Origin of the sequence: Amycolatopsis sp. lyj-109 (assembly GCF_046548995.1) — a bacterium.
Lineage (GTDB): Bacteria > Actinomycetota > Actinomycetes > Mycobacteriales > Pseudonocardiaceae > Amycolatopsis.
This window is the reverse complement of record NZ_JAJPWR010000016.1, coordinates 55,721-110,354: the sequence shown is the minus strand read 5'-3', so window position 1 is coordinate 110,354 and position 54,634 is coordinate 55,721. Positions and strand designations below refer to the sequence as shown.

Below are 54,634 nucleotides of genomic sequence, written 5' to 3'. Positions count from 1 at the left end.
AGATCGTCCATCGGTGTGGTCGGCCAGTCGCCGACCTGGTCCCGTTCGGCAGGATGGGCTCGAACCGTTCGTCGACGAGCCGCGGGACACGTTGGTACCGGTGAACAAACGCTGGTCGTTTGACGAGGTGCTTTCGGCTGTGCGGTACTACGCCGACACACCCGGGGCCGGGAGATCGCCGCGCTTGTGGGCAGCTTACCGCTGAGGAGGTAGGCCCTCGTGACGTGGGACGTGTAGTTGGCAGCCCGACAATGCTCGCTCAGCGGCTATGAGCGCGCGTCGGCAACGCGTGATCAGTGGCTACCCGTTGCCCACGCGGTCTACGGCCGTCTACAGCGCGAGCATCGCCGCGGCGACGTCAGCCGCGGCCGCGTCGGGGATCGCGGTGGAGGCCTGGTCGAGCACGAGCAACCGCGCCGGGGATCTCCCGCACGAGCGCCTCGCGTTCCCGACCGGGAAGAACCGATCGTGACGGCTGTGCACCCGAGCGTTCGGTCTTGCCCTATCCCGGCTATCCCGCTCACTGCGGCGACAGTGGCGGTCGTGTCCGGAGCGAGAAATTCGAGCAGCCGTGTCAGATCTTCGCCGCGGCTGGCGAACAACGGCTCCCCGGCGGCAGGCCTGACACCACCTCGTCCGTCATGACCCCCATGATCGTCGAAAGACACGTGAGCGTTGCGGGGCGGTTCTAACGACCTTAGACGCTCACAAGTCCTTTCTTACGCGGGCACGATGCCGAACCCGAGCACCACAGCCGTCGACACCACCACGTGCCCAGGGGCCAGGTCTTCCGCCGTGGCGGCGCCCCCGGTCCCATGACCGCGGTACTGCGGCCTCTCGTCCGGGTTGACGTCATCGATGTGCACCACCGCGCCCAGCCGGACACCAGCCGCCTCGGCGTAGAGTTCGGCCTTCGCCCTGGCCGCCGCGACCGCCTCGCGCCGGGCCCGGGCACGGAGAGCCGGTTTGTCCCGGACGTCGAAGTCGACACCCTCGATCTCGTTCGCGCCTGCGGAAACCAGGTCTGTCAGCAGCGATGGCAGATCGTCCAGCGCCGCCGACTCCACGACGAACGACGCCGAACTCTCATAGCCCAGGAACTTCCGCTGCTGGCCGTACTCCCACTTGCCCCCGAGTTCGATCCGCGAGCTCTCGACGCCGGCGTCCGGGACGTTGTGTCGCCGGAGCGTCGAGCGGATCTCGTGCACGGCCAGCCCCGCGGACTCGAAGGCGTCCGACGGTTTCTGCTCCAGGCACACGACCTTGAATCGCGCCCGCACCAGGTCCGGGGCCGCCTTGACGCTCGCGGCACCGTGCACCGTCACGCCCCACGGGCGTTCGATCATCTGCATGGGCCAAGTCAACCACGAGTCAGAGCGGATTGAACGCGCCCAGCGAGGAAGTGCAGAGACCGCCGCCTGCGTACTTGGCCACCGCATCAGGGCGGCGCGGGCATGCCGGCCATCTACTCGGCGAAGAACCTCGGCGTTCTCCAGCGGCTTGTAGTCCAGCGTTTCTCTGCCTCGGCCAGTGAGTAGATGCGGCGGGTGTTGTGGGAGACGCCCCAAATCAGCTTGTAGCCGGGCGACGGCGCGGCCGTGCGCGCCTCGACTGTTCAGGCGCCGTCGTCGGGCTGGGGAGCCATGTCGTCAAGCTGCGGCCCCTGCTTCAGCAGCCTCTCGAAGCACGAGCCGATCCGGTTCCTGGGTGCCGCTGATGTTGACGTCCAAGGACGCTCACGGCGGCGCTGAACGTCTGATCATCGGCAGAAGAGGACGTTCAAGTGTGCTGTGAGCACTGCGGCGGGGGAATTGTGTGTCCCGGGGGTCAGCGATCGTCGGGTCAGGGCTGGCGGTGGTTGCCGGTCACAGCTTCGGCCATCTTCGCACCGCCGCTGTAAGGGTTGTTAGCCCGGTAGTTCTTGGCCAGATCATCTTCGATGATCTGGAAGGTGAGCATCTGCTGGTCGGTGACTTGGACCGATTTCGAGCAGTCGGGCGGGTTGCCGCGCTGGCGGTAGACGATCGTGGGCAGAGCATCGATCGACGTCTGGGTCCACGGCTCCAGCTCGTCTGCTGTCGGTGCCGGTGAGGCCGACAGCGCGGTGAGGGTGCGTATCTTCCCGGCCGTTTGGAGACGGTCGTGTTCGCGCCTATCGATTCGATCCACGAGCCGCCGAACGGGGCGCGGCGGTTTCCTGAACGGCTGCACCTCGGCGGGAGGATGGCCACCACGGCGGCGATCTGGTCCTTCGTGAGCAGGCTGCACGGCTCGGCGTCGAACTTTGCAGGTGAAGCGGGCGGTCGACTGGTCCAACAGCAGCGGGGCACGGGTCTGCGTCGGCGACGGCGGCTGGGCCAGCACATGGTCGGTGTCGACGGGCTGCATCCGTGAGCAGGCTGGCCGACACCTTGGGAAGTGAGCCCGGTCTCCGAAGCCGCCGCTTCGGGGTGGTCGACCTCGGACACGGGTCGGCGCGCTCCAGGGTGACGAGGAACACAGGCGTGCGCAGCGGTGTTCTGACCTGCATAGACGTCAATCGCTGTGGTTTGTAAAACGGTAGGCATGGGTGAGCCGCTGGCCAACTACAAGCGTGTGGTGGCGGCGGTGCGGCGGATCACGGATCCCGCGCCGGGTGGTCTGGGGATCGGTCAGCGTTCGGTGACGGTGTCGACGGTGGGTTTGGCGCCGGCGATCCGGAAGCTGGCAGATGAGAAGATGCAGGTGCGGTTGGCGGTTTCGCTGCACACTCCGGACGATGAGCTGCGGGACACGTTGGTTCCGGTGAACGAGCGCTGGTCGGTGGACGAGGTTCTGTCGGCGGCGCGGTATTACGCGGATACGTCGGGTCGGCGGGTGTCGATCGAGTACGCGTTGATCCGGGACATCAATGATCAACCGTGGCGGGCGGAGTTGCTCGCGAAGCGGCTGCGGAAGCACCTGGGTCAGCTCGTGCATGTCAATGTCATTCCCCTGAACCCGACGCCGGGTTCGAAGTGGGACGCGTCGCCGAAGCCGGTGGAGCGGGAGTTCGTTCGCTTGGTGAACGCTGGTGGGGTCGCGTGCACGGTCCGGGACACCCGTGGCCAGGACATTGCCGCGGCCTGTGGTCAGCTGGCGGCTGAAGGCTGAGATTTGTTCGTGTCGATGGTGGAGTGTTTGTCGTGATGTATGCCCCCAGCCTGTTGGATCCGGCCGCGGAGGAGCTGCGGCTCGCGGATGTGGTCGGCCGTGGTGCGACCGAGGTTGCTCGTGAGGCGCGGACGCTGCTCGGTGAGCGGTTCAGCTCGGTGACGTTCATGTATGTGCTGATGCGGGCGTTCGAGGTGGAGTACACCGCGGCGCGGGATGCGTCGCGGTGGCATGAATTCCATGGTGGGCCGCGGGCGCTGTCGGACGCTGACCTGGAGAAACTGCTTGCTCCGTGGCTTGATCGCTGATCGGCCGCCTGAGGTGGGTGCCCGCGACCTCGTCGGCTCGAACCCATAACAGCTGGACACCGCCCGGCACCTGAGCGTGTCTGGCTGCCACTTGTTCGACCCGGCTTCGAGAGCAGGCTTGACCCGGCGGCCGGCGGCAATACTGCGTCCGGTAATGGCGACAGTACGTATCGTGGCGACAATCCAGGTTCAGCGCGGTGCATGGTTGTCGCGAGATGCGGCTGGATGGTGGCGGCTACGCCGTAGGCGGCGGCGAGTGCGCTAAGACCTGGTCTCAAACCTCGGCGTGTCGCTAGGTGAACCAACGGCCCGCCCCTGGCTCCGCACCGCCCGCCTGTGGGCCCGGCCCGACGGACCGGAGGTCTGTCAGAGAGACTGGGGGCCAGTGTCCGCCCTCTCGATCTGGAGTCTTTGATGCCGCAAGGGACTGTCCGTTGGTTCGACGCCGAACGGGGTTTCGGCTTCCTCGCGCCCGAGGACGGCTCGCCGGACGTGTTCGTGCACGCCTCCGAGATCGTCGGGGACGGCGGCGCGAAAGTGCTCCGCGAGGGCCAGGCCGTCGTGTTCGAGGTCGGCGAGAACGACCGCGGACCCCAGGCGCTGCTCGTTCGCGTCACCGCCGATGCGGCCACCGGCAGCGCCGTGGGCCTGCTCGGCACCATCAACTGGTACGAGCCGGGCAAGGGGTACGGCTTCGCGTCGCCGGACGGCGGCGGCGCCGACATCTTCGTGCACAGCTCCGCCATCGTGACCGGCGGCGTGGTCACCGAGGGGCAGCGGGTGGCCTTCCTGATCGTCGAAGGCGAGCGCGGCCCGCAGGCCGGGCACGTGATCCCGCTGGGAGCAGGGGCCGGCTCACCCGCTGCGGCTGGTATCGCGGACGGTGCCGACGGCACGGTGGCCTGGTACGACGAGGACAAGGGCTTCGGCTTCATCAACCCCGACTCCGGCGCCGGGGACGTCTTCGTTCACGCCCGGGCCCTGGCCGAGGGGCTGACGTGGCTCGCGGAGGGCGACCGCGTCGCCTACGAGGTGGCTAGTGGAGACAAGGGCCCGCAGGCCCGCGACGTGCACCTGGTCCGGGGCGCCGAGCCCCAGACGGCGCCGCAGCGGCCGGCACCTGCCGCGGCCGCAGGGCCGGCGGCGCGGGACGTGCCCGTACGAGGCGGCGAGGGCGTCGTCGCGCGCTACGACGGCGACCGCGGCTTCGGCTTCATCACCCCGGACGCAGGCGGCGACGATCTCTTCGCCCACGCGTCCGTGATCATGGGGTCGGAGCCGCTGCAGAAGGGTGACCGGGTCCGGTACGCGGTGCGTCAGAGCGACCGGGGCCCGCAGGCCGACCGCATCGAACGCCTCTGAAGAGGCGGCCCCACCGATGGCTGATCACTTCCCGACGAGAGTGCTCGTTCATCCCCGTCGATGGTGCCGTCAGCAACGCGGCTGCAGCCTCCTCCAGGAGATCGGTCTCCCTCGTGGTGACGGGGGCCCCGTGCCGACCCGCGATGTATCCCAAACGAGTGAACGGATGCGTTAGACCTGGTCGCAGAGCTCGATCTTTATGAGCCGGCGGACGTTGATCACGGTGCAGGCCAGCGTGAGTAGCGCCAGCGTGGTGCGTTCGGTCCGGTCGTAGCGCAGCCCGAGGCGTTTGCACCGCAACAGCCAGGAGATGGTGCGTTCGACGACCCAGCGGACCCGGCCGAGGCGGGACTTGCCCTCAATCCCGCGCCGGGCGATACGGACCTTGATACCGCGGCGGGTCAGGTAGCGGCGGCAGCGGCGGTAGTCGTAGCCCTTGTCGGCGTGCAGCTTGTCCGGTCGGCATCGTGGCCGGCCCGCCCGGCCGTGGTGGCCGCGCACGGTCGGGTTCGTGTCCGGCAGCGGCTCGAACAGCATGCTGTCGTGGGTGTTTGCCGCCGACAACATGATGTGCAGCGGTGGCCCGTTCGCGTCGCACAGAACGTGGTACTCGGAGCCGGCTTTACCCCGGTCAGTGGGGCTGCGGCCGGTCAGCTCGCCCCCCCTTTTCGACCGCACCGACACCGCGTCGATGCAGCCTCTGGCCCAGGCGAGCTCGTCGATGTTGGGTTCGTGCGCCTGGTGAACGCCGGCGGTGTGGCGTGCACGGTCCGGGATACCCGGGGCCAGGAGATCGCCGCGGCGTGTGACCAGCTGGCTGCTGAAGGCTGAGTTGTTGGTTTCGATGATGGAGTGTTTGTCGTGATGTATGCCCCCAGCCTGTTGGATCCGGCTGCGGAGGAGCTGCGGCTCGCGGATTTCACCGGTGCGACGGACGTCGCTCGCGAGGCGCGGACGTTGCTCGGTGAGCGGTTCAGCTCGGTGACGTTCATTTACGTGCTGATGCGGGCGTTCGAGGTGGAGTACACCGCGGCGTGTGATGCGTCGCGGTGGCACGAGTTCCACGGTGGGCCGCGTGCGTTGTCGGACGCTGATCTGGAGAAGCTGCTCGCTCCTTGGCTTGATCGCTCTTAACCTTATGACTCGCGAGGCCGGCGACGGGCGCCAGGTGGCGCGGCTCGCCATCAGGCAACCTTCGGTAGACGCGCTGTCCCGGTGTGGTGCGTGAGGCGTGTCCGCCTCACCAGGTGAGCGGGAGGGTGGCGATGTAGTCGGCCAGCAGCCCGGAGATGATGCGGTGGTCGTTGCGGGAGAAGTGCCAGTCGCATCCGAGGTGGTCCAGTCGCGGATCGTCGAAGTTCCAGAACCGGACCCGGCTGTCGCCGCGGGCGTTGCGATCGGTGACGACCTGCTGAGCCTGGCCGGCGAACAGGTTCGTCGCGCCGACGACGATGATCGTGCCGGCGCCGTACTGCGCGCGGAGCTTGTCGAGGAATCCCTGGTAGGCGCCCTGGTACGCGGCGATCAGGCTGTCGGCGGTCCAGGGCTCGCCCGAGTGGAGTGCAGTGCTGAAGTCGTTGGTGCCCAAAGCGACCACTACCAGCTGCGGCCGCCACGTGGCGGGGTTGTGCCACACGTCGCCGGAAACGTTCTGCAGCGTGCGGTCGTAGTAGGTGCGGAAGTCGGTCCCGGGATCGCCGCCGTTGTAGTTGCGCACCATGCCGCGGCCGGAGTACGCGTTGACCTGGTAGTCGGCGTTCAGGCCGCGGGCGGCGAGGGCGCCGTAACTGATGTCGGTGTTCGTGTTGCGGTCGATTCCGCCGTTGGCCGAACAGTCGCGGGTGGTGGAGAGGTCGCCGTAGCCCGCGGTCAGGGAGTCGCCGATGAACTCGATCTGCCGGGTGCGGGCGGCGGGCTTCGCGAGGATCTCGCCGCCGGGTGCCGCGGCGAAACCGCCGAACTCGCCGGCGACCCAGGGGCTTTCGGTCCGTTTGACCAGCCGCACGGTGTGTTCGGCGTCGGTGAGCCCGCGGATCTGGCGCGTGGTGCGGCCGGGGGTGACCAGCGTGGCGACCGTGGTGCCGTCGACCTGGATGTCGTAGTCGTTCTGGGCGTCGTTGAGCACGATGTCCACGCCGGTGCCGCGGACGCGGCCCTCGAAGTAGATGCCGGGCCAGGTGTACTGCGCCGCACCTGCTGTGGGCTTCACCCGGCCCACCGTGTGCGCCCTGGCCAGCGCGTCCGCCGGTGGTGGTGGCGACGTGGTCGTCGTCGGGGGCACGGGGCCGTTGCACGGGGTGCCGTTGACGGCGAAGCCGGTGGGTATCGGGTTGGCGGAGCCGATCAACGAGCCGGTGAACCCGAGCCGGGTGCTTGCGCCGGTGCCGAGGGAGCCGTTCCAGGCGGCGTTGCCGACGGTCACCCGGTCGCCGGACTGGGCGACGGTGCCGTTCCAGAGCTGGGTGACGCGCTGACCGGCGGTGAACGTCCAGGTCAGCTGCCAGCTCGCGACCGGATCGCCGAGGTTGCCGACGTCGACGTTCGCGCTGAAGCCGCCCTGCCACTGGCTGGCGATCGTGTAGTCGACCCGGCAGCCCGCCGCGGCTCGGGCAGCGGGAACGGCGCCAACGGTGACGGCGGCGGCCGCAACGGTCAAGACACCGGCGGCGACGGTCAGCCGGGATCGGCGGATGGTGCGCATTCTGCGTTCCTCCGAGAACAGGCGATGGGATGGCACAGCGGTCAGCGGTGTGGATCGGGCCGGTTCTGGAAGCGCTCTCAGAGAGAGCTTATCCGCTGAACCACGGAAATTGAATGCCTCATCCAGCCGAACCGACCGAGCTCATGGTGACCACCGTGTTCTTGCCGCCGTCGACTGAGAGCACGGCGCCGTGGATGTAGGACGCCCGCGGTGAGACCAGGAACCGGATGGCTTCGGCGACTTCTTCGGGCTGGGCGCCGCGGCCGGCTAAAGCTGCCGACGTCGACGATCGCGCCGCGGCCGCGTTCCGCCATGGCCGGAGCGAACGCCCCGGTCAGCAGGTAGGGCGCTTTGACGTTGAGGGCGACTGCCCGGCCGCCGGCGGACGGCCGCAGACCACGATCGAGTAGCCGTCTTCGGCCAGTTTCAGGGCGGTCTCGCGGCCGATCCCGCTTGTCGAACCCGTGACGAGCGCCCAGGAGTTCGGCGGTGCGGATTTGTTGGCGCTCATGGGAAATCTTTCAGCTGATGATGAGGACCAGGCGGCCGCGGACGTGGCCGGTCTCGCTCGCGTGGTGGGCTTCGGCGATGTCGGCCAAGGGAAAAGTCCGCTCGACCGGGAGCCAGAACTTGCCGGCTTCGACGAGTTCGCCGATGGTGGCCAGCGCGTGGAAGGCGTTGCCGTCGGCGAATCCGTTGCTGAAGTGGACGCCGTGCGCTTCGGCGCCGGCGAAGTCGGCAACGGTGATGACGTTCTTCGCTTCCCCGCCGGCGAGGGCGATGAGCTCGGGGAGCACGCCGTTTCCGGCGACGTCGAGGGCGACGTCGACGCCGTCGGGGGCCAGCGCGCGGACCCGGTCGGTCATGCCGTCGCCGATTTCGTCGACGATGCCGGCAACGTCGGCGCCGGTCGTCTGGGGGAGCGTGGCGCCGAAGCTGAGTTCGCCGCGGCGGATTTTCGTGTCGCTGGCGCTGATCCCGGCCGCGCTGACCTTGATCCGGACCTGGCCGGGGCCGGGGTGCGGGTCGGGCAGGTCCACGAGCTGCAGGACTTCGGGGCCGCCGTACTGGTTGAACTGCGCTGCTTTCACGGTGATCGTCTCCTGTCAGACGTTGCGGCTGTGGGGAACTTGCTTCGTGTAGTCGACTCGGGTCAGTGGGTGAGCACGGCGTCGGGGGCGACGGTCAGTGGGCCACTGCGGAAGAGCCCGGCCGAGACCAGGGCGCCGGCGAGGAACAGCGCGGCGGCGATCCAGAACACGAAGTGGTAGCCGGCGAACGTGGCTTGCGCGATCGTGGCGGGGTCGCCGGCGGCCGCGGCGTGGGTGGTGAGGTAGCTCGTGGTGGCGGTCGCGCCGAGGGAGCTGAACACGGCCAGCCCGATCGAGCCGCCGACCTGCTGGGTGATGTTGGCCATCGCGGACGCCACGCCGGTTTCGTGCGGCCGGACGCCGCTGGTGGCCGCGTTCTGTCCCGGTCCGAAGACCATGCCGAGACCGAGACCGATGACGAGCAGGCCCGGAAGCACGCCTCCGGCGTAGGTCGAGTCCGCGTCGATGCCGGTGAGCAGGACCATGCCCGCCGCGGCGAGGAGGCTGCCGATCGGGACGATCGGGCGGGGGCCGACGCGGGGGAGCAGCACCGCGCCGGAGACGACCGCGCCGGCCATCACCAGGACGACCATGGGCAGGAACGCCAGGCCGCTCTGCACCGGGGTGAACTTCAGGGTGTCGGCGAGGTAGTAGGTGACGAACAGGAACACGGCGAAGCCGCCGGTGCCGGAGATCCCGATCGTCAGGTAGGAGGCGCCGCGGTCGCGGTCCAGGACCACCGACAGCGGCAGCAGGGGGTCCCGGACGCGGCGTTCGACCACGACGAACGCGATGACGAGCAGCACGCCGAACACGGTCGGGCCGAGGGTCCACGGGTCGGTCCAGCCGCGGGTGGCGGCGTTGCCGAGGCCGTAGACGATCCCGAACAGGCCGAGCAGGGCGAGGACGGTGCCCGCGGCATCGAGCCGGGTCCGTTCCGGGCGGGCGCGGTCGACGAGGAAGACGAGGGCGCCGGCGATCGCGATCGCGACGATGACGACGTTGACGTAGAGGCACCACCGCCAGGACAGGTTCTGGGTGAGGACGCCGCCCAGGAGCAGGCCGAGTGCGCCGCCGGCGCCGGAGATGGCGCCGAAGACGCCGAAGGCGCGGCCGCGTTCGGCGGCGTTGCCGGCGAAGGTCACCGAGACCATGGCCAGTGCGGCGGGGGCGAGGACGGCGGCGAAGGCGCCTTGGGCGATGCGGGCGATCAGCAGGAGGGTGAACCCGTCCGCGGCGCCGCCGAGGGCGGAGGCGGCCGCGAAGCCGAGCATGCCGATGACGAACAGCCGTTTGCGGCCGTAGAGGTCGCCGAGGCGGCCGCCGAGGAGCAGGAGGCTGCCGAAGGCGACGGCGTAGCCGGTGACGACCCACTGGCGGTTGTCGTCGGAGAAAGCCAGGTCGTGCTGGGTGGCCGGCAGGGCGATGGTGACGATCGTCGAGTCCAGGATGACCGTCAGCTGCGCCAGGCTCAACACGACGAGCGCGAACCACCGATTCGGTACGTCTTCGGATTTCACGGGGACCTTCGATCACTCGCGGGCTTGACTTATCGATGTTATATTAACTTACCGACGATAAGTCAAGTGTTGGCGGGTAAGGTGACCGGTCATGACCGACGACGTCTTCTGGCTGCGCGACGAGCCGCCGCGACCGCCGAGGCGGAACACACCGCTCACCCTGGAGCGGATCATCACCGCGGCGATTGCCGAACTCGACGCGGTGGGAGCGGAACGGCTGACGATGCGCAAGCTCGCCGAACGGCTCGAGGTGACTTCCACCGCGCTCTATTGGCACGTCGCGACGAAGGAAGACCTGCTCGACCTCGCGCTCGACCACGTCGTCGGCGAAGTACCGGTGCCCCCGCCCGGCTCGGAGCCCCGGGCCGGACTCCGGACGCTGCTCGTCGGCTGGCGCGCCGCGATGCTCGCCCATCCATGGTCGCCCGCTCTGCTCGGCCGCCCGCTTCTCGGACCCCACGTGCTGGCGCGTACCGAGTTCATCCAGGCGAAGCTCGTCCAGGCCGGGCTGGCCGGGCTGGAACTCGCGGCCGCGACCCGCACCCTTGCCGGCTTCGTGCTCGGCGCGTCCATGGCGGACGCCACCTGGCGCCGGCTGGACGACCCGGCCGCGATCGCCAAGGTCCGCGCGTACATCCTCGATTCCGCCGAGCGCTACCCGACGCTCAGCACGTCCGGGTTCGTCGATGCCGGGTGGCCGGACGACGAGCTGTTCGTCTTCGGCCTCGACCGGGTGCTCGACCGGCTTCTCGCCAGGACCTGATCGCGGGGACGGTGCGACGGCGGGTCACCGGCAGGCGAACCCGGGCGCGTCAGTTCGGCCGACGCTAGAGTCACCCGTCAAGACTGCCAGTCCGGAAAGGACGCTCCTGCTTCATGAACGATCACCATTCGTCGTCCGTCTTCGGTCTCGGACTCGGGTTCGGTTCGGGCCTGATCTTCGCCGTGCTCACGATCATCGCGCTGTGGAAGGTCTTCACCAAGGCCGGACGGCCCGGCTGGGCGGCGATCATCCCGATCTACAACGCCTACACCCTGCTGAAGATCGCCGGTCGCTCCGGGTGGTGGCTGCTCCTGCTGCTGATCCCGCTGGTCAACCTGGTCGTCGCGATCGTCGTTTCGGTCGACGTCGCGAAGGCGTTCGGCAAGAGCGGGGTTTTCGGCTTCTTCGGGCTGTTCCTGTTCTCCATCATCGGCTACCTGATTCTCGCCTTCGGCGGAGCTCGGTACACCGGTCCGCCCGCCAGGGGCCCTCGGTAGCCCGGATCGGGCGAAACCGTGCGAACTGACCCATTCAGGAGTTAGGCTGCTGATTCGGGGAAACACGCACGGACGGGGGATCTCGTGGACCTTGTCGTGGACATACCGGAACTGCGCAGGTTCGGCACGAGTGTGCTCGGTGGCGACGGTCTCGGCGACGGCGGCGGGGTGATCGACTACCTGCACGCGGGCCACCGCCTGCTCCGGGACGTCGCGACCGAAGCCGAACAGGGCGTGCTGCAGGGTGGCTGGGGGAAGACCGGGCAGTTCCAGGAAGGGCTCCTCCGGTTCGCGCACGAATTCGCGCTCAAGGTGACGGACTTCGTCGACGAGGAGGGTGAATTCATCCAGTTCCTCAACGGCTTGCGCGACCGGATGCTCCAGTCCGCCGACGCGTACGAGGGAACCGAGGCGCAGAACGTGCAGGCCCTCAACGCGATCGCCAAGAAGCTGAATCCGGGCTAGGGGGACGACATGGCCCAGCGGTGGTACACGGCGGACGACGGCGGCCCGGTCGCCGATCTCGATCCGGTCTTTCGCAACGGTTACGCACCGGCCCTGCACGGAATGCTGAAGGCGTTGAGCGTCGTCAACACCGACGGGCCGCCGTGGGGGCCGAGGTGGGCCCAGTTCGACGACCCGATCTACGAGCCGACGGAGCTGCGCTCGGCCATGGACAACGCCGGGTGGTCGGTCGCGTACTGCACGCTTCACCCGATCATGCAGGGCTCGGTCCACGGCGACGGCAGCCGTGACCTCAGTGTGGGCGAGTTCTTCAGCCACGCGGAGATCCTCACCGGCCAGGACGTCGGCAAGGTCAAGGGCTACGCCGACCGGGACCACCCGGATGCGCTCAAGCTCCAGAACGGTGGCTGGATCCAGCGCGCGGGCGACGCGCTCGAGAACGCCCGCGCTTCCGGCCGGGCGCTGTCCGAGTACGGCCGGCTCGAACCGGTGCAGCTGGGCAACGGGTGGTGGGGCGGCCACTGGAGCGGGCCGCCCGGTTCGGTGCCGCACGACGCGCAGGCGCGCTGTTCGACCATCAACGAGTGGTACGAAAACTTCCGCGCGTCGGCACTGACCGTGCTGGCGGAGTCGCTCACCCGGTTCGGCGCGATCATCCACGGTGCGCGGTACAACCTGAACAGCTTGATGGGCGCGTGCGTGGACCAGCTCGAAAAGTTCGACGCCGAAGCCGAAGTGGCACAAGGCTTGTCCACCGGCTGGAAGACCTACCGGGGCATCGTGGACCTGGTGACCGCCGGTCCGATGGCCCCCTTCGTGATCGCCGACAAGATGGTCGAGGTGCTCGGTGACAACGGCACCGAAAGCCTCGACGCCGGCGGCTTCTACGGCACGCTCTACAGCTTCCTCCGGAAGGCGGACGAGCTGATGCGCCGCACGACCGACGAGGTCGACGCGCTCATCGACGAGATGCGGAAGAAGTTCGTCGTCGCGGACAAGGACCTGGGCGCGCCGTCCTGGATCGGGTCGGCGCCGGAGATCGCCTGAGCGTGGCCTCTGAACGCCGGGGGAGTAGCGTGCACGGTGCGGGACACGCGCGGCCGGGAGATCGCCGCGGCCTGTGGCCTGTCGGCCACTGAAGGCTGAGTTTCGTTTCGGTTATGGAGAAATCGTCGTGATGTATGCGCCCACCCTGCTGGACCCGGCTGCGGAATCGTTGAAGCTGGCGGACGTGTGCGGCGCGACGCAGGTCGCTCGCGAAGCCCGGACGCTGCTCGGTGATCGGTTCAGCTCGGTGACGTTCATGTACGTGCTGATGCGGGCGTACGAGGTGGAATACAACGCGGCGCGGGACGCTTCGCGGTGGCACGAGTTCCATGGTGGGCCGCGGGCGCTTTCGGATGCCGATCTGGAGAAGCTGCTCGCTCCGTGGCTCGGCCGCTGATCATCTGTTGCGGCGAAAGTGGATGAAGTCGCCGGTGATCTCCAAAGATTCTCGGTCGAGGAAGCGCTTTACCGACAAGGTCGGCGGGAATTACCCTGTAGCTGCGGCACGCCGCCGGACGGCTTCGTCGGTGCGTCACCAGGTTTTCGGAATTCGTATCGAAACGAGGGGAAGCAGATGAAATCCACACCCGCTGCCGCGCTCACGGTAACGAATCTCGCGGAATCCGATGATCGTCCCGGCGCCGACCGCGGCGTCAGGTTCAATGTCGCGCAGGGTCCGGCGCTCACCGTGACGCCCCTGGCCGAGCGTGACGAACACGGCGGCACCGGCCGCGGTGTGACCATGTACAACGAAGCCGAGAAGGCCGACGTCGCCGCGAAACCGCGCTGACCGGCGGAACAGGCGTTTCGATGTCCCGCGGGCACGTCCCCCGCACCTGCCTGGTGTCGATGCCGTGGCACTCGCTGCACCGCCCCTCCCTCGCGCTCGGCGTACTGCGCGCGGCGTGCGCCCGGGAGGGATTTCCGGTCCCGGTTTCCTACCACGGCAGTCTCGCCTTCGCCGACATGATGCTGCGGGCCGGCCTGACCGTGGGCGATTACGCGGAACTGGCGGACACCGGGTTCCACCATTCGCTCGGCGAATGGACCTTTGCGGGCGCGCTCAACGGACCTGATTTCGGCTATGCGGGCATGCGGGATCTGGCCCGCCGCGCCGGCCTGCCCTTCCGCATCGCCGCGGCGGTTCGTGAGCTCGCGGACGAATTCGCCGATCAGGCCGCCGACGCGATTCTCGCCCACGAGCCGGAACTGGTCGGCTTCAGCGCGACCTTCAGCCAGACCATCGCCAGCCTGGCGGTGGCCCGGCGGATCAAGGACCGGCGCCCCGGCGTGCAGATCCTGGTCGGGGGTTACTCGACCGACGGCCCGATGGGCGTGGCGCTGCACCGGGAGTACCCGTTCGTCGACTACGTCCTGCGCGGCGAGGCCGACGTGAATTTCCCGAAACTGCTTACGGCCCTCGCCGAATGCCACGCGACCGGAACCCGCGACGGCCTCGACGACGTGCCCCAGCTGTGCTGGCGCGACGACGTCGGCGCCACCCGGGTCAGTCCGTGCCCGTCCCGGCTGGTCTCGCCGACGTCGATCACGACGCCGGACTACGACGACTGGTTCGCCGCCGTTCCCCCTTCCGTCGCGGCCCGCGTCGAACCGGAGCTGGTCGTGGAGTCCTCCCGCGGCTGCTGGTGGGGGGAGAAACACCACTGCGTCTTCTGCGGCCTCAACGGCACCGCGATGACGTACCGGGCCAAGCCCGCCCAGTCCTTTGTGGACGAGCTGCTCGGGCTGGTGCGCCGGCACCGGATCCTCGACGTCACCACGATCGACAACATCCTGCCGAACGAGTACTACCGGTCGGCACTGCCGGAGCTGGCCGACAGCGGCCACGACCTGCGCATCCACTACGAGATCAAGGCCAACGCGCAGATCGAGGACGTGGCCGCGCTGCGGGCGGCCGGCGTGTGGGACGTCCAGCCCGGCGTCGAGAGCCTGGTCGACGACGTCCTGCAGCGGATGCGCAAGGGTGTCCGCGGGGCGCACAACGTGCGGATGCTGCGCGACGGTGCCTCGGCCGGGCTCAACATCACCTGGAACTGGTTGTACGGGTTTCCGGGCGAGCGCCTGGCGGACTACGCCGCGGTCGTGGCCCAGCTGCCCGCCCTGGTGCACCTGCAACCGCCCAGTGGTGCGGCACGGATCGCGCTGCAACGGTTTTCGCCGAACTTCGACGACCCGCGGCAGGGCTTCACCCAGCGACGCCCGGCGGCGGGGGCGCGCCTCGTCCACGACATCGACGACCCGGCGCGGCTCGCCGAGCTCGTCTACTCCTTCGACACCCCGGACCAGGGACTCACGGCCGAGGAGGTCACGCCACTGATCGACGCGCTGGCCGCTTGGACTGCGGGCGGTGCGGGAAGTGCACTGATCGCCCGCACCATCGGCGACGTCGTGGTGATCCGGGACCGGCGCCACGGCTGGGCACCGGCCGACCACGTGCTCGAGCACCCGCGTGAAATCGCGGCCTGGCGGGCACTGGAAACCGGCCGCGCCCCGCTCCGGGTGCTTGCCGAACAGAACCACGAATGGGACCCGGACGACTTCGGCCACTGGCTTCGCCGGCTCGAGGAAGCCGGTCTGGTCTTCACCGATGGCACTTTGTGGATCACCCTGGCCACCTCGCCCACCGTGGCGCGGAAGACCCAGGTGCCGTTGCCGGTTCTCGCGCCGTCCGCCTGAGAAGGAGTTCCATGCGTACCCTGTCCGCTCCGCACCCGGCGTGGCCCGAAACGGTCGAACTCGGCTTCGGCCGAATCGAGGCCGATCCCGACGCCGCACTGCGGGTCGTGGCCGAACTGGCGGGGCGTGCGCAGCAGTTGCGGCTGCCGGAGCCGTTCGCCTTCGGCGATTCCGCGCACCGCGACGCGACGATGGTGCGTTTGCTCGCCGCCGCGGCGGCGGCGTTCGTTCCGGTGGACTGGACCTTGCGGGAGTCGTTGCCGGACACCGTTCCCGAACGCGCTTTGTGGCATCTGCCGCCACCGCGGGGCGACGGGGAACTCGGTCGCCGCTGGCGTGAAGCTCACGACGTGGGCAGCTGCACCTACCGGTACGGCCCGGGGTTCGTCCTCATCCACGACACCCGCCCGGGCGGGCCGATCAACCGCGTCCACGTCGAAGCCGGCTGGGTCGGCACCTTCCGGACCCTGGCCGGCACGGACCGGCCGCCGGCGGGCGGGGCCGCGGCGGATCTCCTCGACCAGCTGGCGGCTCACCAGCTCGCCCTGCGGTTGGACGACCGGTATGCCGTCGTCCTGCCCTACCACGCGGATCGGCGTCCACCACCCGGCCGGGTGGTCGCGTCGGTGAAGCCGGGCCCATGACCGACGCCTCGCCGGACGTGTCGGCGTCGGCGGCCGGGCTGCGCGGGCATCGCGCGTTCCGGTTCCTGTGGACCGCGGACGCCGCCTCCCAGTTGGGTACCGCCGCCGCGACCGCGCTGGTGCCCCTGCTCGCCGCGACCACCCTCGGCGCCACTCCGTTGCAGATGGGACTGCTCACCGCGGCGGAGACCGTGGCGTTCCTGGTCATCGGCCTGCCCGCCGGTGCCTGGATCGACCGGACCCGCCGCCGCCGCGCGGTGCTCGTCGGCGCTGATCTCGTCCGGGCCTTGCTGTTCTTCGGGCTTCCGGTCGCGGGCTGGACCGGTGTGCTGGACTTTCCGCAGCTGCTCGTCACGGCTGTGCTCGTCGGCGTCGCGACCGTGTTCTTCGACGCCGCCTATCAGGCGTACCTGCCGGTGGTGATCGGGCTGGAGAACCTGGAAGCCGGCTACGCGCGCCTGCAGATCACCCTGTCGGTCGCCGCGGCCGCCGGGCCCGGCATCGGCGGCCTGCTCACCCGCGTGATCGGTGCCGCCTCCGGGCTGCTGCTCACCGGGGCGGGCTACCTGGCTTCGGCCGCGCTCCTGTCGCGCGTCCGGGCCGACGTGCCGCCGATCCCACCGCGGCCGCGGGAGGTGCGGCTACGCACCGAGATCGCCGAGGGCCTCCGCTACATCGCCGGTCACCGCCAGCTCCGCCTGCTGGCCGTCGCGAGTTCCGTCGCGGCGTTCTTCACCGCCGGCATCATTTCCATGGAAGTCCTGTTCTTCACGCACGACCTGCACCTGGACGCGGCGGGTGCGGGCGTCCTGCTGGCCTTGTCGGGTGTGGGCAGCGTCATCGGCGCCGCGACGACCGGCCGCTGGACCCGCCGCATCGGAACGGCTCGCGCCAACTGGCTGGTGCCGGTGCTGACCTGGCCACCGCACCTGCTGCTCCCGCTCGCCCAGCCGGGTCCGATCGGCCTGCTCCTGGCCGCAACGGGCATCGTCATCCACGCCGCCGGCGGCACGACCTACAACGTGATCGTGATGACCCGCCGCCAGCGACTCACCCCGGACGCACTGCGCGGCCGCGTCCACACGAGCATGCGCGTGCTCATCTGGGGAACCATGCCACTCGGCGCCTTGGCCGCGGGCGTCTTCGCCGAGTCGGTGGGGACGCGCGCGACCCTGACCATCGCCGTCGCCGGAATCCTCATCGCGATCGTGCCCGCGGCCCGGTCCGCCCGTGACCACCCGGTCTCCTGAGGTCAGGCGGCCGCCGCTTTCAGGGACTCGGACAAGGTGACCAGCTCGCGGGCGTCCTCGTCCAGGCTGCCGCCGTCCGGGATGGCCAGTGGCATCGGCTCCTCCGGGGCCGGTTCCCGGCGGGCGTGTGCGCGCAGCGCCTCCGTGAGCCGATCCGGCAACGGGCCGTCCAAGCGGGCGACGTACGGGCTGATCCGGACCAGCCCGTCCCGGCATTCGATCACCCGCCGGTAATAACGGCGGTGCACGCCCAGCACGCTCAGCGTGTCCCACCGGCCCAGCGGGGTCCGGCTCAGCGCGTCCGCCGGGAACGCCTCGTGCAGCTGTGTCCACAACGGACGGAGCCGGTGGTACGTCCGCAGGTGCTGCCACCACACGCGGGCCGCCGCCAGGCGGGTGGCGACGCCGGGGTAGGACAGGCCGACGACGAGCAGGATCGCGCTCGGGAACACCAGCCAGACCGTCGCCTGCACCAGCAGCCAGGGGATCGCCGCGCCCGCCCAGTGCACCAGCACCACCGCGATCAGGGTCGCCCCGCCCAGGGCGCCGATCGCGAACCCCGCCGACGCCACCGACAGCCCGCGGGCCAGCCGCGGTGCCGCCCCGCGGGCGTAGCGCCGGGCGAAGAAACAGGCACTCGCGATGCCGTACGTGAGGTACAGGTCGGCCGCGAGGTAGAAGACCGAAACCCCGGCACGGGGGTACTGCGCCGGCGGGACGTCCGGCATCAGCACCGTGACGGTCGCCATCACCAGGATCGCGACGGCCGGCGGGATCAGTTCCAGCCGGGCCCGCCGCCGGGCCCGGGCGGCCGGCAGGGCCGAGAACAGGAAGAAACACGCCAGCGAGAAGACCAGCCCGCAGAGGAACACGTGCTGGAACAGCAGCGGCACGATCCGCCCGGGGTCCGGCTGGTTGACGTCTCCGGCCAGGAGGCCCAGCGGGTAGGCGGCCGCGAAGCAGGCCAGGCAGGCGGTGACCATCCAGCGCGCCACGTCGCCCGGCGCCCGGGTCAGCTGGTAGCTCTTCCACAGCAGCGCGGGGAACAGGATGACGCCCTGCACGACGATCAGCGTGACCTTGCTGCTCACAGCCAGCCGAGCCGTTCGTCCAGGGCAGCGTCGATCCGCCGCGCGGCGTGCTCGTCCGACGACGGTGTGGCGACCCGATCGAGGACCGAGGCCCACTCCAGGATGATCGTCGCCACCGTCTCGGCCTCCCGCTCGTGGTCGGTGTCGTAGGAGGTGCGCAGCAGGGCCCGCCGGACCGCCTCCGGTTCCAGGCCCGGCGCCAGCTGCGCCACCAGGCCGGGGTTCTCCTCGGTGGGGCCGTGGCCGGCCAGTAGGTGGCCCAGCTCGTGCAGGATGATGTGGCGCTGGTGGGCCTTGCTCGTGTCCTGCTGGTAGACGATGTAGTCGGCCTGGCCGGTGGCGATCCAGGCCCCGAACGGCCCCGGCACCGGGATCCGGTGCGGGATCAGCCGGATCGGGCGGCCGCGCTGGTGACCGACGCTGCGGCACAGCTCGAGGACGTCGAGCGGCGGCCGGATGCCCAGTTCGTTCAGCAGCCGCCTGCAGCGGCGCCGCAACTCGCGTTCCTTCACCAGCCGCCTTGCCATCGCCGTCGGAGCACCACGGACGGTAGCCCGTCGCGCCCTTACGGTAGACGACGCCGGCCCAGTCGATCATCGCCCGCCCCGGGGACCCGAAGCCGCCGGTCACCAACTCACGCACCGGAACGGCCAACTCGCCGGCGGTGTGGGTGAGTTGGCCGTTCCGGTTGGTGAGTTGGCCGCCGGGGGTGTTGTGGTCGGGGCTGGGGGAGGCCAGTGTGCGGGGTCGGGATGCACCCGATGTGGTCCTGGGTGCGTTCCCGGCCGGCGCAGACGCCCCGCGCCGTAGGTAGTCAAGTGACCGCTGGCCCTAGTGGCTGGTGGTCGTGAGTGGTAATTCGGGTTCTAACCCGAATTACCACTCACGACGGCTGCGGCAGACCGGCGGACCGGCGTTCAGGGGTGTTCCTCCCGTGCGATCTCGCAGAGTGACGCGCGCAGGGGTGAGCTGCCGCTCACCGGGTCGCTCGGGCCCTGGCCGAGCACGAGGTTGAGGTTGGCGCTGCCGTCGCCGGTGACCGGGTAGCCTGGCTCGCCGAGCCCGGCCGCGGGCTGCCACCAGCCGTGCTGGCCGCACACCACGTCCGGGTGGAGGTTGACGTTGAACTTCGCCCGCGCGCGGACGCTGCCGCGGGGAGTCTCCAGCCGCACCCAGTCGCCGGCCGTGATGCCGCGCGCCGCCGCCGTGTCGGGGTGCAGCTCGACCTGGGGGTCGGGGGCGGATTTGCGCAGGCTCGCGATCGCGCGGTGCTGGGTCTCGCAGAAGAACAGCGACTTGGCGCAGGTGAGGATCAGCGGGTAGCGGGCCGCCAGGTCCGGCCGGGAAACCGGGCTGAGCGACGGCTCGTCGTAGCCCGGCAGCGGCGGGTAGCCCTCCCGCCGCAGCGCCTCGGAGTACAGCTCGACGACACCGGAGGGCGTCCGGAAGCCGCGCTGCCGGTACTTGCGGTGGACCGTCCGCAGCGGCAGGCGGATGCCCTCCGGGGCGGCCCGCAACTGCTCGAGGCTGATCCCGCTCGGGGCCAGCTGGTGGCGCCAGGCCGCCTCGATGTCGCCGTCGAAGAAGTGCTCGCCCAGCCCGAGCGCCAGCGCGAGGTCGAAGATGATCCGCAGGTCCGGACGGGCTTCGCCGCGCGGGGCGACCAGCGGACGTCGCAACTGGACGGTGGACTGCGCGTCCTGGCTCGTCTCGAAGCCGATCCGCAGGGCCTCGCCTTCCCATGCGCTCGTCGCCGGCAGCACGATGTCGGCCTGCTCCGCGGTCGGGTTCAGGAACAGATCGGTGTGCACGAAGAAGTCCAGGGCGCCGAGCGCGTCCCGGCCACGCGCGCTGTCGCCGTGGGCCAGTACGAGGTTGGCACCGAAGTTGACCAGCGCCCGGGCCCGGTACGGGACGCCGTCCAGCGCCGCCCGGTAGAAGTCCTCGCCGGTGACGAACTCGAACCGCGCCGGGCCGAGCGGCCGCTCGCGGACGCCGATGGCCTTGGCCCGCTGCCCGGGGGACAGCAGCGCCGCGCCGTCGACCGGGTTCGACGGCACCGGGGTGAACAGGACGTTCCCGCCGGGCACGTCGAGGCAGCCGGTGAGGGCGTACAGCTGGCCGATGGCTCGCACGGTCTGCGTCGCGTTGCTGTGCTGTTCGAGCCCGCTCCAGGTGTAGAACGCGACCGGGCGCGCTTCCCACAGCAGCCGGGCCGCGGCGGTGATCCGGTCCGCGGGCACGCCGGTGATCCGCTCGGCGACGTCGGGGGCGAACTGGGCGCACTCTTCGGTGATGAGGTCCCAGACCCGGCGGGTCGCCACCCCGTCCGGCGGGGGTGTGCCGCGCGCGAGCAGTTCGCCGGTGTCGGTCCGGACCGCCCACGCCGCGTTGGTCCACCGTTCGACGAAATGCGTGTCGTACCAGCCGTTTTCGAGCATCTCGTTGGTGATCGCCAGCGCGAGTGCGGCATCCGTGCCGGGCCGGACGCGCAGCCAGTGATCGGCCTTGCTCGCCAGGCCGGCCCGCCGCGGATCCACCACGACGAGCTTCGCGCCCCGCCGCAGGGCCGCCGTGGTCGCGGTGGCGTGCGCGAGCCGGGACACCGACGGGTTGTACCCCCAGTAGAGGATGCAGCCGGCGTTTTCGAGGTCGGGCAGGTATGCGCCGGGCACCGGCTCGCCCCAGGTGTAGGTGGTGGCCAGGTGGCGGCCCCAGCCGCACAGCTCCATGTAGCTCCTGATTGAGCGCCTTGCCGAGCAGTTGAAGGTGTCGTGGGTGATTTCGGTAAGCCTTGAATACCTTGCCGATATGCTGACTCTCGAACGCTGCTCGAAATTCGTCCGTCTCGAAAAAGCCGTTCGTCAGCTCGACCGGTGGTGTGCGGAGCTGGTCACGCTGCTCCCGATGGCACCTGCTGCACAGGCGAGCGGTGTTGTCGGCTGCGAGCGCTGTCCCGCACCCCGGGCAGCGACGACCACCAGATGAACCGGTTGCGCGCTGCTGCGGACCGCCGGGTGAACTCATCCGATCCCCTCGTCAACGTTAGAGCCAGCCTGCCCTCTGACCAGCGTACATAGTGCGACAGGCTCTCACCAGCAGATCAATCTCATGAGCTCAGAAACCGGCGCCTACCAGGCGTTTATGTCGAGGCCGGCATGCCGCATGTCCGACTTGATATAGACCCGACCCGCTGCGCTGCGTGACGGTTGGCGGCGGCAGGGTCCAGCGTTCCGGCCGGAGACGCAGGGTCCGCACCAGGCGGCCACCTCTCGACCGAACGGCGACGTGAACAACATGCTCCTCACGGCATCGCTCACCACTGGTGTAGTCCGCGTCACACGCGGAATGCTGGCATCGACTCGCCTGGTTGACGAGATATTGACACTGGATCATGTCGACTGGGAAACCACACTCGCGGTTGGCGACGTCGAATTCCATCGCAGCAAGGATGGTCCGTTCCCCAACCATCAGCTTCGAATCAGTGTCCGCCCGTCGGCGGGCTTCGCGGCACTGAATTACACGGACCATGACGATCCAGAGATGACGATCGCCAACTCTTTCAACCCCAAGCGTCCACTGCCTGAGGTGGACTTAATTTTTAACGGTACAACCGGCGCGGTATTTCCGCGCACGGCAGCCATTCCGGTTGCCGATACGCGCATGGCGTTGATCGAATGGCTGGAAACGCGAAAGCGGCCGACCTGTATCAACTGGCGCCCATACGACTCCTACTGAAAATCGCACTCAATGAAAGAAAGTCTGCAAGCCTGCGGGCAACGGGAGGGCGGAAGTGAACAGGGAGGCAGATATCCGTCCGACTGACTCGGACTTCGCTCAGCTGGCCCGGCCACGCGCGCCCGGCGAACCGATGACCGAAAAGGACTTCGTGACGGCAAAGCGGCTTGTGGACGCGTACTGGCCCAAGTTCCGTGCTCCGCGCACGTTGCCGGAGAAGTGGCAATGACAGTTCTCGACGACAGGCCAGGAATCCTGGCTGAACACAGGTCCATGTCCTACCCAACCGACTACGAGTGGCACGCATTCATCGACGGACTGGCTCACTGGTACCCACTCGTCCAGTTGCGTGCCGACTGGCCACCGCTGCTCACACCGGGCTGCGAAGAGGACCAGGCATTTCCGCTGCGGCATGACCGCGAGAGCGTCACGAGGTGGCCGGTGCACCCGCTCCCGGGGCGCACCTGCCCCGGCTGCGAGCTCCGCGCGCTCGCAGCAACCCGGGAGACGCTTCGTGCTCAAGGGCTCTTTCGGGAGGTGCCGGATGCATAAGCGTGATCGAGAACTGCTCGCCAAGATGGCCGGTGTGAACCGGGCTATGGGTGATATCACGCTCAAGCTTCTGCACGTCCACACCCAGGACGACGAATACGAGCGGTGGCTTCGCGAACTCGGCAAACGCCTCACCGAACTCGCAACCGACATGACCACCCGAGCGGATGAAATTGGCCGAGTAATCGAACCCGGCCCCTGAATCCCCGGTCGACGCACTGCGCCCTCCTCGCGGTGCGTCGGCTGGGCCCCACCCCCGCCCGTCGTCAAGGTCACCGCCCCGGTCGCATTCAAGTTCTTCCGAGCTTGAGGCTCGGAGGTTTATTGGTACACAACGGAAAGAGGAGTGTTGAGAACAACCGCAATCGCGTGCACCGTGGCAGCGTTGGCACTGCCCGGACTGCTGGGCGCAAGCACCGCAACCGCTGCTGTCCAACCGGAGATTGTTGGCGGCAGTGCCGCGACCGGGGACACGGGCTGGGCGGTGTCGATGGTGTATGACGCCCCCGCCTACGGTCGGTTCGCCGCTCCCTGGTGCGGCGGCGCGCTGCTGTTCCGTAGCTGGGTGGCGACCAACGCGCACTGTTTCACCGACATGCCGGGCAATGCCGGGAGCATCCCCATGTCGGCACGGACCTTCTCCGTGCGCGTGGGATCGAAGGACCGTACTCAGGGAGGGGAGACGGCCAAGGTCGTCGAGATCAAGGTTCACCCCGGCTGGCAGTGGGCCGCCGGAGCGCCCGCACAGCCGGTGGACGACATCGCCCTGCTCAAGCTGGATCACCCGGTGAACGTGCAGCCGATCCAGCTCGCCGGGCACCCGGCCAGGCCGGGTGATCGGGTGACGCTGTACGGGTGGGGTGCGGACCAGCCGGACGGGGACACGAGCCATCGGCCGGTGCAGCTTCAGCAGCTGCACACCACGGTGCTGTCGCCGGGCCGGTGCGCCGACGCGGGACAGTCGGCGGGCGAGATCTGCACCGACAACCCGCACGGGACCGACGGTCCCGGCGGCGGTGACTCCGGCGGCCCCGCCGTCGCACTGGTGCACGGTGTGCCGCAACTGGTCGGCACGTGCGGCCGCGCCGCCGCCCAGTACCCGGGTGTGAAGCCGACCGTCTACACCAGCGCCCCGGACTTCCGGACCTGGATCTATGACACGGCCCGTGGGGTTCCCGCCGCTGCTGCCTAGCCAGCGTGCTTAGCCGGGGGGTCTCCGACGCTGGCTGTCGGAGACCCCACGGTCGTGGGCCGATCTAAGCAGGTCACAACGGTAGTAGAAGTGCATTATAAACTTCGTAGTTGTCGCCGAAGAACTCCACTTCGGCCGGGCCGCGGCACGGCTGCACATGAGCCAGCCGCCGCTGAGCCGGGCGATCAAGCAGCTGGAAACCGACGTCGGGGCCGTCCTGCTGCTGCGGTCCGCCGCGGGGGTCATGCTCACCCCGGCCGGGACGGCGCTGCTGGCCGAGGCGCGGGCGTTGCTCGACCAGGCCGACCAGGCTCGCGTGCGGGTGGCCACGGCGGCGGGCGTGCCGACGCTCACCGTCGGCATCCTCGGCGACGGTGCCGACCCGGCCGCGACCCGGCTCGCCGACGCCTACCGGCGGCAGCACCCGGACGTCGAGGTCCGTGTCCGCGACGCCGACCTGACCGACCCGACCTGCGGGCTCCGCGCCGGGCTCGTCGACGTCGCGCTGACCCGCGGGCCGTTCGACGAGACCGGTCTGACCGTGCACGAACTGCGTGCCGACCCGGTGGGCGCGGTGCTGCGCGCCGACGACCCCCTCTCCGGCCGCGACCACCTCACGCTCGCCGACCTGGCCGGACGGCGCTGGTTCCGGTTCCCCGGCGGCACCGACCCGGTGTGGCAGACGTACTGGCATGGCGGGGAACCCCGCGAAGGGCCGGTGGTGCGGGCGGTGCAGGAGTGCCTGCAGGCCGTGCTGTGGAACGGCACGGTCGGGCTGATGCCGCTCGGGCACCGGCCGCCGGGCGAACTGGTCGTGGTGCCGCTGACCGGCCTGGCCCCGAACCCGGTGGTGGTCGCCTGGCGCGACAGCGACGCCGGGCCGCTGATCCGCTCGTTCGCGCGGCTGGCGACGGCTGCTTATCGCGGGTGAGCGGCGCCCGGACCGGTGCGGAAGCCTGCCCAGCGCCGCCGCCGAACGGCCGAGCACGTCGCCCTGCGCCGCGCTCGAGACCCGGCGCCGCGGCGGGGTGGCTAGACCACCGGCTGGCGGCGGACGTCGTAGAGATCCCAGTCCAGCTGCCAGAACGCGTCGATGCCGTGCTCGCGGATGTACTTCCGCTCGGTGTCGTGCACCGGGTAGCAGCCGGCGATGCTGATCGGCGCGCCGCCGACGTCGATCAGCGTGTACTGGTGCGCGTCGAGGCCCGCGGGCGCCGAAATCGCGAACGCCGTCATCGGCGACTCCGGGGCGATCGGCTGGCCGAAGTCGATGGTGTCGCCGTAGACGAACGGGCAGGTGCCGCGCAGCTGCTCGGCCAGGTAGCCGATGGCCAGCGCCCAGACCGGGTCGTCGGAGCGGACGCTGATCCACAGCTCCGGTCCCACGCCGTGCCAGTCCGGGTGGTCGGCCAGGGAAAGGCCGTAGGTCGCGCCGGTCAGGTACCGCGGCTCCGGCTCGTCGGCGTAGACGAACGCGATGACGTCGTCCAGTCCGGGCTGCGTCGACGGAATGGGCTGCAACCGGGGCGCGGCGGACCCCGTCAGGGTGTCGAGATGGGCGAAATACCGCTCGGCACGGCTGGGCATGGCGCGCAGCATACGACCGGCCGGGCGTCGGCGTGGGTTATCCCGTTGGCCCGGGCGCGGCAAGATCGGGCAGGGTGGGGAGCATGCGAGTGCTCGTGATCGGCAGCGGAATCGGCGGCGCGGCGACGGCCTGGCACCTGACGGCCCGTGGCGCGGAAGTGATCGTGGCGGACGCGGCACGCCCGGGGACGGCGACCGAGGCCGGTGCCGGCATCGTCAGTCCCTGGACATCCCGCTGGGACGACGCGCTGTACCCGCTCGCGGCGGCCGCGGGCCGGTACTACCGGGAGTTCACGGCGGAGCTCGAAGGTTCGTCGTTCGAGGTGGTCGGCGGAATGGTGGTGTCGGCCGACGACGCGGAGCTGGCCGGAGCGTACGAGCGGCTGACGTCGCGGGCGGCGGACGCGCCCGAGATCGGCGAGGTCCGGCGCCTCGACCCGGCGCAGGCCCGCGAGCTGTTCCCGGCACTGGCACCCGGGTTGGGCGCGGTGCACCTGGCGGGTGCCGGCCGCGTCGACGGCCATCTGCTGCGCCGCGCCCTGCTGGCGGCCGCCGAGCGGAGGGGCGCGAAGTTCGTCGAGGGCGAGGTCGCGTTCCGCGCGGACGGCACGGTGGCGACCCCGGACGGCCCCCTGGACGCGGACAGCGTGGTGGTGGCGGCCGGCGCGTGGAGCCGCGACCTGCTGGCCCCGCTGGGAATCGACCTGCCGGTGACGCCGCATCGAGGCCAGATCAGCCACTTCGACCTGCCGGGCACGGAAACGGCGGCCTGGCCGGTGGTCCTGCCACGCACCAGCCACTACCTCCTGGCCTTCGGTGGCGGCCGGGTGGTGGCGGGCGCAACGCGCGAGGCGGAGTCGGGCTTCGACTACCGCGTCACGGCGGCCGGGCAGCGCGAGGTGCTGGAGAACGCACTGTCGGTGGCGCCAGGGCTGGCGGACGCAACCCTCGCGGAAACCCGGGTCGGCTTCCGTCCCGGAACGCCGGACGGCCTTCCGGTGCTGGGCTTGGTCCGGCCGGGCCTGGCGGTGGCGACGGGCTTCGGCGCGGGCGGGCTCACGAACGCACCGTTCGCGGGAAAGCTGGTGGCGGCGATGGCCTTGGGCGAGGACCCGGGGTTCGACCTGAGCGCGTTCGCGCCGGACCGGTTTTGAGGGGGTATCGCCTCCGCGCGGCATCGGAGGAGGATTTGCCGGCGCTGCTGGCGATCCTCGACGGGGCCGGCGAGTGGTTGGGGACCCAGGGCACCGACCAGTGGGCGGGATCGCGCTGGCGGGCGGAGGAACTGCGCCCGGACCTGGCGACCGGCGGGCTGCGGGTGGCGGAGAAAGTGATCACCCGGGATTTCCCGGGCGCCGAACCCGGCCCGGCGAAGGCCGACCGCGGCCGGATTCCGCGCCGGCCGGTCCCGGTCGCCACCATGACCCTCGGCGAGGCCGCCTCATCGCGTTGGCTCCCTGCCGACGATCCCGCCTCCGCGCTCTACCTCAGCCACTTCGCCGTCGACCGGTGCCATGCCGGGCTCGGCGTCGGGAGCTGGCTGATCGGCGAAGCCGCCGGTGAAGCCGCGCGGCGAGGGAAACGCTCCCTGCGGCTCGACGCCTGGACCACCAACCGCCGGCTGCACGACTACTACCGCCGGCGGGGCTTCCGGCTCGTGCGGATCGCCGGTGATCGCTCCGGTGCCTTGTTCGAACGGGCCGTCAGCCCTCGGTGACCAGCTCCAGCACGTGCTCGCCCGTGCGCTCGACCACCAGCCCCGCCTTGGTGATCACCTTCGTCAGCTGGTCCACAGTGGACGGTTCCGCGCGCGTTTCCACCAGCACGCGCGCCAACCGGCCCTTGTGCGCCTTGTTGAAGTGGCTCACCGTCACGCGCTCGCCGCGGGCGGTCTCCGTCACCACCCGGACCGTCACCGCGTCCGGGCGCAGGTTGGCGAACGCCGAGTACGTGCCCGAGCGCAGGTCCACCACCAGCCCCTCCACGCCTTGCAGCACCGGCTCGAGGACCGGCTTCCACAGCCCGCGGACGGTACCCAGCGCCGGCAGCGAGTTTCCGCCCGAGAGGCGGTACGCCGGGATCGGGTCGGTGGCCGACACCACGCCGAACAGCGACGACGTCACCGCCAGCCGCCGGTGCGCCTTCGCCAACCCGGCCCTCGTGAAGCTCTTCACGTCCAGTGCGTCGTAGAGCACGCCGGTGTAGCGGCGCAGCGCCGGCATCGTCGGGGACGTCCACAGCTGCGCGTTGCGCGCGACCTCCCCGGCCTGCCGCTCGGTGAGGCCCAGGACCGCGACGCTGGCCGGGACGTCGGCGGCCAGCGCGACCAGCGCGTCGGCGAGCTTCGCGCGCGCCGGGTTCAGCTCGGGGAACGACAGCCCGTCGAGGTCGAGCGGGCCGCCGCGGCCGCCGTCGGCTTTGGTCTCGGAAGGAGGGAGGAGCACCAGCACGTGCCGAGCCTACTGTGCCGTTCATTGCCCATCCGACCACAGTCACGGCCGGAGGGCTTTCGTGGCAACGGTTGCTTGCCGCTCGGGGGGCGGCCTGCTTTTGGCCGGATCGGTAATCGGGATGCGCGGACACCGCCGCCCGGCCTAGCCTCCCGGCATGGACCTGACCTGGCGCCCGTTGACCCTCGACGACGCTCCCGCCCTCGCCGGGCTGTACGCGGCGGCCGAGGAAGTCGACCGGACGGGTGAGCACTTCAGCGCGGAAGACCTCCGCGACGAGCTGGCCGCCCCCAACGTCGACCTGGCCCGCGCCACCGCCGGCACCTGGGCGGGCGACCGGCTCGTGGGCTACGGCCTGGTGCTGCGCCGCGCGACCGCGACCCCCGTGCACATGATCCGGCTCCAGTCGGTCGTGCACCCGGAACACCGCAGCGACGCCGTCGGCACTCACCTGATCGAGTGGTTTTCGCGCACGAGCCGCGAGGTCCACGAGCGCGCCTTCCCGGGCGCGCCGCTCGAACTGCACCACGGCAGTCACCAGAACGAGCGCTGGATCGCCGGTGTCCTCACCCGCGCGGGCTACACGCACGGCCGGACCATGGTCAACATGCGGGTCGGCCTCGCCGACCTGCCGCCACAGCCGCCGCTGCCCGACGGCTTGGAGGCGGTGCCCTTCGACTTCGAGTACGACCTCGCCGCGCTCGACGCCCGCAACGACACCTTCGCCGGCCACTGGGGCAGCACCAGCTACGAGCCGGACGCCTGGCGCCACCTGGTCACCGGTTCGAAGGACTTCCGCCCCGAGCTGTCGTTCCTCGTCCTGGACGGTGACGACGGTGACAAGGTGCTGGCGTTCGTGCTGAGCCACCACTACGCGTCCGAAACGGAGGCGACGGGCATCCGCGAGCACTACGCCACCTGGGTGGGCACCCGGGCGGCCCTGCGCGGCCGCGGCGTCGCGTCCGGGCTGCTGGGGCACACGCTCCTGGCGGCGAAGGACGCGGGATTCGACCGGTCGGCCCTCAACGTCGACGTCGACAATGCGCACCGTGCGCTGGGTGTCTACGAACGGTGCGGATATCGCGTCGACGACGAATGGCACGTGTACGTGCTCAAGCCTCGACGAGGTTGAGCAGCTCCTCGCCCTGCGCGTACCTCCGCAGCTGCTCCGCCGCGAGCTTCTTCGCGCGCGGGTAAAACGACGCCGACCCGCCCGCGATGTGCGGGGTGATGACCACGCCCGGAGTCGTCCACAGTGGATGATCCGCGGGCAGTGGTTCCGGGTCCACGACGTCGAGACCGGCGCGCAGGCGCCCGGTGCCGGTCTCGGCGAGCAGCGCGTCCGTGTCGATCGCCGTGCCGCGGCCGACGTTGACGACCAGGGCGTCACCGGGGAGGGCGGCGAGCTCGGCGGGGCCGATGAGGCCGCGCGTCGCGGGGGTGTCCGGCAGGATCAGCACGACGATGTCGGCCTCCGGCAGCAGCGCGGGCAGTTCGGCGACGCCGTGGACGTCCTCGGCCGGGCGCGGGCGGCTCGCCACCCGCGTCACCACTGCCTCGGCGGCGACCAGCTGACGTTCGATGGCCTGCCCGATCGAGCCGTACCCGACGAGGAGAACCCGGCTGTCGGCCAGCGACCGCGTGTGCTCCCGCACCCACTCGCCGCGTGCCTGCTGCGCGAACCAGCGCGGCAGGTCCCGCTGCGCGGCGTGGATGAGCGCGAGGGCGTGCTCGGCGACACTCAGGTCGTGCAGGCCGCGCCCGTTCGCCAGGAGCACGCCCTCGGGCAGCAGCGGCACGATCGTCTCGACGCCGGCCGAGAGCGACTGCACCACCCGCAGCGACGGCAGTTCCTTGATCAGCTTCGGTGGCTCCGGCCCGCGGTCGTAGGGCAGCACGTAGAACTCGACGTCGCCGAGATCGGCCGGAGGGGCGCCGGCGCCGTCGTAGTACGCGGCGCCGAGCCCCTCCGGCACGTCGATGTCGGTCCACGGCAGCAGTACGCGAGCGCTCATGCCGCCTTTCTACCCGCTACCGCGTGTAGTAGCCCTGCAGGTCGACGACCAGGTGCGTCGAGCCCGCCGAGTTGCGGACGTCGAAGCGCGCCCCCGTACCGAGGCGGACCGTCGCGGCGTTGGACGTGTTCTCGCCCGCCGTGACGTTCACCGTCGAGGGGACACCGGTGTAGGGCAGGTCGTGCGACCAGGCGGCCAGGAACGTCGAGAGGCTCGGCTGCACCCCGGTGATGTTCAGCGCCGCGGCCGTCGCCCCGGACGGCAGGACGGGGGCCGCCACCGTGACGATCCCGCCCGGGCCCAGTGGCGCCGGCGTGCCGGCGCGGGTGTCGAGCAGGCGGGTGGGCGTGGCGAGTGCCGCGTACCGGCTGCCCGCGTCGCCGGGGACGAACGAGCCGACCAGGGACAGCAGGACGTGGCTCTGGCCGTGGTGCAGGAAGATGCGGATGGCGCCGTCGTCGCCGATGCGCACCAGCGACTGGGCCGCGCGGTTCTCGTCCGGCCGGATGTTGAGCGTCGACGGGCCGGGCGTCCCCTGCGCGAAGACGCTGAAGAAGGTGCCGGAGTCGCTTTCGGTCCCGGTGAGGTTGACGGCGACCGCGACGGCGTCGGCCGGGATGCCCCCGACGCCGCGGACCGGCACCGTCACGACCTCGCCCGCGGCGAGCTTGCCCGGGTGCCCGCCGAGCGAGGTGCGGGTGTCGAGCACCAGGTCGGGCTTGTCCTTCGGCTGGTAGGTCGACTCGCCGGAGGCGCTGTAGTAGCCGAGGTAGTCGACGAGCACGTCGATGTCGCCGGCGTTGTTGCGGACCTTGATCTTTCCGTCCGGGCCGACCGGGACCACGGCCATGCCGGCGGCGGTGTTGCCGGCGGTCAGGTTGACGTTGGACGTCGTGGGCAGCGTGTCGCCGTAGGCGGTCAGGAAGGTGCTCGCGGTCCCGCTGACGCCGACCAGGCTTACCGCGACGGCGCTCGCGCCGCCCGGCAGGCCGGGGATGGCGACGGACACGGATTCGCCCGCGGCGACCGGCTTCTGGTGGCCGCCGGTGTCGGTGCGGGTGTCGAGCACGCGCTGGGCGGTGGGCAGCGCGGTGTAGGCGTCGCCGCGGAGGCGGAGGCCGATCCAGCCGGCGATGTCGTCGACGCGGGTCTCGACCGTGCCCTGCCGGGTTTCGCTCGAGCCGAGGCAGCCGGCCTGCCAGGAGGAGTGGTGGAGGCCGGCGAGTTCGACGACGCCGTCGCGCTCGCGCAGGAGCGGGCCGCCGGCATCGCCCTGGCAGGTGGTGGCGGCCGCCGGGTCGCCGAGGACGGCGAGGGTGGTGGCGGTGACGCTCTGCACGGAGACGGGGACGGTGTGGAGCTTGTCGGGCACCCACTCGGTGGCGGTCCGGCCGTAACCGGCGACGCGGAGGGCCTCGTTCTGGGCGGGGGCGGCGGTGCCGATGGCGACGGGAGCGACGTCGGTGACCGGCGCGGCCAGCTTGGCGAGGGCGACGTTGCGATCGGACCGGAAGAGGAGGTCGACGACGGCGCGTGCGGTACCGGCGGTACCCCGCTGCCCGACGATGGCCTTGGTGGCGAGCTTCGGCGGACCGGCCTGGCCGCCGTTTTCGGGGAAGCAGCCGGCGGCGGTGACCACCCACTGCGGCGCGACCAGGGCGCCGCTGCACCCGTGGACGCCGCCGACCTCGATCTTGGTGGCGAAGGTGTAAGCCCCCTCGGCGGCCGGGCTGCCCCCGGTGACGGCGGCCCCGGGAACGGCGGTCACGAGGCTGACGACCGCGGCGGCGGTGAGCACGGCCACGGCTCTTCCGGGCATGGTGAAGGCACCCTTGACGGGCGACATGGATCCCCCTGTGAATCAGAACTTTCGTCGCGAACGGGAAATGTCGCGGTCACCCCGCACCGAGGACCCCCGTTCCTGGTCGCGCCGATGCTAGCGGCCGCGTTGGCAGGTGGCCAGTAGTCGAAAGGCGGGTCCGCTGCCCGGAGAACCAGCCCTCAGTGCGCCCCCGCCGAGACGCAGAACTCGTTGCCCTCCGGGTCCGTCAGCACGGTCCAGGCCAAGCCCGGCACCTGGTGCTCCGCCACCTCCTTCGCGCCCAGTCCCACCAGTCGCTTCACCTCCGCTTGCCGGTCGTCGCAGCCGAAGTCCACGTGGACCCGGTTCTTGCCCGCTCTCGCTTCCGGCACCCGCTGCAGCCCCAGTGGGAGGCGGCCTTCGGCCGGGGCGAGGATCAGGAACTCGCCCCCGTGGTCCTGCGCCACCGTCGTGCCCAGCGCGGCCGTCCAGAATTCCGCCAGGCTCCTCGGGTCCGCGCAGTCGATCGTGATCATTCCCATCGTGATGGCCATGTCCCGACGCTAGCGGTCACCACCGACAAAAACGGGCCGCCGAGTAACCCGTTGGAGTCACGGCCGGGGGATTGACTACCCTGAGCGGGACTTTCACACCCGCCCGGCGCAGGGAGCCCCCCAGTGATCACCAGGACTTCGTCGTTGTTCCTTCGCACGTTGCGCGAGGATCCGGCGGACGCCGAGGTACCGAGCCACCGGCTCCTGGTACGCGCCGGCTATGTCCGCCGGGTCGCCCCGGGCGGGTACTCGTGGCTGCCGCTGGGCTTGCGCGTGCTGCGCCGCATCGAGGCCGTCGTCCGCGAGGAAATGAACGCCATCGGCGCGCAGGAGATCCAGTTCCCCGCGCTGCTGCCGAGGGAGCCCTACGAGGCCACCGGCCGCTGGACCGAGTACGGCGACGGCCTCTTCCGCCTCAAGGACCGCAAGGGCGCCGACTACCTCCTCGGCCCGACGCACGAGGAGCTCTTCGCCCTCACCGTCAAGGGCGAGTACAGCTCGTACCGCGACTACCCGGTCACGCTCTACCAGATCCAGACCAAGTACCGCGACGAAGCGCGCCCCCGCGCCGGCATCCTGCGCGGCCGCGAGTTCGTCATGAAGGACTCCTACTCCTTCGACCTCGACGACGACGGCCTCGCGCGCTCCTACCAGGCCCACCGCGACGCCTACGTCAAGCTGTTCGACCGCCTCGGCCTCGAGTACGTCGTGGTGAAGGCGACGTCGGGCGCCATGGGCGGCTCGGCGTCCGAGGAGTTCCTCGCGGTCGCCGAGACGGGCGAGGACACCTACGTCCGCAGCACCGAGTCCGGTTACGCGGCGAACGTCGAAGCCGTCGTCACGCCCGCGCCGGCCGCGCAGCCCGTCGAGGGCCGCCCCGAGGCGCAGGTGCACCACACGCCGAACACGCCGACCATCGAGTCGCTGGTCGGCTTCCTCAACAACGCGCAGCTGGGCCGCACGTTCACCGCCGCGGACACGCTGAAGAACGTCATGCTCAAGACGCGCCAGCCGGGCTCGGCCGAGTGGACGCTAGTCTGCGTCGCCGTCCCGGGCGACCGCGAAGTCGACATGAAGCGCCTCGAAGCGGCGCTGGAGCCGGCCGAGGTCGCGCTGCTCGACGAGGCCGACTTCGCGAAGAACCCCTTCCTCGTCAAGGGCTACATCGGCCCGAAGGCGTTGCAGGACAACGGCGTGCGCTACCTCGCCGACCCGCGGATCGTCCCCGGCACCGCCTGGGTCACCGGGGCCGACAAGGTCGACCACCACGTCGTCGACCTGCTGGCCGGCCGCGACTTCACCCCGGACGGCACGATCGAGGCCGCCGAGGTCCGCGAGGGCGACGCGTCGCCGGACGGGCAGGGCACCCTGGTCGCCGCGCGCGGCATCGAAATCGGCCACATCTTCCAACTCGGCCGCAAGTACACCGATGCCTTCGGGGTCGACGCGCTCGGCCCCGACTCGAAGCCGATCCGGATCACGATGGGCTCCTACGGCGTCGGTGTCTCGCGGCTGGTCGGCGTGCTCGCCGAGCAGAACCACGACGACCTCGGCATCATCTGGCCGCGCGTGGTGTCGCCGTTCGACGTGCACATCGTCATCGCGGGCAAGGACGAGACGATCGCGGCCGGCGCCGAGAAGATCGCCGCCGACCTCGACGCGGCCGGCATCGAGGTCATCCTCGACGACCGCAAGGCCACCCCGGGCGTCAAGTTCGCCGACGCCGAGCTGATCGGTGTCCCGACCATCCTGGTCGTCGGGCGCGGGCTGGCCAACGGCGTCGTCGAGGTCAAGGACCGGCGCACCGGTGACCGCGAGGAGATCGCGGTCGACGCCATCGTCGAGCACCTGGTCAAGCTCGTCCGGAGCTGACATGAACCGGCGTTCCGAAGATGCGACGCCGGGGTACGAGGACAACGCGGCGCTTCGCGGGTTCGGCGGTTACGAACCCGCGGACGCGCCGCGCGCGCAGCCGAAGCGGATCCGTCCGCGGCCGAAGCCACTGAAGTGGCGGCGGGCGCCGTGGTTCGGCCTGGTGTTCATCGCCCTGGTCGCCGGCGTGCTGAACGCGCTGGGCGTCGGCAAATCGCGCCCCGCCTCGTCCTCGCCGCCACCCGCACCGCTGGTGGTGACGCCTTCGCCGCGCGCGGCGGTGCCGGCGGCGGTCGCGGGCTGGCAGTCCGTGGCGGGGCGCGACGGCTCGTACGCCTACGACGTCCCGCCGAACTGGGAACCGGCGCCGGGCACGCAGCACGGCTGGGCCGGGATCAGGCTGATCACGAGCGCGTTCCTGGGCAAGTGCGGCCAGGAAACGCTGGGTGGCGCGGGCGTCACCACGGAACCCGTGGCGGACCTCGATGCGGCGGCACGCAAGGCCGCGACGGACCTGGCGACGGCCGCGTACGGCGGGACGTCCCAGGTGCGCCCGGAGGCGGACGCGCAGGTTGCGAAGGCCGACGGCACGGCGATCCCCGCCCGGATCGTGGTCGCCGAGGCGACCCCGACGGGCACGGGGGAGTGCACGGCTCGGCACGCCCTGGTGGCAACGCTGGCTTTCGGCGGGAATTCGGGGACGTCCGGCGTGGTGGTGGCGTACGCCGACAGCGACCGGTCCGGGCCTTCGATCCGGGAGGATCTGGTGCGGATCGTGCGGAGCTACCGGTTCGTCCCGGCGGCGGACCGCGGCACGACCACGCCGCCGCCGACGACGTACCGCTGATCAGAGCTGCTGTGGAGGCTCCACTTCGGAGTCCGCCGCGTCGAGGGCTCGGAACGCAGTAAGGCGAGCTCGCCGGTGGGTTCACGGGGCTCGTCGGGCACGACGGCGGACGGAGCACCGGTGGCGTGGGTGTTTTGCCGCTTCCGCTGGACGCCGGAATTCGGCAGGCTGCCTGCATGGGCGGGGATGCGGAGAGACGGCTCGGGCGGATCCGGGCCGTCGCGTTCGGGGTGCTGGGCGTGGCCGGGGTGCTGCTTCTGTTCGGTCCGTTGCTGGCCAAGGCCTGGATCTGGCTCGTCGAGCCGCGGAATCCGGACTGGTGGGGTGCTTCCGGCCAGTGGGTCGGGGGCATCGGCACGATCGGTGCCGTCGTGGTGGCGTTGTGGATCGCCATCCGCGACGGGCGGCTCGTGCAGGCGGACCGGCGGGAACGCGACCAGCGCGAACGACAGGAGCAGGCCGGGAAGGTCACCGCGTGGATCGAGTACGCCGGCGGCCAGGGCTACATGGTCGTCTCCAACGCGAACGCCGAGGCGGTCAACCACGTCGTCGTGTCGTTCGATCTCGTGCACAACCTGCCGATGACCGGGTCCACGCTGCACCGCGGGCGGAACATCGAGGATGACGAGTACCTCTACGCGATCCTGCCGCCCGGGAAGTGGCGGATGCCGATCCGCGAGGAGTGGCGGCGCCCGGACATGACGCCCGGGGTGATGCTCGCCTTCACCGACTCGCGGAACGGCCACTGGCTCCGCCTGACCGACGGACGGCTGATCCCGAAGGACCACAACGTCGTCACCAGGCGGAAGATTCGCTTCCCGCAGCGGATCAGCGTGCCCGAGAGCTACTGACCAGCTTCGCCAGCTGCCGCAGCCGGACGTCCGGCAGGTAGGCGCGGCTCAGCGCCAGCCCGATGCGCGGAAGGTCGGCCTCGTCGCGGAATGCCAGGTACAGCGGGACGCGCCGCGGCTGGAACTTCGCCTTGAACGCGTGCAGGGAACGGAATCCGTAGTACGGCTCCATCACGCGGCCCAGTGACTCCAGTGCCCGGTCCACCGGGCGCGCCGGGAACCCGTTGCCACTGCGGGCAAGGGGCGCACCCGACAGCGAGACGAACCGCGCCCCTTCGTCGCGGAAGGCCAGGCACGCCGACGCGATGAGGAACTCCATCACCGGGCGGAAGCCGTGGGGGCTGCGGCGCATGATGTCCAGGGTCCAGCCGCCGATCTTGCCCGCGCCCGTGTGGACCGGCAGCCACGACGTCACGCCGTGGACCGTGCCCTCCGCGTCGACCGCCAGGCCGACCCGGGTGGCCGGGTCCATGGCCTCGTCGAGGCCGCCGAGGGTGAAGCCCATCTCCGGCATGGCCTTGCCGGACATCCACTCCTCCGACAGCGCCCGGACCTGGGCCAGGATCGGCTCGGGCTGGTCGGCCAGCCGGACCAGCCGGAACTCGATGTCCTGCTTGGCCGCCTTGTTCAGCGCCGATCGGACGTCCTGCCACGCCTTGCCGCGGAACTCGAGGCCGTCGAGGTCGAGCACGTTGTCCTCGGCCACCTGGACGTGCTGCCAGCCCAGCTCGCGCGTCGCCGCGACGGTGGCTTCCGTCGCCGAGAACACGCACGGCACCAGCCCGGAGTTTTCGCACATCGTGGCGAATTCGGTGACCGTGGCGGCCGCGGTGCCGTCCGGCGCGATCGGGTCGCCGAGGGCGACCGCGACCCCGGCGTGGCGGCGGTAGGCGAGGTAGGACCGGCCGTCCTCGCGGACGAAGTAGGTGTTGCGCGGCCAGGTCGTCATCCACGACAGCGTGCTGCCGCCGTGGCGGCCCAGCAGGCTGCGGGCCAGCGCCGGTCCCGGGCCCTGCGCGTGGCGCCGCAGCCGGCGTCGCGAAGGCACCCGGAAGGCGTGCCGGGCGGCGATCAGGACGGCCAGCTCGACCGTCCACAGGAGATTGTCCACGAAGAACAGCGGCAGGCCCGCGGTGTCGTAGTCCCCGCCGAAGATGTCGGCCACCCCGAGCAGCGTCGCGACGGCGAGGCCTTGCAACGTCACGAACGCCGACAGCCCGACCGCCCAGCGCCACGCGACGCGGCTGCCCTTGCGCAGCCCGTTGAGCATCGGCACCACCAGCAGGACCAGGACGCCGAGCTCCGGCGCGGACAGCGAAACGCCGTCGTCGGAACCGAACGGGCCGTCGCCGGGCACCAGGAACATCACGATCTCGGCGATGGTGAGCAGCAGCAGGCCGGCCACCGCCAGGACCCGCCACTCCCGCAGGTTCGGGGCCGTCTGCCCGCCGGGCCGCCGCGTGCCGACCAGGCGCTTGCCGAGCGGAAGGGCCAGCAGCAGCGCGAAGAAGTGCACGAGGTCGGCCAGCGTGCCGACGTAGACGATCGCGACCCCGGCGTACACGCACAGCCCGGCCCGCAGGCGCAGCGCCCACGGCGGCCGCAGCGTCGCGCTGGCGATCGCCACCGCGACGAGCGCGCCGCCGGAGAACCCGACGTCGAGGCTGCCCGCGACCCGCTCGGCCCACAACCAGCCGGAGTTGCGGGACAGCGCGAGGAACTGGGTCGCGACGAGCACCGAGGCCAGCTGGCCGCCGATCGTCACGGCCATCGCGCGCCGCGTCCCCAGCTTCCACTCGGCGAAGCCGGCGAAGAGCACGAAGCTGCCGACCATCGGCAGGTAGTACCAAGGGATGACGGCGAAGAACGGCCCGGTGAGCATGGTCCACCACCGGCCCGACTCCAGCGATGGCAGCCCGTAGGCGACGAACGGGAAGATCGCGCGGTCTTCGGCGGCGTTCCACAGCGCCCCGGTCGCGACGGCCAGCACGAGCATCGCGAGCGTGACGCCGCTGGTGAACGGCAGCCGTTCTCTGAGGATCGCAACCGTGCCCCGGATGCGTCCCCCTCCGGCGGGCCTGGCCGCCGCCCCTGCGTGAGTCATGAAGAAGAGTCTGTCGAGTTCCCGTCACCGCGGACATCGGGCAAGGGAACGAGATTTCCCCTAGGGGTGTCGTACTTTCGGCTGAGGGATGTCCCCCACTTCAGGAGGACGTCAGCCGAGGACCGCGCGCCGGACCGCGTCGGTGTCGGTCAGGTCGGGCAGCACGGTGTGCGCGCCCTCGGCCAGCAGTTCTTCGGCGGAGTAGTGCCCGGTGGCCACGGCGACGGAGACCGCCCCGTTGGCCACGGCGGCCCGGACGTCGTTCGGCGTGTCGCCGATGACGACCACGGCGTCGGCGCCGAAGTCGGTGCCGTGCTTGGCCGCCGCCAGCCCCATCGCGTGCGGGACCAGGTCCGGGCGGTGCACCGAAAGCGTGCCGTAGCCGCCGATCTCCAGGTCGAGGTGCTCGTCCAGGCCGAACGGGGCGAGCTTGTGCCGCGAGATCTCCGGCAGGTTGCCGGTGACGAGCGTCTGCACGACGTCCCCGCCGGCGGCGAACGCGCTCAGCGCCTCGGCCGCGCCCGGCAGCGCGCGGGCCGTCTCCGCGAAGGTGTGCCGGTGGCGTTCCGACTCCGCCACCAGGGCCTTGAACAGCGCCTGGATCGTCTCCTCCTCGGCCTCGAAGCCGTTCGCGGTGAGCAGGTCGGTCGTCGTCGCGCGTTCCGTGCGGCCGCCGAACACCGGGTGCACGCGCAGGGTCGTACCGGTCGCGGCGGTGAACGCGGTCCCGTACCAGGCCGCGCCCAGTTCGGAGAAGTCCACGAGCGTGTGGTCGATGTCCCAGAGCACCAGGCGCTTCTTCGTCACGGGTCCGAGGTTACCGGGGTCACTATTCAACAGGCGTTGACTTCTCGGCGGCCGGGTCGTACCTTGAGTCGTAATTCAACAAGTGACGAATAAATGGAGGCAGTGATGACCCGTCCCGCAGGGGCGCTCGCCCTGGTCGCCGCCCTGGCCGGCGCATTGGTGGCGGTCGTGCTCGGATTCCTCACCTTCGGCGCGCAGGCCACCGTCGCGCCCGACGGCGTCCCGGTCGCCGTCGCCGGACCGCCGGAGATCGCCCAGCGCATCGCCGCCCACGGCGGCGGCCAGTTCGCCTGGACCGTCGCGACCCCGGCCGAAGCGCGGCAGCTGCTCGAAGACAAGAAGGTCTACGGCGTACTCGAACTCGCTCCGGGACCGGCCGCGACCGTCGTGACGTCAGGCGCGGTCAACCCGGCCGGCACCCAGGTCGCGCAGCAGGCATTGACCGGCGCCGCGACCGCGCTGGCCGGCCCGCCGAAGCAGGAGGTCCTGCACCCGGTGGGGCTCGCGGGCCGGATCGCGCCGCTGGCCGCGAGCGCGCTCGCGTGGATCGGCGCGCTCGTCGCGGGCCTCGCGCTGACGCAGCTCGCGAAGCGGACCGGCCGCCCGCTCGGGGCCGGCGCGCGGTTCCTGCAGGTCACCGGGGCCGGCGTGCTGATCACGGCGGTGGTGGCCGGATTCTTCGCGCTGTGGGATGCGACGCTGCCGCTGACCGCGGACGTCCTCGGCTTCATCTTCCTGGCGGCCACGGCGTTCGCGGCCGTGCAAGCCGGCTTGCTGCGCCTGCTGGGCCTGCGCGCGATGGCCGTCCTCGCGCCGCTGTACCTGGTCGCGCCCGCGGTGGCCGGGCAGGTGCCGGAGCTGCTGAACCCGGCCTACCGCGCGCTGCTGTGGTCGTGGACGCCGTTCCGGTTCTCCACCGAAGGCCTGCGCAGCCTGCTGCAGGGCGTGCCGGACGCGCCCGACGTGACGACCGCGCTGTGGGTGCTCGGTGCGCTGTTGGCCACGGGCCTGCTGGTGACGCTGTGGCCGGCCCGGTCAGCCCGCCAGGAGGCTGAACCGCACCTTGCGGACGGGGTTGTCGAGGTTGGTGTCCACTAGGCAGATCGACTGCCAGGTGCCCAGGGCCAGGACGCCGCCGAGCACCGGGACCGTCGCGTAGGGCGGCACCAGCGCCGGGAGCACGTGGTCACGGCCGTGACCCGGGCTCCCGTGCCGGTGCCGCCAGCGGCCGTCGCGGGGGAGCAGCTCGTCGAGCGCGGTCAGCAGGTCCTCGTCGCTGCCGGCGCCGGTCTCCAGGATGGCCAGCCCGGCGGTGGCGTGCGGGACCCAGACGTGCAGCAGGCCGTCGGTCGCGTCGGCATCGCGCAGGAAGGCCTCGGCTTCGTGGGTGAGGTCGTGGACGACGGCTTCGGAGCCGGTGCGGACCTCGATCTCGGTGGAGTACATGCCCCCAGCGTAGAAGCCAGTCGTGAGTGGTAATTAGGGTTCTAACCCTAATTACCACTCACGACCAAGCTGCGGCAGGCCGGTGGGCCGGGCTGCTCGCTCAGGATTCGAGGTAACGCAGCACCGCGAGCACGCGGCGGTTGTCCCCTTCGGACGGTGGCAGGCCGAGCTTGCCGAAGATCGACGTCACGTACTTCTCCACCGAGCCGGGCGAGAGGAACAGCTCCGCCGCGATCGCGGAGTTCGACCGGCCCTCCGCCATCAGGCCCAGCACCTCGCGTTCCCGCGGGGTGAGCCCGCCGAGTGCGTCGGTCCGGCGCGTCGCCGAGAACAACTGGCTGACGACTTCGGGGTCGAGGACCGTTTCGCCGTCCGCGACCCGGCGCAGCGCGTCGAGGAAGTCCGACACCTCGGCGACGCGGTCCTTGAGCAGGTAGCCGACGCCGCCCGCGTGGTCGGCCAGCAGCTGGGCCGCGTATTTCGTCTCGACGTACTGGGAGAACAGCAGGATCGCGCAGCCCGGGAGCTCGCGGCGCAGCGCGATCGCCGCCCGCAGGCCTTCGTCGGTGTGCGACGGCGGCATCCTGATGTCCACAATGGACACGTCGGGCGCGTGGCCTTCGACGGCGGCCCGCAGCGCTTCGGCGTCCTTCACCGCGGCGACGACCTCGTGGCCGCGGAAGGTCAGCAGCTCGACGAGACCCTGGCGCAGGATGGTGGAATCCTCCGCGATGACGATCCGCATGCCGCGACCCTAGCGGGGCAGCGGCACCCGCGCGGTCACTTCGGTCGGACCGCCCGCCGGGCTGGTGACGGTCAGGTCGCCGTCGACCGTCCGCAGCCGTTCGGCGACGCCGGCCAGCCCGCCACCCGGCACGATCCGGGCACCGCCGGGGCCGCTGTCGCGCACCCACAGCCGCAGGACGTCCTGCGCTTCGGTGACTTCGACGATCGTCGTCCCGCCGTGCTTCGCGGCGTTGGTGAGCAGTTCGGCGGCGCTGAAGTAGACGATCGTCTCCAGTGACGGCGGTGGCCGGCGCGGCAGGTCCACCGCGACCCGCGCGTCGATCCCGGACGTCGCGACGAGCGTGGCGAGGGCGACGTCGAGGCCCGCGTCCAGAGCGGCCGGGTGGATGCCCCGGGCGAGGTCGCGCAGCTCCGTGAGGGCCTGCTTGGCGTTGGCGTGCGCGGCCGTGACCAGCTCCTTGACCTGCGGGAGGTCGGCGTCGGCCAGTTCGTCCTTGGCCAGGCCGAGCTTCATGGCCAGCGCGACGAGCTGGGCCTGCGCGCCGTCGTGGAGATCGCGTTCGATGCGCCGCAGCCGCAGGGCGGCGTCCTCGACCGCTGTCGCCCGGCTCGCTTCGAGGTCGCGGACGCGTTCGGACAGCTCACGCTCACCGAGCAGCCCGACGACCAGCAGCCGGTCGAGGGCGGCGAAGGCGTGCGTCACCCGCGGCAGCGCGACCAGCACGAGCAGCCCGGACGCCGACCAGGCCAGCGCGCCCGGCCAGTGCTCGGCGCGGATGTCGAAGATGGGCAGCTGCCGTTCGCCCATCGGGAACCAGAAGAAGGAGTAGGTGGTGGCGGCGAAGCTGTAGAGGGTCGCGGCGAAGACGCTGAGGAGCCCGGCGAGGGACAGCGGCAGGCGCAGGAGCAGGTAACCGACGGCCCGCCAGCCCGCGGGATCGCCGACGCGTGCTTTGACCCAGCTCCACAGCCCGGGCTTGAGTTCGGGTCGCCGCGGGACGGGCACGCTGACGCCGAGCAGGGCTTTCGCGAGCCTGCGGTGGGCGGCACCGAGCCCACGGGCGTAGAAGACGGCGCCCGCGAGGACGAGGAAGCCGAGCAGGACCGGGGTGAGCCAAAGGCCGAGCGCGAGCACGACGAGGAAGCTGACCACGGCGAAGGCGGTGAGCGGGGCGGCGAGCCAGAGCCAGAGGTACTCGGCCCGGAAGTTCCGCGTCGCGAGGGGGCCGAAGACCCGGCGCAGCGGGTGGGGTGGGTCGAGGGTGGTCACGGGTTCAGTTTCACCCGGTTCGGCGGGCGGGCCCATCCGGTTTTCCCCCGACTGCGCCCCCGGCCCGCCCGGGGCTCCCGGCCGAAAGTCGTGAAGGCCACCTTGAGGAACTTGAACTTCCTCAAGGTGGCCTTCACGAAACCCGCGTCACGGCGTGTCCGGGTCGTCCTCCCGGGCCCGCTGCGCGGCTTCCCGCATCTCGATGACGTCGGTGAGCCACTCACCCGTCTCCCGGGCGATGTCGCGGACCGCGCCCGTGATGATCGACGCTATGTTGCCGACGTGCGTCGCCGCTGATTCGGTGATCACCTGCAGGGTGTCCTTCTCTCGTTCGAACTGACCCACCATGTCACCCTCACGCTGCTCGGAGCTGCCGGTCGGGTTCCACGGTAACCGGCGACGTCGAACTCTGCGGGAGGGCCAGCTTCACGATCTTCTTCGCCACCGACCAGAGCTGCTTGCGCAGCGGGCCCGTGTGGTACGGCAGGCCGTACTTCTCGCAGATCCCGCGGACCTCGCCGGCGATCTGCGGGTACCGGCGCGCCGGGATGTCCGGGAACAGGTGGTGCTCGATCTGGTGGGACAGGTTGCCGCTCAGGATGTGGAACAGCGGGCCGCCGCTGATGTTCGCCGAGCCCAGGATCTGGCGCAGATACCACTGCCCTCGTGACTCCGAAGCCGTCTCCTCCTCGGAGAAGCTTTCGACGTCCGCCGGGAAGTGGCCGCAGAAGATGATCGCGAACGCCCACAGGTTGCGGGTCAGGTTCGCCGTCGCGTTGCCGAGGAACGTCAGCGGCGCCAGCGGGCCGGTCAGCAGCGGGAACAGGACGTAGTCCTTGCCGACCTGCCGCGATGCCTTCCGCAGGATGCGACGCAGCACCGGCACGTTCTCGGCCCACGACCGTTCGCCCTTGACGACGTTCTCGATCTCGAGGTCGTGCAGCATGACGCCCCACTGGAAGAAGATCGCCAGCAGCGTCGCGTACACCGGGTTGCCCAGGTAGTACGGGTGCCACTTCTGGGCGGTGTCCATCCGCAGGATCCCGTAGCCGACGTCGCGGTCCTTGTCGACGATGTTCGTGTACGTGTGGTGGATGTAGTTGTGCGAGTGGCGCCAATTCTCCGCCGGCGCCACCGTGTCCCACTCGAACCGCTGCGAGCTCAGCGCCGGGTCGCGCGTCCAGTCGTACTGGCCGTGCATGACGTTGTGGCCGATCTCCATGTTGTCGAGGATCTTGGCCAGGGACAGCGCGCCGACGCCGGCGAGCCACGCCGGCGGGAAGAACCCGGCGAACAGCAGGGCCCGTCCGGCGACCTCCAGGCCGCGCTGCTTCTTGATGATGTCGTGGATGTAGTCGACGTCCTCCTGGCCCAGGTCGTCGACGATCCGCTGCCGCAGCGCGTCGAGCTCGCGGCCGAACTCCTCGACCTGTTCCGGGGTCAGGCGATCCTGCAGACCGGTCATGGTCAAACTCCCTAAGCGTCGATCTCGACGTCCCCGACCGGGACGGAGATGCAGAGCTGGATTTCTTCGTCTTCTTCGCCGGAGATCTCGCCCGTCTTCGCGTTACGGACGCGCCCGGCGGTCTTCAGCTGCGTGCAGGAGAAGCAGATGCCCATCCGGCAGCCGTGCTCCGGTGCCAGCCCGGCTTCCTCGGCCTGCTCCAGCAACGGCTTCCCCGAGTTCGCGCACTCGCGCCCACTTCGCTTGAAGCGCACCTGGCCCTCGGCGTTCGCCGTGTCGAAGGTCAACGCCGGCGGCGTGAACTCTTCGGTGTGCACGCGTTCACCCAGCTGCTCCCGGACCGCGTCCATCAGCGGCTGGGGGCCGCAGACGAACGTCTCCGCGTCGCGGAACCACGGCGCGACCCGCTCCAGGTGCTCCGGCGCGAAGAACCCGGTGAGGTCGCCACCCTTCGAGTGGGTGTAGGCGTGCACGACCCGCAGCCCGGGGTGCCGGGCGGCGAGCTCGGCCAGTTCGGTGCGGTACAGCGCGTCGGCCGGGCCGTTCGAGTAGTGCAGGAACACGATCTCGCCCGGGTGGCCCTCCGCGACCAGCGTGCGCGCCATGGCGAGCACCGGCGTGATGCCGCTGCCGCCGCTGATCAGCAGCACCCGGTCCGGCCGGGTGGTGGGCATCGTGAACCCGCCGTCCGGAGTGGACAGAGCGACGACCGAGCCGACGCCGATCGCGCGGTTCAGGTGCCCGGAGACCAGGCCCTGTTCCTTGACCGTGAACTCCAGTTCGCCGTCGTACTGCGAACCGCACGGCGAATAGCAGCGCGTGCGCCGGACGCCGTCGATCTCCACCTGGACGCGGACGTACTGGCCGGCGGTGAAGCCGGGCCACGCGCGGCTGGGCCGGACAGTGAGGGTGACGCTGTCCGGCGTCTGCTTGCGCACCGCCGTGACCAGCCCGCGGATCTCGCGGCGGACCAGCATCGGGTCGACGAGCTCCAGGTACCGGTCCATCCCGTGCGGCGTCAGCAGCGCCTCGGCCAGCGAGGCGAGACCGCGCACGCGCCGGGGGATGAGCGCCGTCATCGGGAACCTCCTCGATTACAGTGAACGACTGTACACTCAACAGTGCACTGCAGGAGTGGACGCCCTGTCAACGCGAGACCCCGAGGATGTGACGTGAGCAACGCGGTGGACACCCGTACGCTGGAAGACGTGTCCGAACCACTGACGCCGGTGAGCCGCCAGGAGCGCAAACTGCGCACCCGGCAGACGCTGCTGGACACCGCCCTCGAGCTGCTGGCCGACCGCCCGTTCGCCACGCTTTCCCTGCGTGAGGTCGCGAAGGGCGCCGGTATCGTCCCGACGGCCTTCTACCGGCACTTCGCCTCGATGGAGGACCTGGGCGTCGCGCTCGTCGAAGAGGCGACGCGCACGCTGCGCGGGATGATCCGCTCGGCCCGCACGGATCCGGACACCTACCAGGGGATGATCAGCGCGTCGGTGACGACGCTGCACCGATTCGTCCGGGCGAACGAGGACCATTTCCGGTTCGTGGCCCGTGAGCGGTACGCCGGCGGCCCGCTCGCCCAGGCGATCGCCGCCGAACTGCGGCTGTTTTCCGGTGACCTCGCGATCGACCTCGCCCGGTTCCCGAAGCTGCGCGAGTGGAGCACCGAAGACCTGCACATGCTGGCCGACTTGATCGTTTCCGTGATGCTGACGACCATTGTCGAGCTGCTGGAAGCCCGCCCAGGTGAGGACCCGAAAATCACCGGAACGGCGGAAAAACGGCTGCGGCTGGTCCTGCTCGGCGTCCCGCACTGGAAATCGAGCTGAACGTTTCCTCCTCGACGCTCGTATCTTCCGGCAAACCGGCAGGACTTGCGACCCACGTCACTGGGGACTGTCGGTCCGACGTGGTACAACCCTCGGATCGTGCCTCGCCGATGAGGAGGTCGTGTGGCGGACAGCGAACAGAGTCAGCAGCTCACCGTGGGTGTGGTGGCCGAATCACGCCCCGGGGAGCGGCGGGTGGCCATGGTGCCCAAGCTCGTCGGGCGGCTCGCGCAGCGTGGGCTGCGCGTCGTCGTCGAGCCGGGTGCCGGATCCGGCGCGCACCTGAGTGACGACGCGTACACCCAGGCGGGTGCCGAACTCGGCGACGCCTGGGGCGCGCCGATCGTCGTGAAGGTCAACCCGCCTTCAGCCGCGGAAGTCGCGAAACTGAGCCGGGGCGCCGTGCTCGTCGGTTTCCTCGATCCGCGCGGCAACCCGGACGGGCTCGAGAAACTCGAAAAAGCGGGTTTACGCGCCTTCGCAATGGAGGCGGTCCCGCGGATTTCCCGGGCGCAGGCGATGGACGCGCTGTCGTCGCAGGCCAGCATCGGCGGCTACCGCGCGGTGCTGCTCGCCGCGCAGAAGCTCCCGCGGTTCTTCCCGATGCTCACCACCGCGGCCGGCACCGTCCCGCCGGCCAAGGTGCTCGTGCTCGGCGCCGGTGTCGCCGGCCTGCAGGCGCTCGCCACCGCGAAACGGCTCGGCGCGCAGACCACCGGCTACGACGTGCGGCCCGAGGTCGGCGAGCAGGTCAAGTCGCTGGGCGCGCAGTTCCTCGACCTCGGCATCGAGGCGGTCGGCGAAGGCGGGTACGCCCGCGAGCTGACGCCGGAAGAGCGCGAGGAGCAGCAGCGGCGGCTCACCGAAGCCATCACGAGGTTCGACGTCGTGATCACCACGGCGCTGGTCCCCGGCCGCAAGGCGCCGACGCTGGTCACCGCGGACGCCGTCAAGGGCATGCCGGCCGGGTCGGTCGTCGTCGACCTCGCCGGCGAGACCGGCGGCAACTGCGAGCTGACCAAGCCGGGGGAGGACGTCGTGGAGCACGACGTCACCATCTCGTCCCCGCTGAACCTGCCCGCCGAAATGCCTTCGCACGCCAGTGAGCTCTACGCCCGCAACGTCACCGAGCTGCTGGAACTGCTGGTGACGAAGGAAGGCGAGCTGAAGCTGGACTTCGAGGACGAGATCGTCGCCGGTGCCTGCGTGGCCGGGCGCGAAGGGAGCGTCGCGTGAGCCCATTGGTGCAGAACCTGGCGGTGCTGGTGCTCGCCGGGTTCGTCGGCTTCGCCGTCATCTCGAAGGTGCCCAACACCCTGCACACACCGCTGATGTCCGGCACCAACGCCATCCACGGCATCGTGCTGCTGGGCGGCCTGGTCGTGCTCGGCCTCGGCGTCGACGGCGTGTTCAACAAGATCCTGCTGGTGATCGCGATCGCCTTCGGCACCATCAACGTCGTCGGCGGGTTCCTCGTCACCGACCGGATGCTGTCGATGTTCAAGGGCAAAAAGCCCGCTCCCGCCGAGGAGGACGACAAGTGACCGACTTCGTCGCGATCCTCTACATCATCGCGTTCGCCCTGTTCATCTACGGCCTGATGGGCCTGACCGGCCCGCGCACCGCGGTCCGCGGCAACTGGATCGCCGCGGTCGGCATGGGCATCGCGGTGATCGCCACCCTGCTCACGCCGGGGATGGGCAACTGGCTGCTCATCGTCCTCGGCGTCGCGATCGGCGCAGTGGTCGGCGTCCCGTCGGCGCGCAAGGTCAAGATGACCGCGATGCCGCAGATGGTGGCGCTGTTCAACGGCGTCGGCGGTGGCGCGGTGGCGCTCATCGCGTGGGTCGAGTTCAACTCCACCGACGGCTACGCGCACGAACCGGCGTACATCGCCATCGCGTCCCTGTTCGCCGCGATCATCGGGTCGATCTCCTTCTGGGGCTCGAACGTCGCGTTCGGCAAGCTGCAGGAGCTGATCAGCGGCCGCCCGATCACGATGGGCAAGCTGCAGCAGCCGGTCAACGCGCTGCTCCTGCTGGTCGCGCTCGGGTGCGCGGTGGCCATCGTCGCCGGCGGCGACTCCTGGCTGCTGATCGTCGGGCTGCTGGTCGCGTCCGGCGTCCTCGGCCTCACGGTGGTGCTGCCGATCGGCGGCGCGGACATGCCGGTGGTCATCTCGCTGCTCAACGCCTTCACCGGGCTCTCGGCCGCGGCGATGGGCCTGGCGCTGGACAACACGGCGCTGATCGTGGCCGGCATGATCGTCGGCGCGTCCGGGTCGATCCTGACCAACCTGATGGCCAAGGCGATGAACCGGTCCATCCCGGCGATCGTCGCGGGCGGCTTCGGCGGCGGACCCGCGGTCGCGGCCGGTGGCGGGACGAAGGAAGCCCGCCCGGTGCGCGCGACCAGCGCCGCCGACACCGCGATCCAGATGGCGTACGCCAGCAAGGTCGTCGTGGTGCCGGGGTACGGGATGGCCGTGGCGCAGGCCCAGCACACCGTCCGCGAGATGGCGAAGCTGCTGGAGAAGAAGGGCATCACGGTCGCCTACGCGATCCACCCGGTGGCCGGCCGGATGCCGGGGCACATGAACGTGCTGCTCGCCGAGGCCGACGTGCCCTACGAGCAGCTCAAGGAGATGGACGAGATCAACTCCGAGTTCGCCCAGACCGACGTCGCGCTGGTGATCGGCGCGAACGACGTCACGAACCCGGCCGCGCAGACCGACCCGAGTTCGCCGATCTACGGGATGCCGATCCTCAAGGTCAACGAGAGCCGGTCCGTGATCGTCTTGAAACGCGGGATGGCCTCGGGGTTCGCCGGGATCGACAACGACCTGTTCTACGATCCGAAGACCAGCATGCTCTTCGGGGACGCCAAGTCGTCGGTGGGCGAGATCGTGGAGGAACTCAAGGCGTTATGACGACCGGGTCGGATGTTCGTGCGGCGTTCACGGATCCGGCCCGTAATCTCGCTTTCGACGAAGCGCTCCTGCGGGTTGCGCCCGAGTCACCGGTGCTGTGGCTCTGGCGCAACCCGGTGTGCGTCGTGGTGGGGCGCGGGCAGCGGATCGCGCGCGAAGTGCGGGTCGACGAGTGTGCCCGCGACGGCGTCCCGGTGCTGCGGCGGGCCAGCGGCGGCGGCACGGTGTTCCACGACCCGGGCAACCTGAACGTGACCCTGGTCCTGCCCGGCCCGGCCGACCGGCCCCTCGAAGCGCTCGGCCAGGTGATGAGCGCCGCCGCCGACCAGCTCGGCCTGGTGCCGCGGATCGGCGACCGCGGGCTGTTCGTCGGCGACGCGAAACTGTGCGGGTTCGCGGTGTTCCGCACGAAGACCGGCCTGCTGGCCCACTCGACGCTGCTGGTCGAGACGTCGGCGGGGCTCGTCGGCCGCTACCTGACCAGTGCGCCGCCGGACCCGCGCCCGCTCGACTCGCACCGCAGCCCGGTGGCGTCGCTGGCCGAGCACGGCCTGCGGCCCGGGTTCCCGGCGGTCGAGGCGGCGGTGCGGGCGGCGGCGTCGCAGCTGCTCGGGACGTTCGTGCCCCGCCCGCCGTCGTCGGCGGAGCTGGCGCGGCAGCGGGCGTTGCTGCACACCCGCTACCACTACCCGGCCTGGCACACCGAGGGTGCCCAGCGCGCGGCCTGACCGAACGAAAGGGGCACTTTCACGTGAAAGTGCCCCTTCCTCCACTGTGGACTTACTCGGCCGCCGAGAACGTGACGGTCGGCACCTTGCGGGCGGCCGCCCGGGTGGTGACCTGCGGCTCCGCGGCCTTCCTGGTGCGTGTGGTGGTCTTCGCGGGTTCCGCCTTGGCTCTCACGGGCGCGGCCTTGGGCTTGGCGGCGGCCGGGGTCTGCTCGGCGCCGGGGACGGTCCGCGGCCGGTTCCGGCGGCCACCGGTGCGGCGGCCGGCGTCGGCGTACCGCTGCAGGAACCCGCGCAACGCCTCGGCGTTGGCGAAGGAGAGGTCGATGTCGTAGTCGATGCCGTCCAGCCCGAAGCCGACGGTCTCCGCCGCGGGCTCGCCGGTCAGATCATCCAGCACCTGCACAGCCGTGTTCCTGGCCACGACAAACCTCCCGTGCTCGAACGTGTGGGGTTTCGCGTGCACCGGGCCCGACGGCACCCGGTGCCGCCGACAACTTGCAGCTTCCTGACGGAGGATAGCCGTTGGCTTGCGCGATCCGGCGTTGTGGTGTGCGCTGAAGCCATGGCTGCACAGACTTTTGACGTAGTGGTGATCGGTGCCGGTCCGGTGGGGGAGGTGGCCGCCGAGCGGGCGGCCCGCGGAGGCTTGAAGGTCGCCCTCGTCGAGCACGAACGCTTCGGCGGCGAGTGCTCCTACTGGGCCTGCATCCCGAGCAAGGCGTTGCTGCGGCCGGGAAATCTCCTCGCCGCCGCCAAGCGGGTGCCCGGCGTGCCGGTCGGCGACCGGATCGACCCGGCGGCGGTGTTCGCGCGCCGTGACTGGTTCACCGGCAAGGGCGACGACTCGGGACAGGTCGACTGGGCCCGCGGCGCCGGGATCGAACCGGTCCGCGGGCACGGGAAAATCACCGGTGTGCGGGAGGTGACCGTCGGCGGCGACCGCGTGCTGACCGCGCGGCACGCGGTGATCGTCTGCACCGGCAGCGTGCCCAGCACGCCGCCGATCCCGGGGCTCGACACGATCCGGCCGTGGGGTTCGCGCGAAGCGACGTCGGCGTCTTCGGTGCCGCCGCGGCTCGGCGTCCTCGGCGGCGGCGTGGTCGGCGTCGAGATGGCGCAGGCGTTCGCGTCGCTCGGCTCGGAGGTCCACCTGGTGATCACCGGCCCGCGGCCGCTGCCGCGCAACGCGTCGTTCGCGGGCGACCTCGTGCTGGCGGGGCTGCGCGAAGCCGGCGTCGAGGTGCACCCGGAGTCGGGTGTTTCCGCGGTCGCGGCGAGTGATTCCGGGGCCGAGCTGACGCTGAAGGACGGTTCGACGCTCGTCGTCGACGAGTTCCTGGTGGCGACCGGCCGCCGTCCCGCGACCGCCGGGCTCGGCCTGGAGGCGCTCGGCCTGGAGGCCGGCCGCGCACTGGAGACCGACGACACCGGCCGGGTGTCCGCAGTGGACGGTGACTGGCTGTTCGCGGCCGGGGACGTCACCGGCCGGGCGCCACTGACCCACCAGGGCAAGTACGGCGCCCGTGCGGCGGGGGACGCGGTGGCGGCGCTGGCGGCGGGCACGCCGGTGTCCTCCGAGGCGTGGAGTCGTTTCACGGCCACGGCCGACCACCACGCGGTGCCGCAGGTCGTCTTCACCGACCCGGAGGTCGCGGCCGTCGGCCTGGCGGACGCGCGGCCGGGCTCGGCGGACCGCGTCGTCGACATCGACATCGCGGTGGCGGGCTCGTCCCTGCACGCGGACGGCTACACGGGCAAGGCCCGGATGGTCGTCGACACCGAGCGGAACGTCCTCCTGGGTGTGACGTTCGTCGGCCAGGACGTCTCGGAGCTGCTGCACTCGGCGACGATCGCGATCGTGGGCGAGGTGCCCCTGGACCGGCTGTGGCACGCGGTGCCGTCGTTCCCGACGATCAGCGAGGTGTGGCTGCGGCTGCTGGAGGCGTACGGGCTCTGAGGGTTACCGGTCGGGCAGGTCGAGGGCGCCCTTGGCGGCCCTGACCAGGCCGGGATCGTCCGGAGTGGACGGTCCCGGCGCCCAGACGGCCTGCACGAGCCGGACGGAGGAGCCGTCGAGCTTGCTGGCGTAGGCGGCGTTCTCGAAGCGCGGGGTGGGGGTGGCGCCCCACTGGCCGGTCTCGGTGGCGAGGTCGAGGACGCCGCCCCCGCCGGGGGTGTCGGCAACGGCCTTGAAGGCGGCGGCCTGGGCGGCATCGGGGAAGTCGATGATCCCGACGGTGACGGCCCCGGGGCGGCCGTCGACGGTGGCGGCGTAACTGGCGCGCTTGACGCCGGAGCAGCTTGTCTGCTGCAGGCTGGCTTGGGCGTCCCCGAAGGCGTGCGAGGCGCACCGCTGGTCGCCGCCGGCGGCGCGGAGGGCGAACTGGAGGCTCCGCACGGGAGTGGTGACCGGCGCGGCCCGGGAGGTGACCGGAGGCGGCGCCGGCGCGGCGGCGGTGCCATCGCCGGTGGCGGCGACGGCGATGGCGGCGCCGGCGAGGAGAACGAGGGCGCCGATGGCTCCGAGGGGGAGCCAGCGAACGGTGCGCGGCGCGGCGGCGGGTGCGGGCGTCGGCCTCGGGCGGGGGAAGGACTGCGGGGAGGGCAGCGGAGGCTTCCGGGTTTGCCGCGGCTCGGGGATGGGGTGGGCGGTGGCTGGCTCGGCTTCGGCCGGGTGTTGTGAGGTGCCCGGCCCGGCTTGGGTAGGCCGCGGGATGAGCCGCTCGGGCGCGGCGGGCCGGGAGTTGACCGCCTCGGCTTCGACGGGGCGCGGCGTGGTTGACCCGGCCTGCGCGGGTTCGGCGTTGGTCGCCCCTGGTTCCGCGGGCTGCGGTGCCGGGGTTTCGGGTGGCTGCCCGGCTTCGGCGGAGAGGGCAAGCGCCGCGATCTGCTCGCTGCTCGACGAAGGAACGCGAAGGTTTTCGGTCCGCTCGGCCCCGGCGGCAGGGGATTCGGCTGGTTCCGGCTCGCCCGACGGGATGGCACCGGGCCATGAGGGTGCTTCCGGAGCCTCGGTTCCGGGGAAGACCGGTCGCGCCGTGGGATCGGCGGGGTGGTCCGGTTCCGGCTGGGCGGGAGCCGGGAGTACCTCGGTGGGTTCGGCGTCCGCTTCGGCGGCGTCGGGGGAGGCCGGTCGTGCCGCGGGATCGGCGGATTCCGCTTCCGCCTGCGCAGGGGACGGGAGTACCTCCGCGGCTTCGGTACCGGGGAACACCGGCCGGGCCGAGGAAACAGCGGGGCGGTCCGATTCCACCCGGGCCGTAGAAGCCGGTACCCCAGCGCGCGGAGCGGCGGTCTCCGCGACCGACGGAACGTCCGGCTCGGTGTCCGGGACTGCGGCGGGCGCTTTTACCGGCGTCGCGGTCCGCCAGTCCGTCGTGCCTGCCGAGGCCAAGCCCGCCGAAACCGCCGAAACCGCTGGGCCGCCCGTGCCGGCGACCGGCGCCGCGCCCCCGACCCCCGGGCCATCGTCCCAAAGGGACTCCGGTGGCGAGTCGTCCGTCAACCGGCTGAAGCCCTCGCCCAGCAGGACCTCGTCCGAAAATTCCGGTGCCGAGGGCGCCAGTCCCCGGATCAACGCGCGTACCTGGTCCACCGATCGGGGCCGGTGCGCCGTTGCCAACGACACCGTGGCCGCCAGCATCGTCGTCGGCGTCGGGTGCAGGACCCGGACCGGGCCCGCCAGATCCGTGGCCGGCTGGTCCACCGTCTCCACGTACGGCCCCACCGCGATGATCGTCCCCACCGGGGCCGTTCCCGGGACCAGTTCGGCAATTTGCCTTTCGCAAGCCTGGGAAACGTCCAGGGCCTCCGTCGCCGGGTTCACCGAATCGTCGTCCGCGACCAGGGGCCAGCCGTCCGCCTTCCAGGGGCCTCCCAGCGGGGCCTCCAGGCGCAGGGCCGGGTCGGGCAGGTCGACGCCGATCACGATGATCACGCCGTGGGGCAGGAGCACCACCGCCTCGATCGGGCGGTCGGTCACGCCTGCCACGCCCACCAGGGCTATCCCGCCGATCACGGTGCTGCCACGGCCCAGGGATGCCAGCGCCGCCCGGATGTCGTCCGCCACCCGGGACTGCTGCCGCTCCAGGCGCACCAGTCGCACCGCTTTCCCTCCCTGCTCGTCGTTCCGGGTCAACACGCTAGCGCGCCCAGCGCAATGATCCGTGCGACACGGGCGTGCCGCGGCCGCTTGCCCTCCTAAAGTGGGGCGGCGGGTGACTTGTGGTGTTCATGTGGCCAAACAGCACGGTTGGGGTGCAGAATGTGCTACAACGCATCGGAGGCGGCATTCGGGAGCCGCACTGAGGCCGCGCTGAAGCTCGAAGTAGGGCGTAGGGGAAGACGTCCCTCGTCGAGCAACAAGCGGAGGTAGCAGTGAGCACCCGTGGCAGCACCCGAGGTGTGGTGTACGTCCACTCGTCGCCGTCTGCGGTGTGTCCGCACGTCGAGTGGGCTATTTCGGGCACCCTGGGTGCCCGCGTTGACCTGAAGTGGACGGCGCAGCCGGCCAGTCCGGGTCAGCTTCGCGCCGAATGCGGATGGCGCGCGCCCGCGGGCACCGGCGCCAGACTGGCGTCCGCCCTCAAGGCGTGGCCGATGATTCGGTTCGAAGTCACCGAAGAGCCCAGCGCGGGCGTCGACGGCGAACGGTTTTGTTTCGCGCCCGGCCTCGGCCTGTGGCACGGCCGGACCAGCGCCAACGGCGACATCGTGGTGGGCGAGGACCAGCTGCGCGCGCTCGTCAGCATGACCCGCGGCGGCGAATCCCTCGCGCACAAGCTGGACGAACTCCTGGCCGCGAGCTGGGACGAGGCGCTCGAGCCCTTCCGCCACGCCGGCGACGGGGCACCGGTGACCTGGCTGCACCAGGTCGGCTGAGCCCCGGGACGGGGGCCGGTACGCTCTTCGCGTGACCACCCCCGCCCCCAGCTCTCGCCAGCGCTGGCTGGTGCCCGTCGTGGTCGTGGTGTTGTCCGTGACCGTCGGTGGCGGCCTGCTCGCGCGCGAAATCTACCGCCTTCCCGACCAGCCCGCCGACGACGCCTCTGTGGCGGTGTCGACGCCGTCGACGTCCAACAGCGGCGCGCCGGCCGCGGTGGACGGCGACGTCCGGATGACCGACGACGCGAAGAGGCACCCGCAGGCCGAAGCCGTCCGCCGGGTCCTGAAGAAGTACTTCACGGCCATCAACAGCAAGCAGTACCAGCAGTGGACCGACGTGGTCACCGACGAGCGGGCCGCCGGCCAGTCGCGGAGCGACTGGCTCAAGGGCG

At 70.8% G+C, this 54,634-nt stretch carries 57 protein-coding genes and 4 pseudogenes (1 of these 61 only partly in view); 35 read left to right on the top strand and 26 right to left on the bottom strand.

The features are described from left to right. Positions 1-268 precede the first annotated feature (268 nt). The gene (locus tag ACLJQF_RS31850) at positions 269-472 is read left to right on the top strand and encodes a hypothetical protein (RefSeq protein ID WP_410614025.1); all 204 of its coding nucleotides are present in this window, start codon (positions 269-271) and stop codon (positions 470-472) included. 247 nt (positions 473-719) lie between these two features. Here ACLJQF_RS31850 and ACLJQF_RS31845 read toward each other — a convergent pair whose 3' ends face one another. Together ACLJQF_RS31845 and ACLJQF_RS31840 are read right to left on the bottom strand one after the other, a co-directional pair. Further along, positions 720-1,352 carry an SIMPL domain-containing protein gene (locus ACLJQF_RS31845; RefSeq protein ID WP_410614024.1) on the bottom strand — a complete coding sequence of 211 codons (633 nt, stop codon included), beginning with the start codon at positions 1,350-1,352 and terminating at the stop codon, positions 720-722. A 490-nt stretch (positions 1,353-1,842) separates the two neighbouring features. Beyond that, complete coding sequence (locus ACLJQF_RS31840) at positions 1,843-2,388, bottom strand: hypothetical protein (RefSeq protein ID WP_410614023.1); 546 nt, start codon at positions 2,386-2,388, stop codon at positions 1,843-1,845. A 171-nt stretch (positions 2,389-2,559) separates the two neighbouring features. Here ACLJQF_RS31840 and ACLJQF_RS31835 point away from each other — a divergent pair. The 4 genes and pseudogenes from ACLJQF_RS31835 to ACLJQF_RS31820 form a co-directional block, all read left to right on the top strand. Further along, positions 2,560-3,132, top strand: a pseudogene (locus ACLJQF_RS31835) (radical SAM protein); the annotation flags it as partial. Between the two features lie 32 nt (positions 3,133-3,164). Next, complete coding sequence (locus ACLJQF_RS31830; protein WP_364274381.1) at positions 3,165-3,440, top strand: hypothetical protein; 276 nt, start codon at positions 3,165-3,167, stop codon at positions 3,438-3,440. A gap of 414 nt (positions 3,441-3,854) precedes the next feature. Then, positions 3,855-4,052, top strand: a pseudogene (locus tag ACLJQF_RS31825) (cold-shock protein); the annotation flags it as partial. 30 nt (positions 4,053-4,082) lie between these two features. Further along, positions 4,083-4,802, top strand: a complete 720-nt coding sequence (locus ACLJQF_RS31820; protein ID WP_338000728.1) for a cold-shock protein — start codon at positions 4,083-4,085, stop codon at positions 4,800-4,802. Positions 4,803-4,973: 171 nt separating this feature from the next. Here the strand turns inward: ACLJQF_RS31820 and ACLJQF_RS31815 are convergent. Beyond that, positions 4,974-5,549, bottom strand: a pseudogene (locus ACLJQF_RS31815) (IS5 family transposase); the annotation flags it as partial. A 117-nt stretch (positions 5,550-5,666) separates the two neighbouring features. Here ACLJQF_RS31815 and ACLJQF_RS31810 point away from each other — a divergent pair. Next, the gene (locus tag ACLJQF_RS31810) at positions 5,667-5,936 is read left to right on the top strand and encodes a hypothetical protein (RefSeq protein ID WP_410614153.1); all 270 of its coding nucleotides are present in this window, start codon (positions 5,667-5,669) and stop codon (positions 5,934-5,936) included. Positions 5,937-6,042: 106 nt separating this feature from the next. Here the strand turns inward: ACLJQF_RS31810 and ACLJQF_RS31805 are convergent, their stop codons facing one another. The 5 genes and pseudogenes from ACLJQF_RS31805 to ACLJQF_RS31785 all read right to left on the bottom strand — a co-directional run bounded on the left by ACLJQF_RS31805 (position 6,043) and on the right by ACLJQF_RS31785 (position 10,114). Beyond that, complete coding sequence (locus tag ACLJQF_RS31805) at positions 6,043-7,503, bottom strand: cellulose binding domain-containing protein (RefSeq protein WP_410614022.1); 1,461 nt, start codon at positions 7,501-7,503, stop codon at positions 6,043-6,045. A gap of 118 nt (positions 7,504-7,621) precedes the next feature. Beyond that, positions 7,622-7,786, bottom strand: a pseudogene (locus tag ACLJQF_RS31800) (SDR family oxidoreductase); the annotation flags it as partial. Between the two features lie 51 nt (positions 7,787-7,837). After that, complete coding sequence (locus tag ACLJQF_RS31795) at positions 7,838-8,014, bottom strand: SDR family NAD(P)-dependent oxidoreductase (RefSeq protein ID WP_410614021.1); 177 nt, start codon at positions 8,012-8,014, stop codon at positions 7,838-7,840. A gap of 10 nt (positions 8,015-8,024) precedes the next feature. Next, positions 8,025-8,594 (bottom strand): zinc-binding dehydrogenase, encoded by a 570-nt coding sequence (locus ACLJQF_RS31790; protein WP_410614020.1) that lies wholly within the window; start codon positions 8,592-8,594, stop codon positions 8,025-8,027. Positions 8,595-8,656: 62 nt separating this feature from the next. Then, entirely contained in the window at positions 8,657-10,114 is a 1,458-nt protein-coding gene (locus ACLJQF_RS31785; protein ID WP_410614019.1) for a DHA2 family efflux MFS transporter permease subunit, read from the bottom strand. A 91-nt stretch (positions 10,115-10,205) separates the two neighbouring features. Between ACLJQF_RS31785 and ACLJQF_RS31780 the strand changes: the two genes are divergently transcribed. From ACLJQF_RS31780 to ACLJQF_RS31740, 9 genes are all read left to right on the top strand, one after another. Then, positions 10,206-10,877 carry a TetR/AcrR family transcriptional regulator gene (locus ACLJQF_RS31780; RefSeq protein WP_410614018.1) on the top strand — a complete coding sequence of 224 codons (672 nt, stop codon included), beginning with the start codon at positions 10,206-10,208 and terminating at the stop codon, positions 10,875-10,877. Between the two features lie 113 nt (positions 10,878-10,990). Next, positions 10,991-11,374: a DUF5684 domain-containing protein gene (locus tag ACLJQF_RS31775; protein ID WP_410614017.1), complete on the top strand. Its 384-nt coding sequence runs from the start codon at positions 10,991-10,993 to the stop codon at positions 11,372-11,374. 96 nt (positions 11,375-11,470) lie between these two features. Further along, complete coding sequence (locus tag ACLJQF_RS31770; protein WP_410614016.1) at positions 11,471-11,839, top strand: hypothetical protein; 369 nt, start codon at positions 11,471-11,473, stop codon at positions 11,837-11,839. Between the two features lie 9 nt (positions 11,840-11,848). After that, complete coding sequence (locus ACLJQF_RS31765; protein WP_410614015.1) at positions 11,849-12,886, top strand: hypothetical protein; 1,038 nt, start codon at positions 11,849-11,851, stop codon at positions 12,884-12,886. Between the two features lie 130 nt (positions 12,887-13,016). Beyond that, positions 13,017-13,283 carry a hypothetical protein gene (locus tag ACLJQF_RS31760; protein WP_410614152.1) on the top strand — a complete coding sequence of 89 codons (267 nt, stop codon included), beginning with the start codon at positions 13,017-13,019 and terminating at the stop codon, positions 13,281-13,283. 177 nt (positions 13,284-13,460) lie between these two features. After that, the gene (locus ACLJQF_RS31755; RefSeq protein WP_410614014.1) at positions 13,461-13,676 is read left to right on the top strand and encodes a hypothetical protein; all 216 of its coding nucleotides are present in this window, start codon (positions 13,461-13,463) and stop codon (positions 13,674-13,676) included. A 20-nt stretch (positions 13,677-13,696) separates the two neighbouring features. Further along, entirely contained in the window at positions 13,697-15,583 is a 1,887-nt protein-coding gene (locus ACLJQF_RS31750; RefSeq protein ID WP_410614013.1) for a RiPP maturation radical SAM C-methyltransferase, read from the top strand. An 11-nt stretch (positions 15,584-15,594) separates the two neighbouring features. Continuing rightward, entirely contained in the window at positions 15,595-16,227 is a 633-nt protein-coding gene (locus tag ACLJQF_RS31745; protein WP_410614012.1) for a DUF5825 family protein, read from the top strand. Continuing rightward, positions 16,224-17,477 carry an MFS transporter gene (locus ACLJQF_RS31740; RefSeq protein ID WP_410614011.1) on the top strand — a complete coding sequence of 418 codons (1,254 nt, stop codon included), beginning with the start codon at positions 16,224-16,226 and terminating at the stop codon, positions 17,475-17,477. Before ACLJQF_RS31745 ends, ACLJQF_RS31740 begins: the two co-directional genes overlap by 4 nt. 2 nt (positions 17,478-17,479) lie before the next feature. Here the strand turns inward: ACLJQF_RS31740 and ACLJQF_RS31735 are convergent, their stop codons facing one another. The 3 genes from ACLJQF_RS31735 to ACLJQF_RS31725 form a co-directional block, all read right to left on the bottom strand. Next, on the bottom strand, positions 17,480-18,568 hold the full coding sequence (locus ACLJQF_RS31735; RefSeq protein WP_410614010.1) for an MAB_1171c family putative transporter: 1,089 nt from the start codon (positions 18,566-18,568) through the stop codon (positions 17,480-17,482). Beyond that, positions 18,565-19,080 (bottom strand): ImmA/IrrE family metallo-endopeptidase, encoded by a 516-nt coding sequence (locus ACLJQF_RS31730; protein WP_410614151.1) that lies wholly within the window; start codon positions 19,078-19,080, stop codon positions 18,565-18,567. The genes ACLJQF_RS31735 and ACLJQF_RS31730 overlap by 4 nt, the downstream gene beginning before the upstream one ends. 405 nt (positions 19,081-19,485) lie before the next feature. After that, complete coding sequence (locus ACLJQF_RS31725) at positions 19,486-21,300, bottom strand: molybdopterin-dependent oxidoreductase (protein WP_410614009.1); 1,815 nt, start codon at positions 21,298-21,300, stop codon at positions 19,486-19,488. A gap of 46 nt (positions 21,301-21,346) precedes the next feature. Here ACLJQF_RS31725 and ACLJQF_RS31720 point away from each other — a divergent pair, with 46 nt between their 5' ends. The 5 genes from ACLJQF_RS31720 (at position 21,347) to ACLJQF_RS31700 (ending at position 24,981) form a co-directional block, all read left to right on the top strand. After that, the gene (locus tag ACLJQF_RS31720) at positions 21,347-21,556 is read left to right on the top strand and encodes a hypothetical protein (RefSeq protein WP_410614008.1); all 210 of its coding nucleotides are present in this window, start codon (positions 21,347-21,349) and stop codon (positions 21,554-21,556) included. 309 nt (positions 21,557-21,865) lie between these two features. Next, complete coding sequence (locus ACLJQF_RS31715; protein WP_410614150.1) at positions 21,866-22,306, top strand: Imm1 family immunity protein; 441 nt, start codon at positions 21,866-21,868, stop codon at positions 22,304-22,306. Positions 22,307-22,850: 544 nt separating this feature from the next. Then, positions 22,851-23,060 (top strand): hypothetical protein, encoded by a 210-nt coding sequence (locus ACLJQF_RS31710; RefSeq protein WP_410614007.1) that lies wholly within the window; start codon positions 22,851-22,853, stop codon positions 23,058-23,060. A 174-nt stretch (positions 23,061-23,234) separates the two neighbouring features. Beyond that, positions 23,235-24,050, top strand: a complete 816-nt coding sequence (locus ACLJQF_RS31705) for a S1 family peptidase (RefSeq protein WP_410614006.1) — start codon at positions 23,235-23,237, stop codon at positions 24,048-24,050. Positions 24,051-24,144: 94 nt separating this feature from the next. Next, positions 24,145-24,981, top strand: coding sequence for a LysR family transcriptional regulator (locus ACLJQF_RS31700; RefSeq protein WP_410614149.1), 837 nt, complete (start codon positions 24,145-24,147; stop codon positions 24,979-24,981). 101 nt (positions 24,982-25,082) lie between these two features. Here the strand turns inward: ACLJQF_RS31700 and ACLJQF_RS31695 are convergent, their stop codons facing one another. Then, positions 25,083-25,637, bottom strand: coding sequence for a suppressor of fused domain protein (locus ACLJQF_RS31695; RefSeq protein ID WP_410614005.1), 555 nt, complete (start codon positions 25,635-25,637; stop codon positions 25,083-25,085). Between the two features lie 83 nt (positions 25,638-25,720). Here ACLJQF_RS31695 and ACLJQF_RS31690 point away from each other — a divergent pair, with 83 nt between their 5' ends. Together ACLJQF_RS31690 and ACLJQF_RS31685 are read left to right on the top strand one after the other, a co-directional pair. Next, positions 25,721-26,791, top strand: coding sequence for an NAD(P)/FAD-dependent oxidoreductase (locus ACLJQF_RS31690; RefSeq protein WP_410614004.1), 1,071 nt, complete (start codon positions 25,721-25,723; stop codon positions 26,789-26,791). A gap of 35 nt (positions 26,792-26,826) precedes the next feature. Then, entirely contained in the window at positions 26,827-27,354 is a 528-nt protein-coding gene (locus ACLJQF_RS31685; RefSeq protein WP_410614003.1) for a GNAT family N-acetyltransferase, read from the top strand. On the opposite strand, the gene yaaA is transcribed toward ACLJQF_RS31685, so the two are convergent. Next, entirely contained in the window at positions 27,341-28,087 is a 747-nt protein-coding gene (gene yaaA / locus ACLJQF_RS31680) for a peroxide stress protein YaaA (RefSeq protein WP_410614002.1), read from the bottom strand. The two genes, ACLJQF_RS31685 and yaaA, sit on opposite strands and share 14 nt — an antisense overlap. 157 nt (positions 28,088-28,244) lie before the next feature. On the opposite strand from yaaA, the gene ACLJQF_RS31675 reads away from it, so the two are divergent. Beyond that, positions 28,245-29,219: a GNAT family N-acetyltransferase gene (locus tag ACLJQF_RS31675; RefSeq protein WP_410614001.1), complete on the top strand. Its 975-nt coding sequence runs from the start codon at positions 28,245-28,247 to the stop codon at positions 29,217-29,219. On the opposite strand, the gene ACLJQF_RS31670 is transcribed toward ACLJQF_RS31675, so the two are convergent. The 3 genes from ACLJQF_RS31670 to ACLJQF_RS31660 all read right to left on the bottom strand — a co-directional run bounded on the left by ACLJQF_RS31670 (position 29,200) and on the right by ACLJQF_RS31660 (position 32,457). Then, entirely contained in the window at positions 29,200-30,102 is a 903-nt protein-coding gene (locus ACLJQF_RS31670) for a 2-hydroxyacid dehydrogenase (RefSeq protein ID WP_410614000.1), read from the bottom strand. The two genes, ACLJQF_RS31675 and ACLJQF_RS31670, sit on opposite strands and share 20 nt — an antisense overlap. Positions 30,103-30,118: 16 nt before the next feature. After that, on the bottom strand, positions 30,119-31,921 hold the full coding sequence (locus tag ACLJQF_RS31665) for a S1 family peptidase (RefSeq protein ID WP_410613999.1): 1,803 nt from the start codon (positions 31,919-31,921) through the stop codon (positions 30,119-30,121). Positions 31,922-32,103: 182 nt separating this feature from the next. After that, the gene (locus tag ACLJQF_RS31660) at positions 32,104-32,457 is read right to left on the bottom strand and encodes a VOC family protein (protein WP_410613998.1); all 354 of its coding nucleotides are present in this window, start codon (positions 32,455-32,457) and stop codon (positions 32,104-32,106) included. Positions 32,458-32,580: 123 nt separating this feature from the next. Here ACLJQF_RS31660 and ACLJQF_RS31655 point away from each other — a divergent pair, with 123 nt between their 5' ends. The 3 genes from ACLJQF_RS31655 to ACLJQF_RS31645 all read left to right on the top strand — a co-directional run bounded on the left by ACLJQF_RS31655 (position 32,581) and on the right by ACLJQF_RS31645 (position 36,027). Further along, positions 32,581-34,329, top strand: coding sequence for a proline--tRNA ligase (locus ACLJQF_RS31655; protein ID WP_410613997.1), 1,749 nt, complete (start codon positions 32,581-32,583; stop codon positions 34,327-34,329). A gap of 1 nt (position 34,330) precedes the next feature. Further along, on the top strand, positions 34,331-35,176 hold the full coding sequence (locus tag ACLJQF_RS31650) for a hypothetical protein (protein WP_410613996.1): 846 nt from the start codon (positions 34,331-34,333) through the stop codon (positions 35,174-35,176). Between the two features lie 176 nt (positions 35,177-35,352). Beyond that, positions 35,353-36,027, top strand: a complete 675-nt coding sequence (locus tag ACLJQF_RS31645) for a hypothetical protein (RefSeq protein WP_410613995.1) — start codon at positions 35,353-35,355, stop codon at positions 36,025-36,027. Here ACLJQF_RS31645 and ACLJQF_RS31640 read toward each other — a convergent pair. Both ACLJQF_RS31640 and ACLJQF_RS31635 read right to left on the bottom strand, forming a co-directional pair. After that, positions 36,005-38,131, bottom strand: coding sequence for a bifunctional lysylphosphatidylglycerol flippase/synthetase MprF (locus ACLJQF_RS31640; RefSeq protein ID WP_410613994.1), 2,127 nt, complete (start codon positions 38,129-38,131; stop codon positions 36,005-36,007). The genes ACLJQF_RS31645 and ACLJQF_RS31640 overlap by 23 nt on opposite strands. 111 nt (positions 38,132-38,242) lie before the next feature. Beyond that, positions 38,243-38,938 (bottom strand): HAD family hydrolase, encoded by a 696-nt coding sequence (locus tag ACLJQF_RS31635; protein ID WP_410613993.1) that lies wholly within the window; start codon positions 38,936-38,938, stop codon positions 38,243-38,245. Between the two features lie 105 nt (positions 38,939-39,043). Between ACLJQF_RS31635 and ACLJQF_RS31630 the strand changes: the two genes are divergently transcribed. Next, a complete protein-coding gene (locus ACLJQF_RS31630; protein ID WP_410613992.1) occupies positions 39,044-40,036 on the top strand; it encodes an ABC transporter permease in 993 nt (330 codons plus the stop codon). Here the strand turns inward: ACLJQF_RS31630 and ACLJQF_RS31625 are convergent. The 6 genes from ACLJQF_RS31625 to ACLJQF_RS31600 form a co-directional block, all read right to left on the bottom strand. After that, positions 39,974-40,384, bottom strand: a complete 411-nt coding sequence (locus tag ACLJQF_RS31625; protein ID WP_014466759.1) for a secondary thiamine-phosphate synthase enzyme YjbQ — start codon at positions 40,382-40,384, stop codon at positions 39,974-39,976. The genes ACLJQF_RS31630 and ACLJQF_RS31625 overlap by 63 nt on opposite strands. 100 nt (positions 40,385-40,484) lie before the next feature. Continuing rightward, positions 40,485-41,129 carry a response regulator transcription factor gene (locus ACLJQF_RS31620; RefSeq protein ID WP_410613991.1) on the bottom strand — a complete coding sequence of 215 codons (645 nt, stop codon included), beginning with the start codon at positions 41,127-41,129 and terminating at the stop codon, positions 40,485-40,487. Between the two features lie 9 nt (positions 41,130-41,138). Continuing rightward, positions 41,139-42,437 (bottom strand): sensor histidine kinase, encoded by a 1,299-nt coding sequence (locus ACLJQF_RS31615; protein WP_410613990.1) that lies wholly within the window; start codon positions 42,435-42,437, stop codon positions 41,139-41,141. Between the two features lie 111 nt (positions 42,438-42,548). After that, positions 42,549-42,749 (bottom strand): hypothetical protein, encoded by a 201-nt coding sequence (locus tag ACLJQF_RS31610; RefSeq protein ID WP_043776105.1) that lies wholly within the window; start codon positions 42,747-42,749, stop codon positions 42,549-42,551. A gap of 7 nt (positions 42,750-42,756) precedes the next feature. Beyond that, positions 42,757-43,866 (bottom strand): fatty acid desaturase family protein, encoded by a 1,110-nt coding sequence (locus ACLJQF_RS31605; protein WP_410613989.1) that lies wholly within the window; start codon positions 43,864-43,866, stop codon positions 42,757-42,759. A gap of 11 nt (positions 43,867-43,877) precedes the next feature. Continuing rightward, positions 43,878-44,945 carry a ferredoxin reductase gene (locus ACLJQF_RS31600; RefSeq protein ID WP_410613988.1) on the bottom strand — a complete coding sequence of 356 codons (1,068 nt, stop codon included), beginning with the start codon at positions 44,943-44,945 and terminating at the stop codon, positions 43,878-43,880. A 93-nt stretch (positions 44,946-45,038) separates the two neighbouring features. Here ACLJQF_RS31600 and ACLJQF_RS31595 point away from each other — a divergent pair, with 93 nt between their 5' ends. The 5 genes from ACLJQF_RS31595 (at position 45,039) to ACLJQF_RS31575 (ending at position 49,355) form a co-directional block, all read left to right on the top strand. Beyond that, positions 45,039-45,698, top strand: a complete 660-nt coding sequence (locus ACLJQF_RS31595) for a TetR family transcriptional regulator (RefSeq protein WP_410613987.1) — start codon at positions 45,039-45,041, stop codon at positions 45,696-45,698. Positions 45,699-45,821: 123 nt separating this feature from the next. Next, positions 45,822-46,934 (top strand): Re/Si-specific NAD(P)(+) transhydrogenase subunit alpha, encoded by a 1,113-nt coding sequence (locus ACLJQF_RS31590; protein WP_410613986.1) that lies wholly within the window; start codon positions 45,822-45,824, stop codon positions 46,932-46,934. 5 nt (positions 46,935-46,939) lie between these two features. Continuing rightward, the gene (locus ACLJQF_RS31585) at positions 46,940-47,242 is read left to right on the top strand and encodes an NAD(P) transhydrogenase subunit alpha (protein WP_290054394.1); all 303 of its coding nucleotides are present in this window, start codon (positions 46,940-46,942) and stop codon (positions 47,240-47,242) included. Next, complete coding sequence (locus ACLJQF_RS31580) at positions 47,239-48,627, top strand: NAD(P)(+) transhydrogenase (Re/Si-specific) subunit beta (RefSeq protein ID WP_410613985.1); 1,389 nt, start codon at positions 47,239-47,241, stop codon at positions 48,625-48,627. Before ACLJQF_RS31585 ends, ACLJQF_RS31580 begins: the two co-directional genes overlap by 4 nt. Further along, on the top strand, positions 48,624-49,355 hold the full coding sequence (locus tag ACLJQF_RS31575; protein WP_410613984.1) for a lipoate--protein ligase family protein: 732 nt from the start codon (positions 48,624-48,626) through the stop codon (positions 49,353-49,355). The genes ACLJQF_RS31580 and ACLJQF_RS31575 overlap by 4 nt, the downstream gene beginning before the upstream one ends. Positions 49,356-49,407: 52 nt before the next feature. Here ACLJQF_RS31575 and ACLJQF_RS31570 read toward each other — a convergent pair whose 3' ends face one another. After that, on the bottom strand, positions 49,408-49,779 hold the full coding sequence (locus ACLJQF_RS31570; RefSeq protein WP_410613983.1) for a histone-like nucleoid-structuring protein Lsr2: 372 nt from the start codon (positions 49,777-49,779) through the stop codon (positions 49,408-49,410). Between the two features lie 141 nt (positions 49,780-49,920). Between ACLJQF_RS31570 and ACLJQF_RS31565 the strand changes: the two genes are divergently transcribed. Then, positions 49,921-51,315 carry a dihydrolipoyl dehydrogenase family protein gene (locus ACLJQF_RS31565; RefSeq protein ID WP_410613982.1) on the top strand — a complete coding sequence of 465 codons (1,395 nt, stop codon included), beginning with the start codon at positions 49,921-49,923 and terminating at the stop codon, positions 51,313-51,315. Between the two features lie 3 nt (positions 51,316-51,318). On the opposite strand, the gene ACLJQF_RS31560 is transcribed toward ACLJQF_RS31565, so the two are convergent. Then, on the bottom strand, positions 51,319-53,463 hold the full coding sequence (locus ACLJQF_RS31560; RefSeq protein ID WP_410613981.1) for a hypothetical protein: 2,145 nt from the start codon (positions 53,461-53,463) through the stop codon (positions 51,319-51,321). Between the two features lie 272 nt (positions 53,464-53,735). On the opposite strand from ACLJQF_RS31560, the gene ACLJQF_RS31555 reads away from it, so the two are divergent. After that, on the top strand, positions 53,736-54,239 hold the full coding sequence (locus ACLJQF_RS31555; protein ID WP_086853966.1) for a DUF3145 domain-containing protein: 504 nt from the start codon (positions 53,736-53,738) through the stop codon (positions 54,237-54,239). Positions 54,240-54,270: 31 nt separating this feature from the next. Beyond that, on the top strand, positions 54,271-54,634 hold the 5' portion of the coding sequence (locus ACLJQF_RS31550) for a hypothetical protein (protein WP_410613980.1). It continues 233 nt past the right edge of the window; the window shows 364 of its 597 coding nt (coding positions 1-364); the start codon lies at positions 54,271-54,273; its stop codon lies beyond the right edge, outside the window.

Bases quoted from the DNA above. Each gene is read 5' to 3' on its own strand.
- ACLJQF_RS31725 (WP_410614009.1), bottom strand. From the start codon at position 21,300: ATGGAGCTGTGCGGCTGGGGCCGCCACCTGGCCACCACCTACACCTGG.
- ACLJQF_RS31625 (WP_014466759.1), bottom strand. From the start codon at position 40,384: ATGTACTCCACCGAGATCGAGGTCCGCACCGGCTCCGAAGCCGTCGTC.
- ACLJQF_RS31660 (WP_410613998.1), bottom strand. From the start codon at position 32,457: ATGGCCATCACGATGGGAATGATCACGATCGACTGCGCGGACCCGAGG.
- ACLJQF_RS31710 (WP_410614007.1), top strand. From the start codon at position 22,851: ATGCATAAGCGTGATCGAGAACTGCTCGCCAAGATGGCCGGTGTGAAC.
- ACLJQF_RS31845 (WP_410614024.1), bottom strand. From the start codon at position 1,352: ATGCAGATGATCGAACGCCCGTGGGGCGTGACGGTGCACGGTGCCGCG.
- ACLJQF_RS31810 (WP_410614153.1), top strand. From the start codon at position 5,667: ATGTATGCCCCCAGCCTGTTGGATCCGGCTGCGGAGGAGCTGCGGCTC.
- ACLJQF_RS31715 (WP_410614150.1), top strand. From the start codon at position 21,866: ATGCTCCTCACGGCATCGCTCACCACTGGTGTAGTCCGCGTCACACGC.
- ACLJQF_RS31750 (WP_410614013.1), top strand. From the start codon at position 13,697: ATGTCCCGCGGGCACGTCCCCCGCACCTGCCTGGTGTCGATGCCGTGG.
- ACLJQF_RS31630 (WP_410613992.1), top strand. From the start codon at position 39,044: ATGACCCGTCCCGCAGGGGCGCTCGCCCTGGTCGCCGCCCTGGCCGGC.
- ACLJQF_RS31620 (WP_410613991.1), bottom strand. From the start codon at position 41,129: ATGCGGATCGTCATCGCGGAGGATTCCACCATCCTGCGCCAGGGTCTC.
- ACLJQF_RS31645 (WP_410613995.1), top strand. From the start codon at position 35,353: ATGGGCGGGGATGCGGAGAGACGGCTCGGGCGGATCCGGGCCGTCGCG.
- ACLJQF_RS31755 (WP_410614014.1), top strand. From the start codon at position 13,461: ATGAAATCCACACCCGCTGCCGCGCTCACGGTAACGAATCTCGCGGAA.
- ACLJQF_RS31740 (WP_410614011.1), top strand. From the start codon at position 16,224: ATGACCGACGCCTCGCCGGACGTGTCGGCGTCGGCGGCCGGGCTGCGC.
- ACLJQF_RS31775 (WP_410614017.1), top strand. From the start codon at position 10,991: ATGAACGATCACCATTCGTCGTCCGTCTTCGGTCTCGGACTCGGGTTC.
- ACLJQF_RS31600 (WP_410613988.1), bottom strand. From the start codon at position 44,945: ATGACGGCGCTCATCCCCCGGCGCGTGCGCGGTCTCGCCTCGCTGGCC.
- ACLJQF_RS31850 (WP_410614025.1), top strand. From the start codon at position 269: ATGAGCGCGCGTCGGCAACGCGTGATCAGTGGCTACCCGTTGCCCACG.
- ACLJQF_RS31805 (WP_410614022.1), bottom strand. From the start codon at position 7,503: ATGCGCACCATCCGCCGATCCCGGCTGACCGTCGCCGCCGGTGTCTTG.
- ACLJQF_RS31610 (WP_043776105.1), bottom strand. From the start codon at position 42,749: ATGGTGGGTCAGTTCGAACGAGAGAAGGACACCCTGCAGGTGATCACC.
- ACLJQF_RS31745 (WP_410614012.1), top strand. From the start codon at position 15,595: ATGCGTACCCTGTCCGCTCCGCACCCGGCGTGGCCCGAAACGGTCGAA.
- ACLJQF_RS31605 (WP_410613989.1), bottom strand. From the start codon at position 43,866: ATGACCGGTCTGCAGGATCGCCTGACCCCGGAACAGGTCGAGGAGTTC.
- ACLJQF_RS31695 (WP_410614005.1), bottom strand. From the start codon at position 25,637: ATGCCCAGCCGTGCCGAGCGGTATTTCGCCCATCTCGACACCCTGACG.
- ACLJQF_RS31640 (WP_410613994.1), bottom strand. From the start codon at position 38,131: ATGACTCACGCAGGGGCGGCGGCCAGGCCCGCCGGAGGGGGACGCATC.
- ACLJQF_RS31670 (WP_410614000.1), bottom strand. From the start codon at position 30,102: ATGAGCGCTCGCGTACTGCTGCCGTGGACCGACATCGACGTGCCGGAG.
- ACLJQF_RS31575 (WP_410613984.1), top strand. From the start codon at position 48,624: ATGACGACCGGGTCGGATGTTCGTGCGGCGTTCACGGATCCGGCCCGT.
- ACLJQF_RS31650 (WP_410613996.1), top strand. From the start codon at position 34,331: ATGAACCGGCGTTCCGAAGATGCGACGCCGGGGTACGAGGACAACGCG.
- ACLJQF_RS31760 (WP_410614152.1), top strand. From the start codon at position 13,017: ATGTATGCGCCCACCCTGCTGGACCCGGCTGCGGAATCGTTGAAGCTG.
- ACLJQF_RS31675 (WP_410614001.1), top strand. From the start codon at position 28,245: ATGGACCTGACCTGGCGCCCGTTGACCCTCGACGACGCTCCCGCCCTC.
- ACLJQF_RS31665 (WP_410613999.1), bottom strand. From the start codon at position 31,921: ATGCCCGGAAGAGCCGTGGCCGTGCTCACCGCCGCCGCGGTCGTCAGC.
- ACLJQF_RS31615 (WP_410613990.1), bottom strand. From the start codon at position 42,437: ATGGGCCCGCCCGCCGAACCGGGTGAAACTGAACCCGTGACCACCCTC.
- ACLJQF_RS31565 (WP_410613982.1), top strand. From the start codon at position 49,921: ATGGCTGCACAGACTTTTGACGTAGTGGTGATCGGTGCCGGTCCGGTG.
- ACLJQF_RS31780 (WP_410614018.1), top strand. From the start codon at position 10,206: ATGACCGACGACGTCTTCTGGCTGCGCGACGAGCCGCCGCGACCGCCG.
- ACLJQF_RS31765 (WP_410614015.1), top strand. From the start codon at position 11,849: ATGGCCCAGCGGTGGTACACGGCGGACGACGGCGGCCCGGTCGCCGAT.
- ACLJQF_RS31795 (WP_410614021.1), bottom strand. From the start codon at position 8,014: ATGAGCGCCAACAAATCCGCACCGCCGAACTCCTGGGCGCTCGTCACG.
- ACLJQF_RS31840 (WP_410614023.1), bottom strand. From the start codon at position 2,388: ATGCAGCCCGTCGACACCGACCATGTGCTGGCCCAGCCGCCGTCGCCG.
- ACLJQF_RS31690 (WP_410614004.1), top strand. From the start codon at position 25,721: ATGCGAGTGCTCGTGATCGGCAGCGGAATCGGCGGCGCGGCGACGGCC.